The sequence below is a fragment of the Dehalobacter sp. DCM genome, from assembly GCF_024972775.1.
Lineage (GTDB): Bacteria > Bacillota > Desulfitobacteriia > Desulfitobacteriales > Syntrophobotulaceae > Dehalobacter.
On record NZ_CP092282.1, the window covers coordinates 537,501 to 595,171 of the forward strand.

General features: G+C 41.5%; 52 protein-coding genes, 7 tRNA genes, 2 rRNA genes and 1 other annotated feature (2 of these 62 cut by a window edge). Of the genes, 49 read left to right on the plus strand and 12 right to left on the minus strand.

Features of this window, described 5'->3' with window-relative positions; genetic code table 11:
• Together LPY66_RS02695 and rrf are read left to right on the plus strand one after the other, a co-directional pair.
• Window positions 1–1,721, plus strand: a 23S ribosomal RNA gene (locus tag LPY66_RS02695); it begins 1,194 nt to the left of the window's first position.
• Between the two features lie 172 nt (window positions 1,722–1,893).
• Window positions 1,894–1,998, plus strand: a 5S ribosomal RNA gene (gene rrf / locus LPY66_RS02700).
• A 412-nt stretch (window positions 1,999–2,410) separates the two neighbouring features.
• On the opposite strand, the gene LPY66_RS02705 is transcribed toward rrf, so the two are convergent.
• Window positions 2,411–2,743, minus strand: coding sequence for a L,D-transpeptidase (locus LPY66_RS02705; RefSeq protein WP_337986588.1), 333 nt, complete (start codon window positions 2,741–2,743; stop codon window positions 2,411–2,413).
• A 140-nt stretch (window positions 2,744–2,883) separates the two neighbouring features.
• Here LPY66_RS02705 and LPY66_RS02710 point away from each other — a divergent pair, with 140 nt between their 5' ends.
• From LPY66_RS02710 to LPY66_RS02775, 14 genes are all read left to right on the plus strand, one after another.
• Entirely contained in the window at window positions 2,884–3,075 is a 192-nt protein-coding gene (locus tag LPY66_RS02710; protein ID WP_337986589.1) for a hypothetical protein, read from the plus strand.
• Window positions 3,076–3,644: 569 nt separating this feature from the next.
• Window positions 3,645–4,727 (plus strand): 3-phosphoserine/phosphohydroxythreonine transaminase, encoded by a 1,083-nt coding sequence (gene serC, locus LPY66_RS02715; RefSeq protein WP_337986590.1) that lies wholly within the window; start codon window positions 3,645–3,647, stop codon window positions 4,725–4,727.
• 19 nt (window positions 4,728–4,746) lie between these two features.
• Window positions 4,747–5,910, plus strand: a complete 1,164-nt coding sequence (locus LPY66_RS02720) for a phosphoglycerate dehydrogenase (protein WP_337986591.1) — start codon at window positions 4,747–4,749, stop codon at window positions 5,908–5,910.
• A gap of 31 nt (window positions 5,911–5,941) precedes the next feature.
• On the plus strand, window positions 5,942–7,180 hold the full coding sequence (locus tag LPY66_RS02725; RefSeq protein ID WP_337986592.1) for a DUF1015 domain-containing protein: 1,239 nt from the start codon (window positions 5,942–5,944) through the stop codon (window positions 7,178–7,180).
• A gap of 17 nt (window positions 7,181–7,197) precedes the next feature.
• Window positions 7,198–8,304: a M20/M25/M40 family metallo-hydrolase gene (locus tag LPY66_RS02730; RefSeq protein ID WP_337986593.1), complete on the plus strand. Its 1,107-nt coding sequence runs from the start codon at window positions 7,198–7,200 to the stop codon at window positions 8,302–8,304.
• A gap of 81 nt (window positions 8,305–8,385) precedes the next feature.
• Window positions 8,386–8,706, plus strand: a complete 321-nt coding sequence (locus tag LPY66_RS02735; protein WP_337986594.1) for a hypothetical protein — start codon at window positions 8,386–8,388, stop codon at window positions 8,704–8,706.
• Between the two features lie 196 nt (window positions 8,707–8,902).
• Complete coding sequence (locus LPY66_RS02740) at window positions 8,903–10,177, plus strand: glycosyltransferase family 2 protein (RefSeq protein WP_337986595.1); 1,275 nt, start codon at window positions 8,903–8,905, stop codon at window positions 10,175–10,177.
• Between the two features lie 200 nt (window positions 10,178–10,377).
• Window positions 10,378–10,453 (plus strand) — tRNA-Val (locus LPY66_RS02745).
• Window positions 10,454–10,559: 106 nt separating this feature from the next.
• Window positions 10,560–10,635: transfer RNA gene (locus tag LPY66_RS02750), tRNA-Asp, on the plus strand.
• Window positions 10,636–10,649: 14 nt separating this feature from the next.
• Window positions 10,650–10,725: transfer RNA gene (locus LPY66_RS02755), tRNA-Phe, on the plus strand.
• 7 nt (window positions 10,726–10,732) lie between these two features.
• Window positions 10,733–10,807: transfer RNA gene (locus tag LPY66_RS02760), tRNA-Gly, on the plus strand.
• Window positions 10,808–10,820: 13 nt separating this feature from the next.
• A tRNA-Cys gene (locus LPY66_RS02765) sits at window positions 10,821–10,895 on the plus strand.
• 3 nt (window positions 10,896–10,898) lie between these two features.
• A tRNA-Leu gene (locus tag LPY66_RS02770) sits at window positions 10,899–10,987 on the plus strand.
• 5 nt (window positions 10,988–10,992) lie between these two features.
• Window positions 10,993–11,069: transfer RNA gene (locus tag LPY66_RS02775), tRNA-Val, on the plus strand.
• Window positions 11,070–11,176: 107 nt separating this feature from the next.
• On the opposite strand, the gene LPY66_RS02780 is transcribed toward LPY66_RS02775, so the two are convergent.
• Window positions 11,177–12,826 carry an IS1182 family transposase gene (locus LPY66_RS02780; protein WP_337986596.1) on the minus strand — a complete coding sequence of 550 codons (1,650 nt, stop codon included), beginning with the start codon at window positions 12,824–12,826 and terminating at the stop codon, window positions 11,177–11,179.
• 611 nt (window positions 12,827–13,437) lie between these two features.
• On the opposite strand from LPY66_RS02780, the gene LPY66_RS02785 reads away from it, so the two are divergent.
• The 4 genes from LPY66_RS02785 to LPY66_RS02795 all read left to right on the plus strand — a co-directional run bounded on the left by LPY66_RS02785 (window position 13,438) and on the right by LPY66_RS02795 (window position 15,547).
• Window positions 13,438–13,632: a hypothetical protein gene (locus tag LPY66_RS02785; RefSeq protein ID WP_337986597.1), complete on the plus strand. Its 195-nt coding sequence runs from the start codon at window positions 13,438–13,440 to the stop codon at window positions 13,630–13,632.
• A complete protein-coding gene (locus tag LPY66_RS02790) occupies window positions 13,629–14,198 on the plus strand; it encodes an ABC-three component system protein (RefSeq protein ID WP_337986598.1) in 570 nt (189 codons plus the stop codon). The genes LPY66_RS02785 and LPY66_RS02790 overlap by 4 nt, the downstream gene beginning before the upstream one ends.
• 126 nt (window positions 14,199–14,324) lie before the next feature.
• Window positions 14,325–14,420 (plus strand): ABC-three component system middle component 6, encoded by a 96-nt coding sequence (locus tag LPY66_RS20950; RefSeq protein WP_443112470.1) that lies wholly within the window; start codon window positions 14,325–14,327, stop codon window positions 14,418–14,420.
• Window positions 14,411–15,547, plus strand: a complete 1,137-nt coding sequence (locus LPY66_RS02795; RefSeq protein ID WP_337986599.1) for a hypothetical protein — start codon at window positions 14,411–14,413, stop codon at window positions 15,545–15,547. The genes LPY66_RS20950 and LPY66_RS02795 overlap by 10 nt, the downstream gene beginning before the upstream one ends.
• 189 nt (window positions 15,548–15,736) lie before the next feature.
• On the opposite strand, the gene istB is transcribed toward LPY66_RS02795, so the two are convergent.
• On the minus strand, window positions 15,737–16,489 hold the full coding sequence (gene istB, locus LPY66_RS02800; protein WP_337985132.1) for an IS21-like element helper ATPase IstB: 753 nt from the start codon (window positions 16,487–16,489) through the stop codon (window positions 15,737–15,739).
• Complete coding sequence (istA, locus tag LPY66_RS02805) at window positions 16,482–18,002, minus strand: IS21 family transposase (RefSeq protein ID WP_337985133.1); 1,521 nt, start codon at window positions 18,000–18,002, stop codon at window positions 16,482–16,484. Before istA ends, istB begins: the two co-directional genes overlap by 8 nt.
• A 127-nt stretch (window positions 18,003–18,129) precedes the next feature.
• On the opposite strand from istA, the gene LPY66_RS02810 reads away from it, so the two are divergent.
• The 8 genes from LPY66_RS02810 (at window position 18,130) to LPY66_RS02845 (ending at window position 24,727) form a co-directional block, all read left to right on the plus strand.
• Entirely contained in the window at window positions 18,130–18,879 is a 750-nt protein-coding gene (locus tag LPY66_RS02810) for a DUF2326 domain-containing protein (RefSeq protein ID WP_337986600.1), read from the plus strand.
• A 209-nt stretch (window positions 18,880–19,088) separates the two neighbouring features.
• Window positions 19,089–19,655, plus strand: coding sequence for a recombinase family protein (locus tag LPY66_RS02815; RefSeq protein WP_337986601.1), 567 nt, complete (start codon window positions 19,089–19,091; stop codon window positions 19,653–19,655).
• A gap of 230 nt (window positions 19,656–19,885) precedes the next feature.
• Window positions 19,886–20,449, plus strand: a complete 564-nt coding sequence (locus LPY66_RS02820; RefSeq protein WP_337986602.1) for a hypothetical protein — start codon at window positions 19,886–19,888, stop codon at window positions 20,447–20,449.
• 30 nt (window positions 20,450–20,479) lie between these two features.
• Window positions 20,480–21,115: a hypothetical protein gene (locus tag LPY66_RS02825; protein ID WP_337986603.1), complete on the plus strand. Its 636-nt coding sequence runs from the start codon at window positions 20,480–20,482 to the stop codon at window positions 21,113–21,115.
• Between the two features lie 712 nt (window positions 21,116–21,827).
• Entirely contained in the window at window positions 21,828–22,475 is a 648-nt protein-coding gene (locus LPY66_RS02830) for a hypothetical protein (RefSeq protein WP_337986604.1), read from the plus strand.
• A 17-nt stretch (window positions 22,476–22,492) separates the two neighbouring features.
• A complete protein-coding gene (locus tag LPY66_RS02835; RefSeq protein ID WP_337986605.1) occupies window positions 22,493–23,305 on the plus strand; it encodes a hypothetical protein in 813 nt (270 codons plus the stop codon).
• Between the two features lie 101 nt (window positions 23,306–23,406).
• Window positions 23,407–23,682, plus strand: coding sequence for a helix-turn-helix domain-containing protein (locus tag LPY66_RS02840; RefSeq protein WP_337986606.1), 276 nt, complete (start codon window positions 23,407–23,409; stop codon window positions 23,680–23,682).
• Window positions 23,672–24,727 carry a tyrosine-type recombinase/integrase gene (locus tag LPY66_RS02845; protein WP_337986607.1) on the plus strand — a complete coding sequence of 352 codons (1,056 nt, stop codon included), beginning with the start codon at window positions 23,672–23,674 and terminating at the stop codon, window positions 24,725–24,727. Before LPY66_RS02840 ends, LPY66_RS02845 begins: the two co-directional genes overlap by 11 nt.
• A gap of 193 nt (window positions 24,728–24,920) precedes the next feature.
• Here LPY66_RS02845 and LPY66_RS02850 read toward each other — a convergent pair whose 3' ends face one another.
• Window positions 24,921–26,570, minus strand: a complete 1,650-nt coding sequence (locus LPY66_RS02850; protein ID WP_337986596.1) for an IS1182 family transposase — start codon at window positions 26,568–26,570, stop codon at window positions 24,921–24,923.
• A gap of 330 nt (window positions 26,571–26,900) precedes the next feature.
• Here LPY66_RS02850 and LPY66_RS02855 point away from each other — a divergent pair, with 330 nt between their 5' ends.
• On the plus strand, window positions 26,901–28,517 hold the full coding sequence (locus tag LPY66_RS02855) for an IS1634 family transposase (RefSeq protein WP_337986608.1): 1,617 nt from the start codon (window positions 26,901–26,903) through the stop codon (window positions 28,515–28,517).
• A gap of 400 nt (window positions 28,518–28,917) precedes the next feature.
• Window positions 28,918–29,073, plus strand: a complete 156-nt coding sequence (locus tag LPY66_RS20955) for a hypothetical protein (protein WP_443112455.1) — start codon at window positions 28,918–28,920, stop codon at window positions 29,071–29,073.
• A 68-nt stretch (window positions 29,074–29,141) separates the two neighbouring features.
• Here LPY66_RS20955 and LPY66_RS02860 read toward each other — a convergent pair whose 3' ends face one another.
• Window positions 29,142–30,074 carry a carotenoid biosynthesis protein gene (locus LPY66_RS02860; protein ID WP_337986609.1) on the minus strand — a complete coding sequence of 311 codons (933 nt, stop codon included), beginning with the start codon at window positions 30,072–30,074 and terminating at the stop codon, window positions 29,142–29,144.
• A gap of 152 nt (window positions 30,075–30,226) precedes the next feature.
• Between LPY66_RS02860 and LPY66_RS02865 the strand changes: the two genes are divergently transcribed.
• From LPY66_RS02865 to LPY66_RS02895, 7 genes are all read left to right on the plus strand, one after another.
• On the plus strand, window positions 30,227–30,826 hold the full coding sequence (locus LPY66_RS02865; RefSeq protein ID WP_337986610.1) for a TetR/AcrR family transcriptional regulator: 600 nt from the start codon (window positions 30,227–30,229) through the stop codon (window positions 30,824–30,826).
• A 102-nt stretch (window positions 30,827–30,928) separates the two neighbouring features.
• Window positions 30,929–31,282 carry an ArsR/SmtB family transcription factor gene (locus LPY66_RS02870; RefSeq protein WP_337986611.1) on the plus strand — a complete coding sequence of 118 codons (354 nt, stop codon included), beginning with the start codon at window positions 30,929–30,931 and terminating at the stop codon, window positions 31,280–31,282.
• A gap of 65 nt (window positions 31,283–31,347) precedes the next feature.
• On the plus strand, window positions 31,348–32,484 hold the full coding sequence (locus LPY66_RS02875; protein ID WP_337986612.1) for an FAD-dependent oxidoreductase: 1,137 nt from the start codon (window positions 31,348–31,350) through the stop codon (window positions 32,482–32,484).
• A 53-nt stretch (window positions 32,485–32,537) separates the two neighbouring features.
• On the plus strand, window positions 32,538–33,260 hold the full coding sequence (locus LPY66_RS02880) for a hypothetical protein (protein WP_337986613.1): 723 nt from the start codon (window positions 32,538–32,540) through the stop codon (window positions 33,258–33,260).
• 267 nt (window positions 33,261–33,527) lie between these two features.
• Window positions 33,528–34,466 carry an indolepyruvate ferredoxin oxidoreductase subunit alpha gene (locus LPY66_RS02885; RefSeq protein ID WP_337986614.1) on the plus strand — a complete coding sequence of 313 codons (939 nt, stop codon included), beginning with the start codon at window positions 33,528–33,530 and terminating at the stop codon, window positions 34,464–34,466.
• A 31-nt stretch (window positions 34,467–34,497) separates the two neighbouring features.
• Window positions 34,498–34,848, plus strand: a complete 351-nt coding sequence (locus LPY66_RS02890) for a hydrogenase maturation nickel metallochaperone HypA (RefSeq protein WP_337986615.1) — start codon at window positions 34,498–34,500, stop codon at window positions 34,846–34,848.
• A 489-nt stretch (window positions 34,849–35,337) separates the two neighbouring features.
• The gene (locus LPY66_RS02895) at window positions 35,338–35,568 is read left to right on the plus strand and encodes an HTH domain-containing protein (protein WP_337986616.1); all 231 of its coding nucleotides are present in this window, start codon (window positions 35,338–35,340) and stop codon (window positions 35,566–35,568) included.
• Between the two features lie 522 nt (window positions 35,569–36,090).
• Here the strand turns inward: LPY66_RS02895 and LPY66_RS02900 are convergent.
• Both LPY66_RS02900 and LPY66_RS02905 read right to left on the minus strand, forming a co-directional pair.
• Window positions 36,091–38,142 (minus strand): oxidoreductase, encoded by a 2,052-nt coding sequence (locus LPY66_RS02900; RefSeq protein WP_337986617.1) that lies wholly within the window; start codon window positions 38,140–38,142, stop codon window positions 36,091–36,093.
• A gap of 228 nt (window positions 38,143–38,370) precedes the next feature.
• Window positions 38,371–39,942, minus strand: a complete 1,572-nt coding sequence (locus LPY66_RS02905; protein ID WP_337986618.1) for a PucR family transcriptional regulator — start codon at window positions 39,940–39,942, stop codon at window positions 38,371–38,373.
• A gap of 258 nt (window positions 39,943–40,200) precedes the next feature.
• On the opposite strand from LPY66_RS02905, the gene LPY66_RS02910 reads away from it, so the two are divergent.
• From LPY66_RS02910 to LPY66_RS02920, 3 genes are all read left to right on the plus strand, one after another.
• A complete protein-coding gene (locus LPY66_RS02910) occupies window positions 40,201–42,432 on the plus strand; it encodes a molybdopterin-containing oxidoreductase family protein (protein WP_337986619.1) in 2,232 nt (743 codons plus the stop codon).
• Between the two features lie 280 nt (window positions 42,433–42,712).
• On the plus strand, window positions 42,713–43,855 hold the full coding sequence (locus LPY66_RS02915) for an AAA family ATPase (protein WP_337986620.1): 1,143 nt from the start codon (window positions 42,713–42,715) through the stop codon (window positions 43,853–43,855).
• A 50-nt stretch (window positions 43,856–43,905) separates the two neighbouring features.
• Window positions 43,906–44,745, plus strand: a complete 840-nt coding sequence (locus LPY66_RS02920) for a hypothetical protein (protein WP_337986621.1) — start codon at window positions 43,906–43,908, stop codon at window positions 44,743–44,745.
• Between the two features lie 144 nt (window positions 44,746–44,889).
• Here LPY66_RS02920 and LPY66_RS02925 read toward each other — a convergent pair whose 3' ends face one another.
• On the minus strand, window positions 44,890–45,549 hold the full coding sequence (locus tag LPY66_RS02925; protein WP_337986622.1) for an HAD family hydrolase: 660 nt from the start codon (window positions 45,547–45,549) through the stop codon (window positions 44,890–44,892).
• Window positions 45,550–45,718: 169 nt separating this feature from the next.
• Here LPY66_RS02925 and LPY66_RS02930 point away from each other — a divergent pair, with 169 nt between their 5' ends.
• Complete coding sequence (locus LPY66_RS02930) at window positions 45,719–47,170, plus strand: aminotransferase class I/II-fold pyridoxal phosphate-dependent enzyme (RefSeq protein WP_337986623.1); 1,452 nt, start codon at window positions 45,719–45,721, stop codon at window positions 47,168–47,170.
• A gap of 3 nt (window positions 47,171–47,173) precedes the next feature.
• Window positions 47,174–48,025 carry a polyamine aminopropyltransferase gene (speE, locus tag LPY66_RS02935; protein WP_337986624.1) on the plus strand — a complete coding sequence of 284 codons (852 nt, stop codon included), beginning with the start codon at window positions 47,174–47,176 and terminating at the stop codon, window positions 48,023–48,025.
• A gap of 115 nt (window positions 48,026–48,140) precedes the next feature.
• Here speE and LPY66_RS02940 read toward each other — a convergent pair whose 3' ends face one another.
• Complete coding sequence (locus tag LPY66_RS02940; RefSeq protein ID WP_337986625.1) at window positions 48,141–48,641, minus strand: demethoxyubiquinone hydroxylase family protein; 501 nt, start codon at window positions 48,639–48,641, stop codon at window positions 48,141–48,143.
• A 139-nt stretch (window positions 48,642–48,780) separates the two neighbouring features.
• Here LPY66_RS02940 and LPY66_RS02945 point away from each other — a divergent pair, with 139 nt between their 5' ends.
• The gene (locus tag LPY66_RS02945) at window positions 48,781–49,470 is read left to right on the plus strand and encodes a cyclase family protein (RefSeq protein ID WP_337986626.1); all 690 of its coding nucleotides are present in this window, start codon (window positions 48,781–48,783) and stop codon (window positions 49,468–49,470) included.
• On the opposite strand, the gene LPY66_RS02950 is transcribed toward LPY66_RS02945, so the two are convergent.
• Together LPY66_RS02950 and LPY66_RS02955 are read right to left on the minus strand one after the other, a co-directional pair.
• Window positions 49,428–49,757: an ArsR/SmtB family transcription factor gene (locus tag LPY66_RS02950; protein WP_337986627.1), complete on the minus strand. Its 330-nt coding sequence runs from the start codon at window positions 49,755–49,757 to the stop codon at window positions 49,428–49,430. The genes LPY66_RS02945 and LPY66_RS02950 overlap by 43 nt on opposite strands.
• Before the next feature lie 105 nt (window positions 49,758–49,862).
• A complete protein-coding gene (locus LPY66_RS02955; protein WP_337986628.1) occupies window positions 49,863–50,945 on the minus strand; it encodes a YkvI family membrane protein in 1,083 nt (360 codons plus the stop codon).
• A gap of 264 nt (window positions 50,946–51,209) precedes the next feature.
• Between LPY66_RS02955 and LPY66_RS02960 the strand changes: the two genes are divergently transcribed.
• The 6 genes from LPY66_RS02960 to infC form a co-directional block, all read left to right on the plus strand.
• A complete protein-coding gene (locus LPY66_RS02960; protein WP_337986629.1) occupies window positions 51,210–51,854 on the plus strand; it encodes a hypothetical protein in 645 nt (214 codons plus the stop codon).
• 178 nt (window positions 51,855–52,032) lie between these two features.
• Window positions 52,033–52,875, plus strand: a complete 843-nt coding sequence (gene ytxC / locus LPY66_RS02965) for a putative sporulation protein YtxC (RefSeq protein ID WP_337986630.1) — start codon at window positions 52,033–52,035, stop codon at window positions 52,873–52,875.
• A gap of 21 nt (window positions 52,876–52,896) precedes the next feature.
• Window positions 52,897–53,136 (plus strand) — a binding site (T-box leader).
• A gap of 101 nt (window positions 53,137–53,237) precedes the next feature.
• Window positions 53,238–55,163, plus strand: coding sequence for a threonine--tRNA ligase (gene thrS / locus LPY66_RS02970; protein ID WP_337986631.1), 1,926 nt, complete (start codon window positions 53,238–53,240; stop codon window positions 55,161–55,163).
• 135 nt (window positions 55,164–55,298) lie between these two features.
• Window positions 55,299–56,237: a 3'-5' exoribonuclease YhaM family protein gene (locus LPY66_RS02975; RefSeq protein WP_337988008.1), complete on the plus strand. Its 939-nt coding sequence runs from the start codon at window positions 55,299–55,301 to the stop codon at window positions 56,235–56,237.
• 2 nt (window positions 56,238–56,239) lie between these two features.
• On the plus strand, window positions 56,240–57,289 hold the full coding sequence (locus LPY66_RS02980; protein ID WP_337986632.1) for a BMP family lipoprotein: 1,050 nt from the start codon (window positions 56,240–56,242) through the stop codon (window positions 57,287–57,289).
• 216 nt (window positions 57,290–57,505) lie between these two features.
• Window positions 57,506–57,671, plus strand: the beginning of a protein-coding gene (gene infC / locus LPY66_RS02985; RefSeq protein WP_443112471.1) for a translation initiation factor IF-3. It continues 356 nt past the right edge of the window; 166 of the gene's 522 nt are visible here — the first part of the coding sequence; the start codon lies at window positions 57,506–57,508; the stop codon falls past the right edge of the window.

Below are 57,671 nucleotides of genomic sequence, written 5' to 3' on the forward strand. Positions count from 1 at the left end.
CATGGCATGGATCGAAAGATCCTTGGGTAGGGGAGCATTGTCACAGCGTAGAAGGATAGCTGTAAGGCTTACTGGAGTGGTGACAAGAGAGAATGCCGGTATGAGTATGCGAAAAGGAAGGTGAGAATCCTTCCCGCCGAAAATCTAAGGTTTCCTGGGGAAGGCTCGTCCGCCCAGGGTAAGTCGGGACCTAAGCTGAGGCCGAAAGGCGTAGGCGATGGACAATTGGTTGAGATTCCAATACCACCATAAATCGTTTGAGCAATGGGGTGACACAGGAGGAAGACCCGAGCGTACTGTTGGTTAAGTACGTCCAAGCATTAAGTGGGTGCTGTAGGCAAATCCGCAGCGCGTAACCGTGAGATGTGATGGGGAGCGAAAATAAGTAGCGAAGCGGGAAATTTCATACTGTCAAGAAAAGCCTCTAGTTAGAAATGTGGTGCCCGTACCGCAAACCGACACAGGTAGATGAGGAGAGAATCCTAAGGCGCGCGAGAAAACCCTCGTTAAGGAACTCGGCAAAATGACCCCGTAACTTCGGGAGAAGGGGTGCTCTAGGTAACTAGAGCCGCAGAGAAATAGTCCAGGCGACTGTTTAACAAAAACACAGGTCCCTGCAAATCCGTAAGGAGAAGTATAGGGGCTGACGCCTGCCCGGTGCTGGAAGGTTAAGAGGAGATGTTAGGGTTAAACCGAAGCATTGAATTGAAGCCCCAGTAAACGGCGGCCGTAACTATAACGGTCCTAAGGTAGCGAAATTCCTTGTCGGGTAAGTTCCGACCCGCACGAAAGGCGTAACGATCTGGACACTGTCTCAACGAGGGACTCGGCGAAATTGTAATACCCGTGAAGATGCGGGTTACCTGCGACAGGACAGAAAGACCCCATGGAGCTTTACTGCAGCTTGACATTGGATTTTGGTATAAAATGTACAGGATAGGTGGGAGGCTTAGAAGCCAGTACGCCAGTATTGGTGGAGCCGCCGGTGGGATACCACTCTTTTTGTACTGAAGTTCTAACCTAGGCCCCTGAATCGGGGTTGGGGACAGTGTCAGGTGGGCGGTTTGACTGGGGCGGTCGCCTCCTAAAGAGTAACGGAGGCGCCCAAAGGTTCCCTCAGCGCGGATGGAAATCGCGCGAAGAGTGTAAAGGCAAAAGGGAGCTTAACAGAGAGACAAACAAGTCGACCTGGTACGAAAGTAGGGCTTAGTGATCCGGTGGTTCCGAGTGGAAGGGCCATCGCTCAACGGATAAAAGCTACCCTGGGGATAACAGGCTTATCTCCCCCAAGAGTTCACATCGACGGGGAGGTTTGGCACCTCGATGTCGGCTCATCGCATCCTGGGGCTGTAGTAGGTCCCAAGGGTTGGGCTGTTCGCCCATTAAAGCGGTACGTGAGCTGGGTTCAGAACGTCGTGAGACAGTTCGGTCCCTATCCGTCGCAGGCGCAGGAAATTTGAGAGGATCTGTCCCTAGTACGAGAGGACCGGGATGGACGGATCACTGGTGTACCAGTTGTCTCGCCAGAGGCATCGCTGGGTAGCTATATCCGGAACGGATAAGCGCTGAAAGCATCTAAGTGCGAAACCAGCCTCAAGATGAGATTTCCCACAGAGTTAATCTGGTAAGACCCCTGAAAGATGATCAGGTTGATAGGCCGGAAGTGGAAGCATGGTGACATGTGGAGCGGACCGGTACTAATAGGTCGAGGTCTTGACCTTGGATTTGACGGCCATGGATGGCCTAATGCTGCGGGTGCCAGGACGGCACTGAGCAGCAGACCGCTGAAATGGCCAGAGATACTCACTTTATTGATGAGTTGAATGCATGAAGCTTATGATTGTTGTGCAGTTTTGAGAGAACGAGTGAAAACTTGCTAACTCAAACTACATATCTGGTGACTATACCGGAGGGGTACCACCCGTTCCCATCCCGAACACGGAAGTTAAGACCTCCTGGGGCGACGATACTGCAAGGGAAAATAGCACGTTGCCAGGTAACCAAAGAGACTACATTGTAAGATGTAGTCTCTTTATGTTTATATACTGCGTGTTAAAGTAGGAAGTTTGAGGAACCTCCAGGGCTGAAAATACTGAAAGGGAAGATAGGTCGTTGCCAGGTAATTAGAGACTACATCGTAATGATGTAGTCTCTTTATGTTTATATACTGCGTGTTAAAGTAGGAAGTTTGAGTTACCTCCAGGGCTGAAAATACTGAAAGGGAAGATAGGTCGTTGCCAGGTAACAAAGAGACTACATCTTATCGATGTAGTCTCTTCACTTTTACTGAGTTCAGGTGTTCCTGTAGAAAGTTTGAGGAACCTCCAGGGGCGACGATACTGCAAGGGAAAATAGCACGTTGCCAGGTAAGAAGGAGACAAAAGTCTACGTCCCTCAATCCCCTTCTAAATTACTTTCGAATCGTAACAGAAGTGCCGATAGGAATCATCCTAGCCAAATCTAAAACATCTTTATTATGCATGCGGATACAGCCCTTGGAGACCTGTTTACCAATAGATTGTGGATTATTTGTACCGTGAATTCCATATTTCGGAATGCTCAGTCCAAGCCACATCACACCAAATACACCACCGGGATTCGGCACTTTATCAATGATTCTGTAAGATCCGATAGGGGTAGGTGTAGCATCTTTGCCAATGCCAACCGGATATGTCCTGATCATTTGATTGTCCCCAAATACATAAAGCTGCCGTTTATCTAAGGAAAGAATAATCGAATACATTAATATCACCTCGATATATTCTATTATCTATTTATTTTATTGTTCAAAGGAGAATAGGACGAATTTCAAATAATTATAAATGGAATATAATGTAAAAAAAGTTGAAAAACTTGGTAATCTTACTAAAGGAGGTCATTGAAATGCATATTTTCAAGAAATGCATTAATCCGTATCAATATGAATGTTGTTATCCTGTAATTTGCGTACCTGTAGTTCCTTATCGCAATATGTCTTATCAACAAGAAACAGTGCGGTATCAGCCACAAGTGAGACAACAGCAGCTATATGCGGAGCAATATCAAACAAGCCGGTTTACCGGAGGAAAAGGCTAATAAGAATTAAAAACAGAGCAGCAGTGCTCTGTTTTTTTATGACTCAAGAAGCTATAGTGTATGAGGTTCTAGTTGACAAATCATCCTGCATACATTATTATTAACTAATAATCATATGCTTTTACATGATGATAGGAAAGTCTAATTTTGATGTTGATCAGAGAACTGACGGTTGGTGCAAGTCAGTCAACAAAAAATGAGATTCCATCCTGGAGTGGCCAATGATGAATTGTGACGGGTTCCGCCCGATAACGCGGACAAAAGTTGGCCGGAAGGCAACATGGGTGGCAACGCGGGAATACCTCTCGTCCCTTGATTTGGGATGAGGGGTTTTATTTATCTGCAGCAGGTTTTTGTCATCTGCTATGAAATACATAGGCAGAACAATCGAAGCAATTGTCTATTCATGGTGAATAATCGGCAGGAACTTGGGTGGCACCGCGGAAAATCCGCCCCAATGCTGGGGGTGGATTTTGTTTTTTTTGATGGTCTAATGCCGCGGGGATAGTATATTTCATAAGGCAATTCAAAATTGACATAATATAATATGAAGATATGGAGGAATGAAAATGTCACGCGTATTTAATTTTTCTGCAGGACCGGCAGTATTACCCGAGGACGTATTGAAAGAAGCTGCAGGGGAGATGCTGGATTATGATGGCACAGGGATGTCTGTAATGGAAATGAGCCATCGTTCAAAAGCCTTTGAAACAATTATCGGTGAAGCAGAACAAGATTTGCGGGATCTGGTCAATATCCCGGATAATTACAAAGTCCTGTTTCTTCAAGGCGGTGCGTCACAGCAATTCGCGATGATTCCCATGAACCTGATGAAAAATCGGGTAGCAGACCATTTAAAGACCGGCCAGTGGGCCAGTAAGGCGATCTCTGAGGGCAAAATTTGTGGCAAAATCAATGTGATCGCTTCGTCCGAAGACAAAACGTACACCTATATTCCGGATCTCAAAGACCTGAAAATGTCCGACGATGCAGATTATGTGTATATCTGCCATAATAATACGATTTACGGGACAAAGTTCAATGAGCTCCCCAATACATTCGGTAAACCCCTGGTTGCGGACATGTCATCTGACTTCTTGTCTGAACCCATCGATGTGACCCAATATGGCTTGATCTTTGCGGGCGCTCAGAAGAATATCGGTCCAGCCGGTGTCGTTGTTGTCATTATTCGTGAAGATTTGATTACCGACGATGTCTTGCCAGGCACACCGACTATGCTGCAGTATAAGATCCATGCTGACAACAAATCACTGTATAATACACCACCGGCTTATGGCATTTATATATGCGGCAAAGTGTTTAAATGGCTCAAAAAACTGGGCGGCTTAGAGGCCATGAAAAGAATCAATGAAGAAAAAGCGGCTATCCTCTATGATTATCTCGATTCCAGCAAGATGTTCAAAGGAACCGTAGTTAAAAAAGATCGTTCGCTCATGAATGTTCCGTTTGTGACCGGATCGGAAGAATTGGATAAGAAGTTTACAAAGGCAGCCAAAGAAGCCGGTTTCATCAATCTGGAAGGGCATCGTTCGGTTGGCGGGATGCGGGCAAGTATCTACAATGCCATGCCTATCGATGGGGTTAAAAAACTTGTGGCGTTTATGCAAAAATTTGAAGCAGAAAATATATAATTAAAAGGGGTAATGTGTGATGTTCAAGATAAACTGCCTTAATCCAATTGCTCAGGTTGGCTTGGATAATTTTACGGAAGAATACGCTTTAACAGATAATTTTAACGAAGCGGATGGCGTGTTGGTCAGAAGTGCCAGCGTTCATGATAGAGAATTGCCTTCATCCCTGAAAGCTATTGCCCGGGCAGGCGCTGGAGTTAACAACATACCGCTGGATAAGTGTGCTGAAAAAGGTATCGTCGTTTTTAACACTCCTGGAGCAAACGCAAACGGTGTTAAAGAAATTGTACTGGCGGGATTACTCCTGGCCTCCCGTGATATTATCGGCGGCGTTAACTGGGTCAATAGCGTTAAAAACGATCCGGACGTGGCCAATTTGGTAGAAAAACATAAATCCAAATTTGGCGGTATCGAAATCAGCGGCAAAAAGTTGGGTGTCATCGGTCTGGGAGCGATTGGGGTTCTTGTCGCGAATGCCGCAATCAAACTCGGTATGGAAGTCTACGGCTACGATCCGTATATTTCTGTACGCTCAGCTTGGAGCTTATCTAAATATATCAAGCCGAGCAAGTCACTTACGGAAATATTTAAGGAATGTGATTTTATCAGTATCCACGTTCCAGCCATGGATGCAACCAAAGGGATGCTGAATGAGGAAGCTTTCAAGGTGATGAAGCACGGTGTTCGTATTCTTAATTTCTCCAGAGATGCGCTTATCAATGAGGATGATATGATTGCTGCGTTGAATTCTGGCAAGGTGTATAAGTATGTTACGGACTTTCCAACGCCAAAAATGGCTTCTTTGGAGGGAGTCATCGCTATTCCTCACCTCGGTGCTTCAACTGCTGAATCTGAAGATAATTGCGCGATCATGGCCGTTAATCAGCTAATTGATTATCTGGAGAACGGTACGATTCACAATTCAGTTAACTTCCCTGATTGTGACAACGGATACCCTGATAATGCAGGCCGTATTGCGATCCATCACCGTAATATTCCCAATATGATCAGTCAATTCACCTCGGCAGTGGCAAAAGAGAATATCAATATTACTGACATGATCAATAAAAGCAAAGGTCAGTATGCCTATACCTTGATCGATATGGAAACATCTGCAACGCAGGAAACCGTAAAGAAGATCGAAGAAATTGACGGGGTTTTAAGAGTCAGGATCATTAAGTAAAGTAAGAAGCTGTTGTGGGGGGGATATCAATTTGGCTACAATAAGACCTTTTAAAGCGATTCGGCCAAGGGAAGACCTAGCAGCCAACGTGGCTGCGCTTCCCTATGATGTATATAACCGGGAGGAAGCACTGGCAGAAGTTCAAAAAGAACCATTATCTTTTTTGAAAATAGATCGTGCTGAGACGCAGTTTTCGTCCGATGTCAGCCCCTATGAGACTCAAGTATATGCTAAGGCGAGAGACTGTCTTCAGGATATGGTCCTTCAAGGTGTGTTGCTAAAAGACGACAGCCCGGCGTTTTTCGTGTATGAGCTAGTCATGGATGGCCGTTCTCAGACCGGGGTCGTGGGCTGTGCCGCTATTGACGACTATCTGAATAATGTCATTAAAAAACATGAGAAGACACGTGAGGAAAAGGAAATCGACCGAATCAATCATGTCGATATGTGTAATGCTCAAACCGGACCGATTTTTCTTGCTTATCGATCGCATCATGCGATTAATATGGCAGTAGCAAAAATCAAAAAGGATAGCCCATTATATGACTTTACTGCCCCGGACGGTATCCGACATACAGTCTGGAAAGCGGGCAGCCCGGCAGACATAAATACGATATACCAAGGATTTCAGGATACACAGGATATTTATATTGCCGATGGGCATCACCGCGCGGCGTCTGCGGTTAAAGTAGGTTTAAAACGACGCGAAGCCAATCCTGGTTTTACCGGGGAAGAAGAATTTAATTTCTTTCTTTCTGTTCTATTTCCACATGATCAATTACTGATTATGGATTACAATCGGGTTGTGCAGGATTTAAATGGCCTTGATACTGAGCGTTTTCTCCAAAAGGTGGCTGCGAGTTTTCATATCGATAAAAAAGGCGAAGAACCTTATAAGCCATTAAAAAAAGCTGAGATCGGCATGTATTTACATGGAGACTGGTATCGCTTAAAGGCTCACGATGAGATTGTCTCTGAAGACCCTGTTGAAGGGTTAGATGTTTCGCTTTTACAAAACTATCTTTTAACTCCCATTCTTGGCATAACGGACCCCAGAACTGACAAACGAATCGATTTTGTCGGCGGGATCCGGGGCTTAAAAGAACTGGAGAAAAGAGCGAACAGCGATATGGTTCTTGCTTTCGCGATGTATCCGACATCGATTGAAGAGTTGTTCGCTGTTTCGGATGCAGGCCAGCTTATGCCGCCAAAATCAACATGGTTTGAGCCAAAGCTTCGGAGCGGGCTATTGATACATGAATTAAGTTAGAGCCGAAGGAGGTTACTATGAGCGTTGATGTTCAAGAAGAATTCTTGAAGCTTGTTGCCTTTAATAGCCCGTCTAAGCAAGAGGGAAAGTTGGCGGAGTATCTTAAAAGGCGGCTGCAGGATTTAGGAGCCCAAGTCCATGAAGACGACTCCGCTGCGAAGACAGGAAGCGATACCGGGAACCTCATCGCTGTAATTCCTGGTAATCAGCAGGATGTGCCAGTAATTCTTCTCTCTGCACATATGGATACTGTCGCTTCGACCGAAGGGATGATCCCTGAAATCAGAAACGGCATTATCTACAGTGATGGACAAACGATATTAGGCGCCGACGATAAAGCGGGCATCGCTGTCATCCTGGCAGTATTGAGTAAGATTCAGGAAAATAAGAGCTATCGTCATGGTCCTATTGAAGTATTGCTCACCGTTCAGGAAGAAATTGGACTTTATGGGGTAAAGAATCTTAACTACGCTTTACAAGCAGCATATGGCTATATTCTGGATGGAGACGGACCGGCGGGGACTATTGTCAATGCTGCGCCATCACATTATACTCTCGATCTCGTCATTGAAGGTAAGGCCGCTCATGCCGGCCTTGAACCGGAGGCTGGGATCAATGCCATTGTGGTGGCAGCAAAGGCAATAGCCGAGTTGAAATCAGGCCGAATTGATGAAGAAACCACCAGTAATTTTGGGATTATTTCCGGCGGGACAGCACGTAATGTTGTCGCGGAGAGAGTAAAAATTACGGCCGAAGCACGCAGTCGCAATCCGGTTAAGCTTGAAACAGAAGTGAGAAAAATTTTAGATCAATTTAAAATAATTGCTGAAAATTGTGAAGCACATTTTTCCTATGAAAAAGAATTGGCATATGAAGGATTTACCGTCGATCCTGAGCATCCTTCGATCACAAAATTGATAGAAGCTGGCAAGCGGATTGGTATTCACACCGAATTAAAGCCGACAGGCGGGGGATTGGATGCCAATATTTTGAATTCACGGGGTATACCTTGTCTAGCCTTGGGTTTAGGCAATGATAAGCCGCATACCCATGAGGAGTTTGTTGATATCAGGCAGATGGAGAAATCAGTTGAGTGGCTTTTAGCTGCATTATGTTATCAATAATTAATCTGAATTTCTATTAATTTTGTGATTGATATTCTTTGCCACTGAGTAATTTCATAAGATATACTGAGGTGGCACGTGATGTGGGAACGTATTCGACGTGAGCTTTTGGTGGAATACTATTGGTGGCGAAGGCAAAACATCAAAAAAAAGCGGCTGGATAGTCCTGCCGGCATCATGGGAATACTCTTAATAGGAGCAGGGATTTTTCTGATGATCCTATTCGCGCAGGGAATAGCCGCTTTGCTCCGGAGCATTATTCCAGTGGTTAACGGGACGCAGATTGCAGGAGCATACTGGTCATCTGTCTTTTTAGCCATTAAGATAAGTTTGGGATTAATCATCCTTCTTGTTGGCGTTGTTTTTTATATAATCTTCAAGGTATTTGGCAGAAGATTATAAGGTAGACAAAAACGTTTATTTTCGTAAATGAAGGCAATTTAACACATTCTAGAGCAAAAGTGACTATTATTTTGCTTTTGTGTCTTACTTTCGGTGCAAAAAGCAAAAACAGATATATTTTGAGATATTGTCCAAGTCTTATTGCAGGTCGATGTAATATCTGTTAAAATAGGTAAATTGAGAGGGGGTAAGATGTTTGGGTACTTATGCCGATATACTTCAAGTGTTGTTCAATATCGTTTTACTGGCAATACAAGTCATAATCATACTTGTGACTTTATATTATGTTGTCCTGTCGATCATGGGGATGCGCCGTAAGTCTGAAACAGATGTTTACGACCCGGTGAATCGATTTGCGGTGGTTGTTGCTGCGCACAATGAGGAACGCGTGATAGCTCCGCTAATTGAAAACCTTAGAAATATGAACTATCCGAGAGAGTTATTTGATATTTTTGTTGTCGCCGACAATTGTACAGATAATACCGCTTTTCTAGCAAAAAATGCGGGAGCCAACGTCTTTAAACGTTTTGATGAAGCAAAACGGGGTAAGGGATATGCGCTGGAGTTTTTATTCGCCAAGATATTCGAATTGGATCAAAAATATGATGCATTTGTCTTATTCGATGCCGATAATCTGGTTAAGGATAACTTCCTGAGTGAAATGAACAAGAAGCTTTGTCAAGGGAACAAAATTATTCAGGGTTATGTGGATTCGAAGAACCCCTTTGATACCTGGGTTACAACTTCCTTTTCTATTGCATTCTGGATGATGAACAGGCTGGTTCAGCTCGGACGTTTTAATCTCGGTGTCTCCAATACCTTAGCTGGGACGGGTATGTGCATATCCTATGATGTTCTTAAACAATTCGGCTGGGGAGCACATTCATTAGTCGAGGATCTTGAGTTTACGATGAAAGCAGTTGCGCATGGCGTTAAGACAAGCTGGGCGCATGATGCCATTGTCTACGACGAAAAGCCACTTGGTTTCATTCAGTCATGTCATCAAAGAAAACGGTGGGCTCAGGGGCAGGTGGATGTTGCCTTGCGTTATTTGCCTCTTCTTGTTGTCAAAGGATTTCGGGAGAAAAAATTAATGTATTTTGATGCTGCTATGCATCTTTTCCAGCCGTTTTTCTTGATTATGTCCTTTGCGTTTATTATTCTGCAGATATTTACTTTTCTGCAGCCATATTATATTAATCTGTTTATCGATTACATTCCTGCCGGCGTTTGGCAGATCATATCAGGCAGTGTTATCATATTTGCTATATTGTCGCTTTATCTTGACAAGAAACCAAGTAAGGCTTATATCGGCTTGATTCTCTATCCTATCTTTATGTATAGTTGGATACCGATTATTATTGCCGGATTTGTTCACCATAACCGCAGAGAATGGTCCCACACTCTGCATACACGGTCCATCAGCTATGAGGAGATCGTTGGCTCAGAGGAAAAAATATCCGCGAGCTAGAAGTGCTAATAAACCTGCAATCCGAACATCAATAGAACAATTCATAGGAGCTCGGTGTCTACCGAGTTCCCATTAGTGAATTAGATATATGAAGAACTCAACCAAAAAACAATCCCCATTAATTGTCTTAAGTTTACAGAAAAAACCCTTTGACACACCATCGATATTTGTGTATACTATAATTCGTCACCGTAAGACCCGGGCGATTAGCTCAGCTGGGAGAGCGCCTGCCTTACAAGCAGGATGTCGGCAGTTCGATCCTGTCATCGCCCACCAAACTCGTAGTGCGAGGCACGAAGCTCGAAGTTCGAAACAGAGGGAATCGCTGAAGCGATTCCGACTAAGATCGAACATCGAACATCGAATCACGTACATCGAACACGGCCCCGTGGTGTAGTGGTTAACATGCCTGCCTGTCACGCAGGAGATCGTCGGTTCAAGTCCGATCGGGGTCGCCATATCGCATTATCCTGCCTCGGTAGCTCAGTCGGTAGAGCAGAGGACTGAAAATCCTCGTGTCGGCGGTTCGATTCCGTCCTGAGGCACCATGATCATGCGGGTGTAACTCAGTGGTAGAGTGTCACCTTGCCAAGGTGAAAGTCGCGAGTTCGAATCTCGTCACCCGCTCCATTTAAATCGTTTTGGCGGCATAGCCAAGTGGTAAGGCAGAGGTCTGCAAAACCTTTATCCCCCAGTTCAAATCTGGGTGCCGCCTCCAAAAGCCGAAGTGGCGGAACTGGCAGACGCACGGGACTTAAAATCCCGCGGGGCTTACCCCCCGTACCGGTTCGATTCCGGTCTTCGGCACCATTTATGGGTTTGTAGCTCAGCTGGTTAGAGTACTGCGTTGACATCGCAGGGGTCGGAGGTTCGAGTCCTCTCAAACCCACCATAATTCGTCTGAAAACCCGCTAACCATGCGGGTTTGCGGTTTTTTAAAACAGGAAATTCCTGTTTTTTTGTTTATCTGGGGAACAAAAATAACAAAAAAAGAGGGGATCACCCCCTCAACGCCGCCACTAACCGTTTGGTTCCTACCATATTGATGGCTCGTCGTAAATTGTAGGCAAGGAAACTAAGCCCCAGCTCGCCTGTGGTTTTTTCTATGCCCTTACATAACAGGTAATGTGCTCCATGGTACCACTTGACCGTACCAAAAGGATGCTCCGACAGACATAACCGTAATTTTTGCATTGGAATGTCATCGCGAATATGTAGAATCACTTTCTTTTTCGTATTGCGTTTGAGAAGCTTGAACGCATTGTAAGGGGTCTCCGACACCGGATACACCTGTAAAGGATGATGGGATGAGCCGTACATCAGAACAGGAATATATTTCGAATCCGGTCCAAATTGAACCACCTTGTAATTCTTTCCCGAGGTGCAGCGGTTGGTGCAAACCCGGCAAGCATGGCGGTTCTGGTAACGGGCATTGCCGCCTCTGTGAGTTCGTACCCGAGTTAAAACACAGCCCATAGGGCAGGTCACCGTATCGTTTTCATGGCGGATAAAACAACTGAGCTGGTCTTGTTCTTGGACTTCAATCTCCATGATGGTGTTTTCGTAACATTGAGGCAGAACGCCGGCTTTAAGACAGCGCTGAATGTCTTCGGGTTTGGTCGAATTTCGATCGTCTTCAGAGATGGTGGCTTCTTCATGCTCCAAAACCAACAGACGCTCATCCTTATCGGTTTTAAGCCCGACATGGGGAATAATCCCGTTCATCACGCATTGCCTGATCTCCTCTTTGTCGTCATACCCTTTATCTGCGGCGGCATGAATGGTTTCTACACCAAAGGTCTCCTTGGTATTCTGGGCAACTTTCGTCAGGTAGTTGTAATCGTTGCAGGAATTAGTCACTTCATATTCGGCGATCAGATGACTGGTTTGATCGACCGCCGTTTGCACGTTGTAGCAACAGGCATAACCGTCTTTGGTCCGCATCATTCGGGCTTCGGGATCCGTGGTTAAGAGCTGCGTTTCTTCGGATTCCTTTAATTCCTGTAAATAGGTTTCATACAGTTCCTGACGCTTTTTTAGTTCGGCCAATTTTTCTTTAATTTCGCCGGAAGCGTATTTTGCGGTTCCCGGATCATCCTGATCAGCTTGATCCAGAGCGTTAAGATAGTTGGTGATGTTTTCTTCGATACGCAAGAGTTTTTTCTTTAAAATTTCTTCATTATACATTTTCTTGCGACCGTTGACGGCTCTGAATTTGGAGCCGTCGATGGCAATAAGTTCCCGTTCATAGAGTTTAAGATCCAAGCATATTTTAACAAACGCTTTAAAGACGTGTTTGAGCGCTTTAGCATTGTCTTTGCGAAAGTCGGCGATGGTACGGAAATCGGGTGTGAGGCGGTTTAGAAGATAGAAGAGTTCGATATTGCGTCCGCATTCGGTCATCAGTTTCCGGCTGGAGCGGATACGGTTAAAGTAACCGTAGACGTAGAGTTTAAGGAGGGCTTTGGGATCATAGGGAGGCCTGCCGGTGGCAGCCGGGTGGGCATGGGTAATTCCGAGTTCAGAGAGGTTGAGGTGGTCGATAAAGGCATCAATAACACGCACCGGGTTATTTTCATCGATTAGTTCCTCCAGGGTTGAGGGGAAGAGATGTTGCTGGCTTCGATCTTCGCCGGAGATGTATCCCATAGTGACCTCCAATAAACGGAAATAAGGTGTTTATAGGAGTATTATAGCATAAAATGGAAAATAATGGAATACATCTAAGGGGTTTTCGGACAGTCTGACCATAAATCAAAAACAAGAAAACCTTGTAGTCCTTGATATTAGCGGATTTACAAGGTTTTTTTCTATTATTATGGGGGTTGGACAACCTATCAAAAACCTAGTAAATATTTGTAAAAATCTACTAGTATTCCTAAGTAGATTGACAAAATGACAGACAAAAAATTGTCCCTAAAGAGTATAAACTGTTGGGAATAAAGAATATCGTTTTATTGTTATAAAAGGCTCTTAGAAGTGATTATAGAGCTTTTGAGAGCAAACTAATAATAATACACATCAAGAGATCCTTACTTGTTATCGAGTGCGAACATAATTCTAATATATCAGTATATATATGGCTTAAAATCTAGCAAAAAGGGTGTTTAACGATATAGTTACGATTACTTTTAATTTTTGGATATTATCTTTATACAGAGACATTATGACAGAAGAATAAGGAATCAAATTATTTAGTCGTTGCTAAATTATGTAAGTATGTTATTATAAGAACAAATAACTTTATATGGAGAAAAATGATGTTTTGGACTATTACAGGTTGGATCATAGCTTTATTAGCTCTCATAGTTAATTATTTGCAGTTAAAGGAAAATAAAAAACTCAGGGATAAATATGAACTAAATTCAATTAAAAATAAGGGCATTATGGAAAATTCAATACAGCAATCACATTCTGGTAAAGGTGATAATATTGTCCAAGGAAGTAGAAAATGATTACTCAAAATCACGATGGAGATGGAGATAATATTTTTATTCAAGGGGATGCTATTTTTAAAACAATTCAAAAGCACCCCACTATTCTTGCTGAGATCATTAACCAATTAGGTGATAGATTATTTGATCATAGCAGTGAAATTGAAAATGATATTTCTGAATTCGATATTGATGGCAAAATTGAATATAACAATGTTGTTAGATACAAATACATAATTGATGAATATATGGTTTACCAAGGGAAATTAAATTCAATATACAAAGAACTTGATGATCAAGGCAGTAGTAAAAAGTTAATTCTTTTTAAAAATATCGAACTCTGCTATATTAAAGCAAAGAGCACTTATTTAGATAGAGATAGAGAAGCAGATGAAGAAGATATTAAAATAATTAAAAGGTTTGCAGATGAAATTCTAGCGACTGTTGAAGATGAACTGCTTCAAGTATTATTAATGAGCAGCAATAATCAACAATACTTAGAAGCTAATCGAGTAGGATTAGCAATTATATTAGTAGATGCTTTTATGCGTTGTAAAATTTTAGAGGAGCCGCCTAAAAGATGCTAGTATCACAAGATATTAATCCAACAAAAAGCTTATATTATATTGGGGCAAAACTGCTAGAAGTTATAAATAGACAAGGAAGTAATAATGATTTAATTCAGCTATTTTGAGTTTATACAAGAAAACAAAATTTCCTTTCACTTATTTGTTTTAGCTTTAGACTGGTTATTTCTTATTCAAATTATTGAGTCTGATGAAAAGGGAAATATAGTGATATGTTCATAAAACAATTATTAATTAAACATGGTAGTAAAATAATTCGCAAAATAGACTTTCATAACGGACTAAATCTCATCATAGATGAAACCGAATCAGAAAATCTGCAAGATACAGGGAACAATGTTGGTAAAACAACAGTATTAAGACTAATTGATTATTGTTTAGGTAGTGATGGTAAAAATATTTATAAAGACCCTGAATTTCCTGAGAAGTCTAATAGTCAAATAGAAGAATTTTTGACGAATAACAATGTAATTATTACCTTGGTACTGAAGGAAAAATTAGAAAACATAAAATCTAAGGAAATTATAATAGAGAGAAACTTTTTAAAATATAGAGATAAAAGACAAACAATAAATGGAATAGATTACAAAAACAAAGATTTTGAGGCTAAACTAAAGGAACTTATTTTTCTTACTAGTGTTGAAAAGCCTACATTGAGACAGATAATTTCGAAAAACATTAGAGACGAAAAAAACAAACTATTTAATACATTAAAGGTATTGCATCCAAGCACTACTATGGAACAATATGAGGCCTTATATTTCTTTTGGTTTGGAATAGAGACAAACAACGCTGATAAGAAACAAAGGCTTACCGAAGCAAAGAAATTAGAAGAAAAAATAATCTCACGTCTACGTAAAGAGAATACTGAATCAGAAATTAAGCAAGCATTAGTAGTAATAAGCCGTGATATTAATGAATTAGAAAGTGAAAAGAAGCATTTTAATCTGAAGGATAATTATGAAGATGAAATAAACAAAATACACATTATCAAAGCAAAACTAAATCAATTCACTACAGAAATTGGCAGGCTAGAAATTAGGAAAAATTTAATTAATGAAAGTAAACAGGATTTAGAGAGTGAGATTTTACATTACGATATTTCAATTCTTGAAGAATTATATAAATCTGTAAAAAAATACATTCCACAATTACACAAAACTTACGAAGAATTAGTTCAATTCCATAATGCTATGCTAAAGAACAAAATTAGTTTTATTACTAAATGCGTATTTCGGCGTATCCGGACAGGCATTCCGGAGGCATCCGGACACCGTTCCGGAATTATCCGGACAGTAAACCGGGAACATCCGGACACTTTGTCGGTTAGTTGTTCATGTAATTTGTAGTAGCCCCTAATGCCTTGAAGCATACCCCAAATTATGGATATGGTCAACAAGAACCTTCGCCGTCGTGGTTGTGTAGAGTGTGGTCAGGCTCTTTTAAGGAATACCTCATACTGCCTGTCCAAGCTTTGTGGTCAACCTGGAGCGCAGCGTAAGGTTGTCCACAAAGCGGCACTATCCATAACCGGTTTCCTAAGACGACAGATCCTTGATCATCTTTTTGGCAGTCACTTCTCTCATGGATATTTTGGAATCCAGAGGCAGGATGTACGCATTATGGATCACACGGTCCATAATGGCGTCAGCAATTGTTGGGTCCGGGAACAGATCATACCATAGCGTATGGGAAACCTGTCCGGATAGCACCATAGAACCTTTGTTGTAACGGCTTTCAGCGATTTCCAGGATGTCTCGACTTTCTTCAAGCGAGTAAGCTTTCAGACCAATGTCGTCGAGGATCAAGAGCTTGATGTTCTGAAGACTCGACATATACCGGCTATACCGGTTTTCCTGTTTTGCTTCCTGAATTTCTAAAAGTAATTCAGGCATTCGGAAATATTTAGCGGGATAACCCTGCCTACAGGCACTATTCCCTATGGCGCAGGCGATATACGATTTACCGCTTCCCGTTTTGCCTGAAATAACAACGTTGAGTTTCTGCTCAATAAAAGCGCACGTCGCCAGTGTCTGGATAGTCTTTTTGTCAATGGTTCGATCGACGGTGTAGTCAATATCTTCAATGCAGGCATCCATGCCAAGCGTTGCCTGGCGTAAAAGCCTCCCGATCCGGGCATTTTTCTTAGACAGCCACTCTCTTTCTACCATGAGTCCCAGACGATCTTCGAAGGAAAGTTCTCTCAAATGAACATTCGGATCACTGAACATTTCGGCCATGACTTTAAGCTTTAAACTTTTCAGTTTCTCTACGGTAGGATTGTTAAGCATGGATGCCACCTCCCGCATAGGAACGGCTTCCACGGACGTTAGCATGCGCAATGATCTTGCATTCTTCTGCCTTTAGAGCTTTTGCGGTTACCTGTTTCAGGATGATGTTGAAGTACTTGAAAGTGTAAGTCCTTTTAGCAAGTGCTTCTTCACTGGCTTTTTCCATAGACTCAGATGGATAGCTTTTACTCAGTCTCATGATACCCATACAAGCTCGGTAGGTTTGCACTGGATATTCCCGGCTTTCAAGGACGTGTTTAATGAGTTCCAGAGTGTTCGGACCGATTGTTTTGGCCCAGGACAGAAAACGCTCTGAACTCCAGCCCGAGACGGCTTTATGTCCCTCCGGCATATGATCCGGCAGTGTCATATAGCGTTTGTAGTGGTTGTTGTTCCTTGAGAAGACGGCGATTCGTTCGCCGCTCACATAAATCTCAATGGTTTTGGAGGTGGCCCGGATGGAGCATTTCTGCCCAACATAGGTGTAGGGGACGCTGTAGAAGAATCCCTCATAATCCACATGGTAATTAAACTGGATTTTGGTCTCTTTCCACTCGGCAAATTCATATTTTCCTGCAGGCAATGACTGCAAACAAGGTTTGTCGATCTTCTCAAAGGCACTAAGACGGTTGCCATCCATCTTTTGAAAAGGCCGCACGATGAACTTGACCAGTTCTTCTTTTATCGCCTGGTTGAGCTCATACAGACTGAAAAATTGCCTATTTCTTAAAGCCGCGATGATCTTTCTGGAGACATTGCCAACCATATTCTCATCCGCTGCTTTGTCCTTTGGCTTGGCTGCCCTGGCAGGTATGATCGTTGTTCTGTAAAACCGGGCCATTTCGTTGTAACTCTTGTTGAGCACCGGATCGAACCGGTCAGGTGTCGTGACGGCGGTCTTTGTATTATCCGGGATCGTTACTTTCGGGACCCCGCCATAGTATTCATACGCTCTGACATGGGCGTCGATCCAACTCGGCAGCTTCATGTCGCCGTAGGCATAAACAAAGGGGTAAGCACTAGCCGGGAGCACCGCTACGAAAAGGTAAACGGTCTTGATTTCCCCGGTTTCCGGATCCACATAAGCCATGGTTTGGCCGGCCCAGTCGACCTGCATTTCTTCGCCCGCTTTGTGTTCGATATGCATGGTGAGCTGATTGGCCTTCTTGAATTTCCGGTAACGGTCGCAAAACTGCGTGTACATGATGCCGTCGGGATGCTTATGTTTATATTCTTCCCAGAGAAGCATCAGGGTGACACTTCTTCGCTTCATCTCATAGAAAACGTATTCCATATCCGGTTCGGGCATTGTATGTTTACTGGTTATCGGCGGATAAAGTAGTGACAGCAATTGCTTGTCCGTAAGGGTTACGGGCCATGTGACTCCGGCATTTTCTGCTCTTTCAAGTACTTCAGATACGGTGGATTTGCCGCAATCGCAGGATTTCCCGATTTCTCTCAAGGATAGACCGACTTCATGTTTTAATCTTAAGATTTCTTTGACTTTCAGCACTTCGAGCCTCCTCATCGTGTTGCCCCTTTCTTTCTTCTAAAGAAAGGGTACCAGTTAGTTTACTAACTCGACAAGGTGTCCGGATGCTGCCGAAATACTGTCCGGATAATTCCGTTTTACTGTCCGGATGTGTCCGTTACGCTGTCCGGATACTGCCGGAATCGGTGTCCGGATGTGTCCGAAATATGCAACTAAAGAATTGCCTCAATTAGAGGATCGATTGATTTATTTACATAACCAAATAGAACAGCTTTCAAAAGAAGAAAAAGAGATCACTATAAAATTGGAAAAAATAGGATATATCGATGAGTTAGAAGAAATCATAAAAAAATTGAATGATAAATATGAACAAAAGGGAAGATATGAAGAACAGCTCGATCAATGGGAAAGGTCAATAGAGACCTTAGACAGTATTGAGTTAGAATTAAAGGATATTAATAATGGAATAGCATCACTAGATAAGTCGTTAGATAATAGAATAAAGAGTTTTAATAAATATTTTTCTAAACTTTCAGAGCGACTATATAATGAACAATTTATTCTAAGTTATGACAGGAATGAGAGAGCTTATCAACTAAAGATAAGTAGTATAAGTGGTAATTTAGGAACAGGAAAAAAGAAAGGACAGATTGCTGCATTTGACTTTGCATACATTCAATTTTGCGAAGAAAATGAAATACCATGTCTGCATTTCATTCTTCATGATCAAATAGAAAATATGCATGATAATCAGTTAATTACTTTATCTACAATAGCAAATGAAACAAATAGCCAGCTTGTGCTACCAGTATTATTGGATAAGTTACCAAATAATATTGATGTAAAAAAATATAAAGTATTATCCTTATCTCAAGAAAATAAACTATTCAAAGTTTAGAGTTAAGCCTAAGACTGATAATAAACCATAGTACTAAATAGACTATGGTTTATTTTGCTATGTTTCAATAGAGTATATCCATATGAATCATTAGAAACATATTTCAATAGAATTAAAAAATAATATATGAAATGTTTCATAAACATAATTGACCCTATTGAAACAAACTGATATAATTAGAGTATCAAATACAAAGAGGTGCTTTAATTATGAAAATTGGTTATGTAAGAGTATCGTCTATGGAACAAAACACAGCAAGACAAGAAGTATTGATGCAAGAATTAAATGTAAATGAAATATACATAGATAAGGTTAGTGGCAAAAATACTAACAGACCAGAGCTTCAAAAGATGCTAGGTTATGTTAGAAAGGGCGATACCGTAATAGTCGAAAGTATAAGTAGGTTTGCTAGAAACACAAAAGACCTTCTCGATTTAACTGAAACACTGAAACAGAAGGAAGTAGAATTTATCAGTAAAAAGGAAAATATCGATACAAGTACACCAACTGGAAAGTTTATGCTGACCGTTTTCGGAGCGGTTGCTGAGCTTGAGAGGGAATATATATTACAACGACAAGCAGAAGGAATTGCAATAGCGAAAAAGGAAGGAAGATATAAAGGTAGAAAAAAGATTGAGAGTGAAAAGTTTGAAAAGATATATAGGGAGTGGAAATCTGAGAATATTACGGCTGTAAGAGCTATGGAATTATTAGGAATGAAGAGGAACACTTTTTATAGAAGAGTGGCTGAATACAAAGCAAAGAAGGGAGAATGATCCCTTCTTTTTTATACAAATATTATATGGGGGGTAGTTTACAACAAAGTGATTTGGTTTATATTGTGTATTGAACAGAGCAGATGTGGCCACAGAAAAATGTTAAAAACAGAACCGATGAAATAAATGTTTTACTGGTAAAAATAATATTAAATATTATATAAAACAATGTTGACAGTAAAATAAATATGGAGTATTATTGAATTAGATAAGCTGAAAAGGGTGGAAGTATGGCAAACAATATAAAACAGATCTTTGATTTATTGGAATATTCTCAACTTGAGATTGCTGAAAAGCTTTCAATTAGTAAGCAAACTTTATATTACAATATCAACACAGAAAGCCCTAAAAAATATAACAAACAAATATCAGAAATACTTGGAATTAATGAATTTTACCTAACAAAAGAAAATTTAAGCTCCCTAGATTTACTTCAAATTCAGAAAGAACATTTATTAAACAAAGAAAAAAATGATAATGATGCAATTTTTAATCTTGAACAAGAAATAAAAGAGGAAAGTATTCTAGATGAAGTAAAAAAAATGATTTCAAGCAGTGAGCTTAATTTATGGTTTTTAGAAGTATTAACAAAATATCTTAAAAAACCTGATTCAATAGAATTTGCGATATTGAAAAAAACATTTGTAGCTATTGAAAGTGATAAAGATATATCAATTCTTGGCAGATATATGCCTGGTCACTTAACTAGAATGCAAAGACAAGATTATCTAAATATTATATCGGATGAGATAAAAAAATTTAATTATATCAATGAAGCTAACGCAAACGATTAATTATTTTCATATTAAGAAGGGGATATTCAGTTGATTTATAAAAATATTTATATATTTCAAAAAGATGATATTGATTGGTGTATCGATACAGAAGATTTCAATAAGGAAGGATTTGAAAATCTAGGATTAGCAACGCTTGATGAAATAAATGGGTGGCCAGATGTATTTCGAGATATTGTGATTAAATGTAAAGACGGTTTTTTTAAATGGTATGAGGGATATGATTATAATACGACTTTGAATGAGTTAGAGCATGTTTGTGAATACTTGCCAGTTAAGTGGAATGATAAATTAAATGACTTTGAAATAGTCAATAGGAGAGCTAAAGAATTAGAAGAAATTGAGAACGAAGAAAGATGTCAGCAAATAATTGAAGAAAACAAAAAAATGCTTCTTAAAGCTCTAGGCTTAAAAAGCATTAAAAAGTTTAACAAGGAAGATGAATTGTTTGAAGTATATGAGAAAATAGATAAAATGAGCGGTTGTGATGGATATTGGAATTGTGATACTCTTTTCTTCCATGGCATTGCAGAAATATTATTAAGCGAATATCGTGGAAAAGTTAATGAGATAATTAAGGAAATGGAATGTATTCATAAAGAAAATAAACAATCTGATATTGATGAAGTTTTTCTATTAGCAATAAATAGATATAAAACTATATAAGTTATTACTAAACAGAACCTTGAAAGGGGGTGGTTGATTGAAATACTAGGGTTACATAATTAGCTTAAATGGGTCTAACTATAAACCCAATAGAGCAGAAAGGAGTTTGAATAACTGAATATAGAAAAGTAATCTCTTGTAAAATACTAACAAACAAGGGGATTATTAATTATACTCAAAAAATAAAAAACCTTCCATAAATATCATATGCAAGGGTTGATACCTTATTGTCTCATTTATCGAATTGCTACTACTATCTAATCCTAAAAACAATTACTTGGTCTATTTATTATATATACCAAAAACTATGTAAGTAATAGGTTATTTGCGGTTGCTTTAAATAAGTATTAGTTTTGTTCAAAAAATATTATTCCTAAAAGCAATTATTATTAAACCACATTGAAAGGAGTATTACAAGTAAATAATGATTGATAACGTTACATTAACATTCTGCCCAAAGACAAGGGAGGACTATACACTATATAATTCGATTTTAAGTAATTATAAATATATGAGAAACTTAGTTATAGAGTCAATAGACACATATGTAAAACTGCTAATCTTCACTGAAAAAAAGTTTATTCAGATAAAGGTATTTCACATAAAAGAATTTCTAAATCTCAATGAAGTTACCAATGGGGATTACATAAGATTTGTAAGCCAATTAAATAATCACATAAAACCCTTGAACATATCTCTGGATAATTTTATTTTGACAAGAATTGACCTAAAAGTAGATTTGAAACTATCAGAAGCGGAGATGCAAGAATACTTATATATTTTTAGTAAGCTAAGACAGAAATATTATTCTCTGAAGAAAAAGGTTTACTACAATGAAGATAATTCTAATATTGAATCTGTTTATTATAAGGGTTCTAGATTTAATATCAATGTCTATGATAAGCAAAATCAATTAAAGAAGAAGGGTATCGATAATCCTACATATAAAAATGTCTTTAGACTCGAATTGCAAATTAAAAGCAAAGAATTATCAGCTTATTGTAAGAGATTCGGAACGAGCAAAGAACTAATAAATTTTTGGGATATTGCTGTAAGAGATTACTTTTTCAACAATTTACTGATTGAAAAGTTTCTATATAACGGTGACTATTATAACCAAAATAATATTAATTTTAAGCTTGAAGATATCAAACTTAGTACCCAGCAAAAGCTTTTAGAATTCTGTAGAAATATTGCTGAAACGGATATTACAGAAGCAAGTAAAAAACTTAGCAGGGGAACGGCTTCAAAATATATCAAAGAATTAACTGAAAGAGAGATTAATCCTGTCATGATAAAGAGATTTGATTATTTGGCTGGACTAAAGACTATTATAGAAGAAAAATCAAGAGCAGTGTAAAGGAGTTAATTTAATAAATGAATAAAAATATTAAAGACCTAACAGGCAATAATTACGGCAAATTAACCGTAATCGGATTTGCCTATTCAGATAAAGGTAAGACATATTGGAATTGTTACTGTGATTGTGATAAAGATGAACCACAGGAAAAGAGAAAAGTATGTGTTAAACTTGGAAAATATCTTCAAGATGGCAGTACCTCTTCATGTGGTTGTAAAAGAAGGGAACATGCAAAAGAAATTAGTCAACACTCTAACAAAAAACCTAGAACAAATAAGCCATATTATTCACAATTAAGAAACATATGGGGAACTTTAATTAATCGTTGTCACAATCCTAAATACAAAGGGTATAAGTATTATGGTGCAAAAGGTATATTTGTCTGCAATGAGTGGAGAGATAACTTCGAAGCTTTCTATGATTGGGCAATTAAACACAGTTATACTAGCGGTTTAGAAATAAATCGCTTAGATCAAAGCAGAAATTATATGCCTGATAACTGTGAATGGATGCCTAAGGGTGTTAGTAGTGCTAATACGTGTAATAACATATTAATGAAAATAGGCAATAAAGAACAATCACTAGCAGCATGGTCAAGAGATCCGGAGTGTGAGGTATGCTACTCAACAATTAGGGAAAGATATCACAAAGGTATTAAGGGAATAGCATTAATAAAAAAGAAAAAACCTTTTAAGGATTCAATATATACCTATAAAAGAAAGACTCAGACATTTAAGGAATGGAGTATGGAGCTTAATATATCAATAATAACTTTAAGAAATAGATTTAAAAGAGGATACAAAGGGAATAAGTTATTTAGTCATAATTAGCTTTTATATATCTAAAAAAATATGTCTATTGGTGATAATCTGACTAATAAGTCTGGTTATCACCATATGAAAAAATTATTAATTCTATTGGAGGAAAATGATTGCAATTGAATAGTATAGTTTTACATAAAGAGTATAACGAGTTTGAATGTTTTAGCGTTTCTGATGTCGCAAAGTTATTGAAGGTTAATAAGTCTTTTGTTTACGAGCTTGTTTATTCTCAAAAGTTAAAATCGATTAGATTTTCAGAAAGACGAATAAGGATTTCTAAGACAGCATTAGAAGAATTTCTTGAGCAGGAATTACATAAAGCAATAGTGTATAATAATGATGTCCAACCCCCTAAAAGGGGGCGTAAACCTAAAAATGTCAGTTAAACAAAGAGCGGAAAATTCTTGGACTATAGCAATATATTTAGGAAGGGATGAGCAAGGAAAAAAGAAATATTATTATGAAACGTTTTATGCTAAAAGCAAAAAAGATGCCGAAAAGCAAGAAAAACAATTAAAATACGAGCTAAATGAAAAAATTGGTTCATCAAAAGCATTAGCATTAAACGTTGGTCAGTTAATTGACAAGTGGCTAAATTGTGTAAAAAAAGAGGTAGATATTTCAACGTATGATACGTATTCAAGACAAATAAAAAGGGTTAGACCTTATGTTGAAGATTTACAGCTTTATACCTTAACAACATCGCTCATAGAAGATAGGCTAGGTCAAATGGATTTTAATGACTTAAAACCTAGAACAATAAAAAACTATTACGCAATTCTGAGAAGAGTTCTTAACTGGGGAGCATCAAGAGATTTAGTTAAGCCCAACCTTATGAGAGAAATTAAGTCTCCAAAAGTTCAAAGAACAAAAAGGAAAGTCTTAAACCAAACTCAATTATTTTTATTCTTAAGAACAGCAAGCACATTGAAACATTATGTTCCGTTGAGAATATTAGCTTTAAGTGGACTTAGGGTTGGAGAAGTTTTAGGACTAAGATGGAACAATATTAACCTTGATGAAGGCTATTTAAAAGTTGTTGAAGCAATAAATTCTAGGACAAGAAATCAGAAAGAAACTAAAACGATAAATAGCGAGAGAACTATTAAGCTTGATCTTGAAACCATTAACTTATTATTTCAGCATAAAAGCAAGGTTAATCCCAATGAATACGACTTAGTATTTCAGAGTGATGATGGCGAACCACTGAGACATCAAGTAATATTTAAAGCCAAAGAAAGAGTTTTAAAAAAAGCAAATTTACAGCATATTCGTATTCATGACTTAAGACATGGAGCAGGATCAATTTTGCTCGACAAAGGAAATCCCTTAATTTACGTTGCTGGATTCCTTGGTCAAAATCCTGCTACAACAGCAGGAATTTATGGTCATGCGTTAAGAATCGGTGACACTTCGAAACTACTAGATTGACAGATTGACAGACAAATTAAATAATGTTGGTTAATATCAGGGCTTTATGGTGGGGAGAGTTGCTTCGAGTCCTCTCAAACCCACCATAATTCGTCTGAAAACCCGCTAACCATGCGGGTTTGCGGTTTTTTAAAACAGGAAATTCCTGTTTTTTTGTTTATCTGGGGAACAAAAATAACAAAAAAAGAGGGGATCACCCCCTCAACGCCGCCACTAACCGTTTGGTTCCTACCATATTGATGGCTCGTCGTAAATTGTAGGCAAGGAAACTAAGCCCCAGCTCGCCTGTGGTTTTTTCTATGCCCTTACATAACAGGTAATGTGCTCCATGGTACCACTTGACCGTACCAAAAGGATGCTCCGACAGACATAACCGTAATTTTTGCATTGGAATGTCATCGCGAATATGTAGAATCACTTTCTTTTTCGTATTGCGTTTGAGAAGCTTGAACGCATTGTAAGGGGTCTCCGACACCGGATACACCTGTAAAGGATGATGGGATGAGCCGTACATCAGAACAGGAATATATTTCGAATCCGGTCCAAATTGAACCACCTTGTAATTCTTTCCCGAGGTGCAGCGGTTGGTGCAAACCCGGCAAGCATGGCGGTTCTGGTAACGGGCATTGCCGCCTCTGTGAGTTCGTACCCGAGTTAAAACACAGCCCATAGGGCAGGTCACCGTATCGTTTTCATGGCGGATAAAACAACTGAGCTGGTCTTGTTCTTGGACTTCAATCTCCATGATGGTGTTTTCGTAACATTGAGGCAGAACGCCGGCTTTAAGACAGCGCTGAATGTCTTCGGGTTTGGTCGAATTTCGATCGTCTTCAGAGATGGTGGCTTCTTCATGCTCCAAAACCAACAGACGCTCATCCTTATCGGTTTTAAGCCCGACATGGGGAATAATCCCGTTCATCACGCATTGCCTGATCTCCTCTTTGTCGTCATACCCTTTATCTGCGGCGGCATGAATGGTTTCTACACCAAAGGTCTCCTTGGTATTCTGGGCAACTTTCGTCAGGTAGTTGTAATCGTTGCAGGAATTAGTCACTTCATATTCGGCGATCAGATGACTGGTTTGATCGACCGCCGTTTGCACGTTGTAGCAACAGGCATAACCGTCTTTGGTCCGCATCATTCGGGCTTCGGGATCCGTGGTTAAGAGCTGCGTTTCTTCGGATTCCTTTAATTCCTGTAAATAGGTTTCATACAGTTCCTGACGCTTTTTTAGTTCGGCCAATTTTTCTTTAATTTCGCCGGAAGCGTATTTTGCGGTTCCCGGATCATCCTGATCAGCTTGATCCAGAGCGTTAAGATAGTTGGTGATGTTTTCTTCGATACGCAAGAGTTTTTTCTTTAAAATTTCTTCATTATACATTTTCTTGCGACCGTTGACGGCTCTGAATTTGGAGCCGTCGATGGCAATAAGTTCCCGTTCATAGAGTTTAAGATCCAAGCATATTTTAACAAACGCTTTAAAGACGTGTTTGAGCGCTTTAGCATTGTCTTTGCGAAAGTCGGCGATGGTACGGAAATCGGGTGTGAGGCGGTTTAGAAGATAGAAGAGTTCGATATTGCGTCCGCATTCGGTCATCAGTTTCCGGCTGGAGCGGATACGGTTAAAGTAACCGTAGACGTAGAGTTTAAGGAGGGCTTTGGGATCATAGGGAGGCCTGCCGGTGGCAGCCGGGTGGGCATGGGTAATTCCGAGTTCAGAGAGGTTGAGGTGGTCGATAAAGGCATCAATAACACGCACCGGGTTATTTTCATCGATTAGTTCCTCCAGGGTTGAGGGGAAGAGATGTTGCTGGCTTCGATCTTCGCCGGAGATGTATCCCATAGTGACCTCCAATAAACGGAAATAAGGTGTTTATAGGAGTATTATAGCATAAAATGGAAAATAATGGAATACATCTAAGGGGTTTTCGGACAGTCTGACCATAATTCGTCTGAAAACCCGCTAACCATGCGGGTTTGCGGTTTTTCAAAACAGGAAATTCCTGTTTTTTTGTTTATCTGGGGAACAAAAATAACAAAAAACCTAAACTCCCGCGAATTTTATAACATACATCTCAAAAAGAAAAAAAATGCGGAATTAGCGGAAAATAGTGGTTGCTTTTCCCGCCTCTGTATATTATAATTATAATATACAGAGGCGGGGTGACTGACTATGGCTTTAAACCCAAACAACAAAGTGCCTTTACCTGAGCGCGGGATTATTAAGTGCAAGAATAAAGGAACGACATACATATACCACATCACCCGTAATTACAGAAACGTTAAGGGTCAGCCGACTAACGATAGAATATCCATTGGTAAACTTGATGAAGAAAGCGGTATGCTCCTCCCCAATAGAAACTATTTTGAGATTTATGCTCCAATGGACGCACAAACAACACCTTCTGAAATCGAATCCATCAAAAGTTGTGGCGTCACATTTGTTGTGGATGGGTTGTTGAAGGAACTTGGGCTGATTGACGTCATGCAAAAAAAGTTTCCAAGGCACGCCCATCAGATCATAGCCCTGGCGGAGTACATGCTCTGCGAGGGTAATGTTATGTCCTATTATGAAGATTGGTGCGATGAAGTCTATCCGCACGGGGGCGTTAAGCTTAGCTCTGCGGACATTAGCTGCGTCTTTCAGGCCATAGACTACAAAAGCCGGATGGAATTTTTCAGGATCTGGATTTATGCGAAGAGTCCCGGCGAATATATCAGCTATGATGTGACGTCTGTATCTTCTTACGCGAAGGGTATAGAAGCTCTGGAATGGGGATATAATCGGGATAAAGAAAGCCTGCCGCAGTTAAATTTGGCGATGTATTATGGTCAAGAGAGCATGTTGCCGCTCTATTATTGCGTATATCCCGGGAGCGTGCCGGATAAGACCCATTTGGAATACATGCTTCGGGACAATACCCTGATCGGGTGCCGCAAAGGGATAAAATATGTCCTGGACAGAGGCTTTTTCACATCGGACAATCTGCAACTCATGAACAAAGCGGGCGCTCGTTTCATTATCAGCGTGCCAAATTCAAGCCTCTTTGCCAAGGATCTGATTGATAAATACCAAAACCAGATTGTCAACAATTCCGAATGTAAACTTGGCAAAGACCTTCCTTACGCCAAGGCGGTCATACGGGAAGACTTTGGGATGCGCGTTAAAGCACATCTCTACTACAACCCGGCTAAAGCGGCCGCGGAAGAGGCGTTATTGTTTGGCGAAATCGAGCGGCGTGAACGCGCTTTGAGCGAAATGCCGGAACCGCCGGCGAGACATCTTCATTATGACCGGTATTTCAAAATCAACCGATCAAAGGATGGGGGCGTTGGTTTCATACGTGATACTGAAAAAATCAATACCATCATATCACGGCTTGGTTTCTTTATCCTCGTCGAAACTGATTTCAAAATGTCGTCACTCGAAGTTCTTACGACCTATCGGCAAAGAGATGTTGTCGAGAAATCTTTTGACGATTTAAAGAATGAACTCGACATGAAGCGTCTTCATTGCCATAGTGACGAAACTGCCGAGGGGAAGATGTTCGTAGCTTTCTTTGCGCTGATACTAAGATCCTGCTTACAAAACAAACTTCGGGATTATATGTCCGAAACTAATTTGACTTTATCGTCGGTTATGAAGGAGCTTCGAAAAATGAAGTATGTTCATACACTTGAGGGGAAAAGGCTACTTTCGCCGATAACGAAAAAACAAAGGGATATCCTGACAGCCTGTGGTTTGTCCTCACCCGATGTTCATGCTTGGCTTTCTACTGTTTTGATATAGAACCAATCTGTATATTATAATTTTACGGGAGTTTAAGTTTTATTGAAAAACATCATTTTGCGCATGAAATGAAAACACCAAAATCAGCGCTCAAGGCTGTTTTTGCAATTATTTGAGGTTTGGTGTGCCGCTTTACTTGACTTATGTGCCATTATCGGACCCACAGGATTCACCCTAGCGATATAATTTTGCTAGCTTTTTACTAACTTTATTAAGAATTGTTTTGTCTTGTAACAGACCAATTTTAAGACGTTCATATACTATAAATGATGTATTTGCTACAAAGTGTCCCATCTGTGGATCAAAACTAAAATACGAGAATAATAAGAACTATGGTTTAGGACTATATATGTGTACCAATGATCCTGAGATCTGCGACTTTATAAGCAATAATAAAAACATGCTTGCTGATATATATAAATGCCCTGAATGCTCTGACGGATATATGATCGTTAAGCCGGGTAAAGAAAGTGGAACGTATTTCTATGGCTGCACAAACTTCAGAAAATCCCCTTCATGCCGAGCGGTTGCCCAAATTGACCTTCATAAAACTTAGTTGAACCTTGTTGCATAGATATTCTAGATGGCATAAGTACTAAAACTTCTAAAGGTTAGTTAATTATTTTACATACTTCCGGAATGTTTCCCGAATTTGTGTCCGGATGAATCCGAAATACTCATTTTAGCATTTAGGCTATTTTGTACATATACCTTTAGGATAACAACAAATCCAACAAAAAGCATTGTACAGAGGCCAGCAAGTCCTGCCGTTTGACTGATATCTTTTACATTCCAAAGCTGTCCATTAAAAGCGGTAATAGTTTCTGCTGGAATACAGAGGCCTTTGATCAAGAAGCTTAGCGGCCATGTCAAATATAGGCAGACGAATTGTGCCCAATACCCTTTTTGGAAAACAAACCCCGGGGTGGTAACTGTTGACTTTTTCGAAATATATAAAGCAAAGATAAGATACATAGTAAAAACACAGAGAAACCAGCCAAGATAATTGGATAAGGGAACACCAAAATAAGCGCCGCCTTCGAGCCACTCCCAGTGATGCGACATGGTAGACATGTAGGGGTCGATGACCAGATCCCACATAACCATAAGAAACATAGCCGTCAAAGGTTGTAAGAGAATATATATTCCCGATACGCGATTTTTGAAGTAATCGATCACTACGCCGGATAAGGTCCAGCAAATATAGATCATCTGAAAATAAGCAATATTGATGATTAACGGAGTATACAGAAATTTCGGTCCTAAAGAGTCGGTATAATGATAATTGCCGAAGGGAAAACCGGTACAAATACTTGTATTTTCGTAGATATTACCGATGATAAAGACCATAACGAGAAATACGGAAAAATCCCGGAGGCCATAACGCTTGTAAGCGTGATAAAAAGTAAACAAAATACTGACGATAACAAGCATTGCCGGACCGTTTAAATTGAAAAACTCGCTGAAACTTAATCCTTGAACAATAGCCACCCCTGCTGCAAGAGCAACCAATAACCATAATAACCAGTAGCCCTTAATTTTGTCGTTCGAAACCATTTCACACTCTCCTTTCATTGATGTAACAAATGTAACGTATGCAACATGTGGTTTATATGTTACATTTGATACATCAACAGTATAGAATTTGAGAAAACCTGAGTCAATCAAAAAGTTAAGTTATCATTGCAAAAGTGACAGAAAGGGTGATTGTGTTGCAAGATAAGGTCACGGTTAATAGACAGGTGGCGAGAACGAGGGAATGGATATTCTCGGCTTTGATTCAATTATTAAATAAACAGGCGTATGATGAGATCAGTATCTCCCAGATCACAGACAAGGCTGGAGTTGCGCGCCAAACTTTCTACCGAAATTATCAGAATAAAGACGACATTATCATTAAATATATCGATACAATTTTCGATGAATTTGTTACTGAAATAAAAATAATGCAAAATGCCGAGGATGTATCGGCTGTCTATACGTTGTTTTTTCAAGTGCTCCTGCGTCATAAATCAGAGTTAATGGCTATTAAAGAAGCCTCTTTGGATCATTTATTATTTAATGTATTTTGGAGCTACCACCGAGTTTTTTTGCAGTTTTTTTATGTTGATAATCAAGAAACAAACCAAACCTTTAATGAGTACTTTATAAAATACCAGCTTGGGGGCATTATTTCTATCATTCTGGAATGGTTACAAAACAGTATGCAATCAGAACCGGAAGAGCTCGGAATGATTATTGATAAAATAACGCAGCCGTTTAAACATCAGGTATCTTATCTTCCGATGCTGCTTCACAATATTAAGTAATTCCGGCAATATATATTTTGTTATTTTTTTCAAAAGAGTATTGACAAAACCTAGTCTTAACATTTACTTTATAATTATAAGGTTAAGTGAGGAGATGTGAACTTGGCAAAAGGTTTGGTAGAAAAAGTATATTTGTATAACCGCGCATTGTCTGAACCCCAAAGAATTAAAATAATGAAGATTATTTGCTCTGCAGAAGAAAACACCGTCTGTGTTACGGATATAGCACGACTTCTTGGCATATCCCAGCCTGCAGTCACCAAACATCTGAAGATCCTAAATGATGTTAGTTTGATTAAAAGAAAAAGGATTGGCTCCAATGTATTTTATACGGCGAATATTGAGTCGATCAAAGATTATAAGGAAGTGTTGGAGTATTCATTTATCCAGGGATTTAAGCCCTGTCGCTTTGGCTACGATTGTGATAATTGTCCGCATAAGGAAACGTGTGCGTAACGGCATTTTTTTACCTTAACGAATAACCATATGGTTATAAAGTTTAATGGCGAAAGGCGGTCACTATGAAAAGAAAAACGATTATTGTCGGCGGAGGGATGGCAGCAATGTCCTGTGCATTGCGCTTAATGGAAAGGGGGGAGGATTTTCTTCTTGTTACGGAGGTATTGGGAGGAAGAGTCATGTATTCATCCCATGAGGATGTGAATTATGGCGCTTATTTCGTCATGTCCAATTACCGGCATGCTAAAAATATTGTTGAAAAAAACGGTCGCATCAACCCTTTAGATGCTTGCTTTCACAATAATGAAAGAGAACGCTTTTCGACTTTGAGCTGGCATACACTGGCGAGTCTTCCGCAATTCCTAAAATTTCTATCGGCATTACTGGAATTTCGAAAACATTACGAAGCATACAAGCAACGGTGCCTGGAGAATCCTCAAAAGGAAGCACTTGCTGATGATCCTTATTTAAAAAGACTCTTTCATTTACCTGCAGGTGATTTTATTAAAGAGAAGAAATTTGAGAAAGTTACAGCGGATTATGTATCGAAATTCGCCTATGCCTGTACCGGTGCTGACATAAATACAATTACTACTATGGATTTTTTAAATGTAAGTTTAGGTTTGGTATTGCCGATTCATCAAATAAAGTTTGACTCAGAAGCAATGGCTGCCAAACTGGGCGATCATCTCGTTTTTGATACAATCACGGATATCGTCAAAGGTACCGATGGCTATACTCTCACAGGAAGTACAGGAACAACTTTTGAAGCGAAGAATATTGTCGTCGCGACTCCTGCGGCAGTGACCCAAAAACTGCTCAATCTATCGGAGATTAGGGAAGCTTGCAGGATTTATGTCTATCATGTAGCGGCAACGCTAAAACCGGAGTTTCGGAAGCGGGGTTTAAATCTGTTTCCCGCTACCTCAGAGTTTATTTTGATTGCGAAACAAAAAGATGGGACATATTTAATATACTCCCGTGAAAACGATGTGAATTTATCAAAATTATGTCTAAAATGTGAAATGATTGGCTACAAAGATTGGGACAAAGCAATGTATGTCTATGGAAGAGCCTATATGGAACAGGAGTTAGAGAAAGGACTTTATATTGCCGGCGACCATAACGGTCTAGGACTTGAACCAACATCTATATCCGGGATTTATGCTGCGAATAAAATTATTCAGAGTAACTGTTAAACAGAATAAAACGCAATTAAAATAAGCGCTTATTATGAGAGGTAGTTGGAGATATGACGTTCTTAGAATTATTTTGGCATTCTCACCCTGTATTATTTATTATTATTGGTATTATTCTGCTTGGAATAATTGTTCTATGCGGCTTGCTTTATTTTGGTCTGAGCAAACCGCCTACGGCAGAGGAAAAGAAAAAGTGGTATCCCGGAGATGATCTTTTGGGTAAAGAGCCCCATCATATGCGCGGCGGGCTCGCTGTAACGGTAGATGCACCAAAAGAAAAAATTTGGCCATATCTTGCACAGCTGGGACAGCGCAGGGCGGGGTTCTACAGTTTTGGTTGGCTGGAACGCCTCTTTGGCTTTCATATCTATAATGATTATCGGATTGTTGAGGAATGGCAGCATATGGCACCAGGCCAATTTGTTTTCTACCATCAGAATGGCATTGGCTCCGAAGTGATTAAGGTTAAGGAAGGAAGCTATTTTACCAGCCTTTCCGATTCCCGCAGGCCGTCAAAATATCAGTTTGCCATTGCGTTTGTGCCGCCATTTAAGCTTAAGTTTTTTGCTTGGAGCTGGAATTTTATCTTGGAGGATATCGGTAACGGGCAAACCCGTTTTCACACACGCTGTGATGCGGCATTTGCTCCGTATACCAAATTACGCTGGCTTCTAGTCGCGTTTTTTATGGGAATTCCATCTTTTGTTATGTGCAAAGGAATGCTATTGACCATTAAGAAAATTGCCGAAGGTAAAATAAAAAAGAAATTTGCGTGAATAAAAAGCAACGTCTTCAATAGGCAGCATCATCATGCTGTCTATTGAAAAAAGGCGGTTTAATGAATGAAAAAAGCTTTTAGCGATGTTGAACAAAGCGTGCACAGTGTCCCTACCAAGAAACTTGCGCTGAGGAATAAATTTTCTTTAATATAACAATATGGTTATATTCTTAAAAGATTAAGACCTACATCGGCAAGGTAAATTTATATGGAAGTACTTTACGATAATAAACACATAGAACAAACATTTTAGAGGAGGGTATTTATGAAATCATCCAATGATAAAAAAATCCCCGCTTATAAAACCAATCTGTACGTGCCCCATAAAAATGGACTTGGAATCAAGAATTGGATTATTGATCACACGAGTGCCCACGCCTATAGCTGGAAGTTTTACCTGGGTGTATTTAAGTTGATTCTTAAAGGAAGCAAACTCATGAAGTATCCTGTCTTGGGGAAAATATACAAGACCCTGATGATGCTTGGTGATGAAAACAAGCACACCTCGGCAACTATATATAATCTAAATGTTGATGTTTCCAAGGAAGGGGAATCCGTTGTTGTCCCAGCCGATTTAGTGAAGGATGCGATTAAGCAGGCAAGTTATATTGCCTCCATGAAAACATGTCTATGCCGTGATTCTCAAAGTTGTAAGGATTATCCGCTGGAAGTATGCTGTTTATTCTTAAGCAAAGGGGGCAAAAGGGTCATTGACCATGGCATCGCCTATGAGATCTCCAAAGAAGACGCATTAAAGAGAGTAGACGAGGCTGCCAAGCTCGGTCTTATCTGCCAGTCGCTGTGGGTTGAGGTAGAACAATTCATCTGGGGGTTTTCTAATGAAGAAATGGGAAGCTTTGTAGAAGTATGTTTTTGCTGTCCGTGCTGTTGTGTTGGGTTTAACCTTTCCCGCAATGCAACAAGAGAAATTAAAGAACGTTTTCGTCCAACCGGGTGGACAGCTGTTGTTGACGCGGATAGGTGTATCGGCTGTGGTGACTGCTGTCCAACTGGGATTTGTCCGCAGGAATGTATTTCAGTTGTTGACGGAAAGGCACAGATTATTCAGGATTACTGTGTCGGCTGTGGGATGTGCAAAGTAAGATGTCAGTACGATGCTATCAAAATCTTAAATACTCAGCCGATGCTTGGGAGTATGAAGGAATACTTTTGTAAAGAAGGCGGTTTGGACTTAAAGTTTTAGAGGCTATCTCTCTTACATGGGAGGAATTACGATGCATGAATTGGCAGTGACTAAAAGTATTTTAAAACTGGTGCTCAATGCTGCCCGTGAAATTAAGGCGAAAAAAGTGCAGGCCATCTATCTGACCGTCGGAGAAATGCGCAATCTGGAGCAGGATTGGATCCAAAGATATTTTGACTATATCAGCGCAAACACGCTTGCAGAAGGAGCCCGCATTGAGGTAAAAAAAGTTCCGGTAGTATTTCACTGCAAACAATGCGGGCAGGAATTTTCAGCCGATATTCATCAAGAGGCAATGATTCATTGTTCTCATTGCAGCAGCCTGGACTACTCTCTTCTAACCGGGCTGGAACTTGTTGTCGAAAATATGGAGGTAATCTGAGAAATATGGTGGTGCAAGAAAATGTCAGTAAAGTACAGAATGATCTTATATTTTGTTGTAATGCAAATAATTATAAGCTAATGGAGTAAAGTAAAAGCTTTTCTCAGAGAAGTCGTCAATAATAACTTTATATTATTTGTGTGCACCTTTTAGCGCTATATGATACAGTTTAGCGTAAATCGAATAGCGCCAAATTGTATCAAAATCTTAGTCTATAGACATAATTCGTCTAAAAACCCGCTATTCATGTGGGTTTGCGGTTTTTTAAAACAGGAAATTCCTGTTTTCTTGTTTATCTGGTAAAATGTACCCAATAAAATGGACAGCTAGAGTTTTCAAAACCCTTTATTTTAAACAGGCCGAGTTTTGAAAAACCCTTCATTTTGGACAGATGGATTTTTAAAACCCTTAGCCTTGGACAAATAACGGTTTTGATTCCAATTCAGACAGGTATTACAATAAAACTGAACTGAATTGGAGGAACACTGGATGGCTAACAAGAAATTTACTGAAGAAGAAATGAATCATCTCCGAGCAAGTCCTTATGTTTTAGATGTAAGTCCCAGCATTGTGCATTTTTCAGTTAAATTCAAAGAATTGTTTTGGAATTCAATACAAGAAAGGAAAGAGCCACGAGATATTGTAATTGAACTCGGCATTGATCCAGATATTCTTGGCGAATATCGTGTAAATGGATTGAAGAGCAGCCCTTCCCACTAAAAAAATGGTACTATGGCTTCTGCTGACATCTCGCAATTCGTTGTTACTACGCGCCCTTTCGAATAGGTCTACTTGTCCGCGTTTGCGAGATATCCCCGGGTACTCACACATTCTTTCTCCTCATCTACCTGCCTCATTTACTGCAAATGATTCCGTGTAGTTTTTGGGGTTTGACTTGATCTGGAGCCTTGCCCTCATTTGCAGCCTGATGAGATTTCTGTTCGTCAGGCCGAAGATTTGCTTTCACCTTTCTCCAGATTCCACCTCACGATGGACACCCTTGGTGTTCAGCTATACTCTTCCCGCTACCGAGTGGGTTCGGGACTTTCACCCTTTAGAACGTGCGCTCACCGGGCGCAAAGAAGGATAAAACATGTAGCGTGGCCGCTTTATGTTTTATCAATAATTACGTATTGATGAGTTTATCAAAAATGAGAATGACAAGATTTACTTTACACTGTCCTGCAAGATTATATGAAAATGAAAAAGAGTTGTTTCATGAACGATCTTTTGAACTATTTTTTAATATCTTCCGATGTCTCTGGCAATTGTATAGGCCGTTGCGTTTGCTGCATTCACATTCATAGGCTCTACACAGTCTCCAATTTGGAAGTACAGCGGGGCACAGTTTCTCAGCGCATTGGCTTCATCCCGTAACGGGATCATTCCCAATGCATAGAGTACGGTATCGGCTTCGTACAACTTCTGGCTGCCGACTTCAAGACTCTCATCCATTTTTCCTGCCGTAATGACGGACTGTAAGATACCTCGTTTAATGGTTTCGGATAGGGGAGCGATAGAGAAATTATCCCCGACAAACTCGCCGATAACCCCTCGCTCATTGATTTCTGCCGCCTTGGTGGAGGTGATGATTTCAATGCCATATCGTTTTATTTCATTTTGAATGGCCATGGAATGAATGACATTTCCGGAAAAGTTTAAGCTGTTGGCCATTTCCATAATGGATACTTTTTTGCCCAGACCCGAGAGGTAGATGGCCAGTTCGATACCGGAAAGTCCGCCGCCGAGAACCATGACTTTATCGCCGACTTCTTCCGCATGCATATAAGCATATTCCGCATCCAAAACGTTTTTTCCGTCAATCCCAGGAATCTTCGGTACGATTGGGCGAGCCCCAAATGCTGCAATAATGACATCCGGCTTGGTCTCTTCTGCCAGAGCAGGCGTAACGACTGTATTCATGCGCAGATCGATATTCTCCGCTGCTTTAATCAATTCTGCTTGCTGATCGAGGTATTTCTGTAAATTCTGTTTAAACGGAACTTTTAGTTCACAGCGTAACGCGCCGCCAAGCAGATCGGTTTTTTCACAGAGAACGACTTCATGTCCGCGTTCGGCAGCTGTGAGTGCTGCCTGCATGCCTGCTACTCCGCCGCCTGCAATCAGAATTTTCTTTTTATGTTTCACAACCGGATCCGCATAGCGACTTTCTCTCTCAAACCAGATTTCCGGATTGATCGCACAATAGGTGGAAAGTTTCATAAACTGACCGGAGAAACATTCGAAGCAGCGGATACATTTGCGGATTTCTTTCTCACGTCCAGTTTGGGCCTTGAACGGTGTATCCGGATCAGCGATAAGCTGACGGCAGAGCATTACAACATCGGCTTTGCCCGAAGCAATAATCTCTTCCATCAATGCCGGTTCGGCGATTGCACCAACAGTCGCAATTTTTGAATACTTGACAGCCTTTTTAATCTCGGCCGCATACTTGACATTCACGCCGTCTTCAAGAAACATACTTGGATGCGTGGTCGTAAATACTGTGGGGGCTTCATGGGCACCAACAGAGACATTAATCAGATCGTAATGACCATCGAGCTGTTTGGCAATTTCAGCACCGTATTCGATGTCATAGCCGCCTTCAAAGACTTCTGTACCGCTGACCCGTACGCAGATCGGGAATCCCTTACCACATTTTTTCTTGATGTTAGCTGCTATCGCATTAACAAAGCGCGCCCGGTTTTCCATAGAGCCGCCCCATTGGTCTTTTCGGTTGTTTTCAGGTCCGAGGAACTGGTTAAATAACCATCCGTGACCAGCATGGAGGGTCACCATACCGTAGCCGCAGTGTTTGGCCATCTGGGCTGCATCGCCAAATTTTTCAATCGTATCAAGAATGACTTTTTCAGGCATTTCAGGGATGTCCATGCCCAGTCCGTTTGTCATCGCAAAAGCGCCATAGATATCATTGCCCAGACCCAGCTTGCTGAAATACGCATTGGCACCGGCGTGCTGAAGTTCAATATCAGCAACCGCGCCGTGCCGGCTGATAAGCTGAGCAAGACGAAAATGCGGTGCAATGGCATGCGGATCATCCAATCTGATGGTCGGACCTACTGCACCTCTGGCATTATCCGCCATGGCAGAACCGATACAGACCGTTGCCACGCCACCTTGTGCTTTTCTTTCAAAAAACGCAAAAAAATCATCACCCGGATGCATGTTTTCGGACGGATAATATTCCAATCCGATTGGGGCAGAAAAAATTCTGTTTCGAAACTGCGTATTACCTAAGACAATAGGTGTGAAAAGATTCTCATATTTTTTCATGTTTCCCTATGCGAAGACGATTACTTCGCGCCTCCTTATTTTTTTTTGTTGTAAGGCAACTGAATTTATGTCGAGTCTTTGCTTCATAATAATTATAGCCATAAAATAAATGTCGTAATAACACAAATAAACGATACCCTTATAAGTATAACTTCTAAGATGTCTTTCATACGCATTGACAGCTAAGGTTCTTGTCAACAAAAAATCCAGACAATCAATTCGCGACCGTTATGGTGTTCTTTTCTCCGGCCGGCTGTTCATCAGCTTTTCATAATCCATAAATTTAAAGGTCAGCTGAAGATGAAATAGTGTATCGGGATCATTTAAATTGATGTTTGTCAGATTTTCAATTTTATTGAGCCTGTAAAGAAGGGTATTTCTGCTGATATACATTTGTTTCACTGTGGCCATTTGATTGTTTTGATGATTGATAAAGGTCCGGAGGGTTCGGAGAAGCGCACTTTGATGTTTGGCATCATACTCTTTCAGGATGGCGACAGATGGATGGTGATAGGACTGTATATTTTCATTTTGCTGACAGTAGTCCAGAAAATCATAGAGGGCGTAATGAGAATACGGGTAAATACAACATCCGGGTGCGACTAAGGAACCGAGTTTAATGGCCTGAAGGCTTTGCTGATAGAGTTTGGCAGTATCCAAGATATTGTGGGTGCTGTCGCTCAAGCCGCAGCACATATTCCATTCTCGGAGCAGAGCGATCAGCTGGGTCTCTTTTTCGCTGTCATACGGAAAATCGGTATACTTGCTGATTAAGGAAACGATACCTTTGTCATAAAGCAAACTGTTGCTAAATGGTAAAATCACGTTCAGTTGATCGCGGATTTTGGAAAGTTGTTCATCCACGAGAAAGCGGGATTCGATTGGCTTGAGCGTTAAGACAAACAGAAACTTGTCAAATAAGCCCAGACTGAGGTTTCTGTTCTTCAACATTTGAAGGTTATCAATTTTGTTTTCCAACAAGTCGACAATGAGTTGAACATCCATCGTCCCGTTGTTGAAATTCACATAGCCATTTTTGCTCATCTCGATGGCAAGATAAGGACATATTGCCTCGATTAGATCCAGCGTACCTTGGGTGATCGTATGGTCGTACTCATAAACCTGAATGATCCCAATCTCTTGATTGCCTTTAATAATCACATTTGAAGCGACACGGTATTGCATCCCTTCCATATAAAATATGAAAGGGGTTTTATTGATGGCGCTGAGCTTCGCTTGTTCCTTAAGATAGTAGGAGGTATTGCCCTCCATTTCCAAATAGCCTTTGATCTCAGTATCAAGCCAATATTGTTCGTTGATGGCATGATTTTGGGAATGAGATAAAAGTTTAAGTCCTCTGGCAAAAACAGCAACAGGATTCATCAGGCAGGCTGCAATCGCATCGGTGAGACTTTGTAATCCGGCGTCATCCCTGATTAGAGTCAGCAGATGCTCAAATACAACACGATAATTTAAGATAATGGTTTGGATTTCTGCTGACAACGTTTTTGGATCCCAGGGACTTTCAAGGACTTGTACAGACTGGTTGTTTAACATGCGACCGGTGTAATACCAAACGTTATTCTGGAAAAATAAAAGACTTGCCGGCATCATATCGGCTAAAGCAGTTAAAAGATCAGGTCGTAGCAGGATGTATAATAGTTTATCATTATAAGCCCGAAGAGGTGCATCGAGTAAAACAACGCCTTGGATATCACATAGATCTGCAGGAAACAAGGCGTTGTTACCCATCGTATGATGGTCGAGTTTATCCAAGATCATTGGAAATGTAATTTTCATTATATCACCTGACCGTCTATTTATTGTTTCTGGGACATAGTATGTATCGTTATTATACACCCGTCTGTGCACGTTGGTTTCATAACCTGAAAAGCCTATTATATCTACATTTTAGTACAAAATGTTCAAATTATCAATGCGAATTTTAGGCGAAGTGTGAATCGTCTTTATCCCTTTATTCCATTAAAATATAATTTACAAAAATCTATATTACTCTGTAATTTCTTATTTTTTCAAATCAAATTAGGAGGGGAAAAAATGTCTGAAGAGAGAGCGATTTCGTGTCGATGTCATCTCTGTGGTTCAAGCCATTGCGGCGTCAGCGTTTATGAGAAGGACGGACAAATCACCAAGGTCTTGCCGGATCCTTTGTGGCCCGGTTCTGCAGCATACTGCGCCAGGTTGAACAACCAAGGCAAAGCGGCTATCGAGTACCATTACCATCCGGATCGTCTGAACTTTCCGATGAAAAGGATCGGTGAAAGAGGAGAGGGTAAGTGGGAGATTATCTCCTGGGATCAAGCCTTGGATGAGGTCGCAGCGAAGCTTCTGGAAATCAGAGATAAATACGGTGCGGAAGCAGTCGGCGGTATTACCGGCACAGCCCACTATCCGGACTATACTTGGCCGAAGACCCGATTCCTTAATCTGTTTGGCAGCCCTAACAATTTAGGGAACGAACAGATTTGTCACGGACCCCAGACGAAAGCGTATGAAACCACACTGGGATGGGCCGGTCAGCTCTATATGGTTCCGGGTCTCACCAAATGTATCGTCCTTAACTCTAACCAGAGAGAATCAGCCCCACCCACATTTGCAGGGGTTGAGGCCATCAAGGCCGGCGGAGCGAAAGTCATCTCCATTAACCCCCGCTTCAGTGATGTATCACGGCTGTCTGACGAGTATCTCATGCTCAGACCGGGCACCGACGGTGCACTCTATTTAGCCTGGTTAAATGTTATTATCAATGAAGAACTCTATGACAAGGAATTTGTGGAGAAATGGGTCGTCGGATTCGAAGAACTGAAAGAATTCGTTCAAGCCTGGACACCTGAGAAAGCGGCTGAAATCACCTGGCTGACGGCGGATAAGATCAGAGAAAGCGCCAGGATTTATGCGACGAATAAACCGGCGCGCATTATTGCGATGCAATCGTATGACGGCCAGGCACCCAACGGCTTCAGAACATTAAGAGCCGTAGCTATGCTGGAAGCCATCACCGGCAATGTGGATGAGTCCTGTTTCATCCTGGGGCCATACTCCAATGATAAATTGGTTGATGATTACGAGATGGAACTCAATGAACTTTTGCCCGAGTCTCAGAAGAAGAAACAGGTCGGGGGGGATCGTTTCAAGGTTCTGGGATATGTCGGCTGGGATATGCTTGGCGAATACCAGAAGAAACGGTTTAACACCAAAATGTACGCCTACTGGTCAAATCAGGGTCATGCGCCGATGGTTTGGCGTCAGATCCTGACGGAAAAGCCTTATCCGATCAAAGCCCTTACCTTGACCGGATGCGGTGCTCTGACTAAATTTTCAAACCCTAAGTTAATTTACGAAGCCTTTAAGAAACTGGATCTTCTTGTTGTTGCCGACTTCTTCCCCAATGCGAATACCTCATTGGCCGACTACGTCTTCCCTATGTCAGACTGGATGGAGAGAATGTGTCTGGAAACCTCCATTGCCCATCTGATGGGACTTCTTTCCGGCGGTTTGAACGCGGTGGAACCGATGTATGAACGCCGCAGTGACTATGATTTCTGGCGTGGTCTGGCCGTTCGGTGCGGACAGGAAGAACACTGGCCGCAGAAGACACTGGAAGAGGTTTATGACTACCGGTTATCGCGCCAGGGAATGACCTTCAGACAGTTTGTGGATGAAAAACTGATGGACAGCGGTGAGTTGGAGTTCCATAAATATGAGCAAATCAATCCAAAGACAGGCGAACAATTTGGCTTCGCCACACCATCCGGCAAAGTGGAATTCAAATCAAGCCTGCTGGAGAAAATGGGATACGATTCGTTAACACACTATGAAGAGCCAAACTTCAGCCCTATCAGCACACCGGACTACGCTAAGAAATATCCGTATATCCTGATTACAGGCGCCAGAGTTCAACCCTTCTACCATTCTGAGCACCGTCAGATTCCATCCCTGCGTAAAATGCGTCCCGATCCGATCGTCGAAATGAATCCGATCCTGGCTCAGAGCTTAGAACCGCCCATTGCCGACGGCGACTGGGCCTATATCGAAACACATCTGGGACGGATTAAAATGAAAGCCAAACTGACCACGGCACTTAACCCGAATGTAGTTTCCGCCGATCATAACTGGTGGTTCCCGGAAAAAGATGCTAATGAGCCATCCTTGTACGGCGTATGGGAATCCAATATCAACGTCTGTCTCGATGATGATCCCGATATCTGCGGACCGGAACTGGGACAATATACGAATAAAAACGCCATGTGCAACATCTATAAAGCATAAGACAGAGCACTTCCGACCATAATGACGGGGAAGGCTGTATTAACCTCAGCCTTCCCTATTAATATCATCTTTGGTATCATCTATATATACTTTAATAATTTAAGAACGGTATGTTACAAACAAACATGGGTTTATCTGCATTGCGTTGTGGTTTTGTTATGAAAAATATCCAAGGAAAATAGTTATAAGTGCAGGACTATCTCGACGATTAACCTCTAATCGAACTGCGGCAAAGTCGGATCCGATTTGGCGTGCACTTATTGCTGGAAAAGAGGCAGATATGTTAAAAGGAATACAATTGGAAAACTTCAAAGCTCATAAGAATACCCGTCTGGAATTTTCCAAATTCAATGTACTTACGGGTTATAATTCAGCCGGTAAGACGTCGGTGCTTCAGTCTCTTGTTTTTCTGAAACAGAGTTTGAGTCGGAAAGAAATTGTTTATAATGATTATCTTTTAAAGTTAGGCGATTTCCGAGAAATCGTTCAAACTCATGACACCAGCCTTCCTGTTGGGATCAACGTGATCCTGCAGGAGGAAACCGATATGCTGGGTTACAATGTTAAATTGACCGAGGATGGGACCGCAGAAGACTTCTTTGTCAACGGGGACAGAGCATGGTGGTGGGACAGCAAGGCACCGCATGTGATGGAGCCTTCCGGACGCCTGTTCCTGCAGCAAGCCGCCAGCGGTTTTGGGGGCGGTGAGTATTCGAATTTTGAGCCTGCATATCGGCAAACGGTCGGTGCTTATCAGAAAAAGGTTGCCGAATGGTTCGAGAATATGCTTTATCTGTCGTCCAACAGGGGCTTTACGAAGTACAGCTATCCGCTGCTTGCCGGATCGCCCTCCCCGGATGAAGTGGCCAAAAGGGCCGGCGACCCGTCGCTCTTGGAAGAGTGGCTCTCAAACCTTATCTTATATCGGATCAACGAAGCAAAGCGGTATCCGGCGATGAGAAAACAACTCGACCTTATGACAGAAAGGCTGTCCAGGCTTGGTGTCAATATTAATCCATACGTCATGGGGGGGCCCAGTGTGGTTATTGATCTGACGGAGAATGATATGTGGATCAGTGCGGTCAACTCCGGCTATGGCATCAATCAGTTAGTCTCTTCCATTACACTGGGCACGCTCTTGCCTGCAGGAACTTTGGTCATGATCGAAGAACCTGAAATCCATTTGCATCCGGCCATGCAGCGGATCGTCTGCGAAATATTTGCCGACATCGCTAACGAAGGCAAACAGGTCATGATCACGTCGCACTCCGATCATTTTCTGCAGACGCTGAGAAAGCTGGTACTCAAAGGCAGTCTGGCGGAAGACGACGTTAAAGTCTATCATTTCGCTAAAGACGGCAGGGAAACGAAACCTAGAGAAATAGGAATAACCCAAGAGGATGCTTTAAGAGAGATATTTTAATCGGATTAGTCTAAACGATATATTACTAAACGCGGGCATGAGGTGATAATATGTCCCCTAGTTTTGATGATGCCTTTTCGGCATTGAAAAAGGCCCAGGGAGAATTTGAGCAAGCACGCCTGGCGGCAACGCCTGAGCTTAGAGATCCGCACATGCGGATCGCCTTTTCTGATATTTATGAAGCGACACGCATAGCCAATATGCTGTACTTTAATGTCAGGAGAAAGGGGATCACCGAAGGCGGTCTGCTCACGTGGGCAAAAACAGAATTCGAAGACTTTACAAGCACGTTATATATGCAGTATTTTAACCGCGGAGCCTATTCGAAGGCAGATTTCGAGCTGGAATATACCCGCTGGTCTGGCAGGGCGAGAGATTATATTAACAAGCTTGCCAGCGAGGTTAAGCTGGAGCAGATCATTACGCCCGTCCATGCTGTTACAGATGGGAATCTTAATCGTCCTGTAATGAACACAAACTCCTTAAATGAAGGACTGCAGGACAAAGACAAATACGAGACTAGCGGTACGGTCTACATTGTCCCGACGATGACAGGCAACAGGGGCCTTATCGGAATGAAATTTCATGATTATCAAAAACTGCTTGCCCTTGATATTAAAGACGAAGAAGTCACGCTGGGGATCCGAAAAGCGAAATACGGAAATGAATACAGCCAGCAGATACCTGAGTATAAGACTCAAGTAGGCTTGTACACGATTACCGTGGATGGGATGCCCAAACCCCAGCTTGAATTGAGTATCAGGGATGTGGAAGAATTAAAAAAGCGTGGTTTTAACGATATGGAGGAGGTTTCAATATCTATCGGGAAACTGCCGTATAGGGTGCCCAAGCAGCCTACTGCCAGCAGCGAGTTTAAACTTGATCTCTAAATATAGAAATAAATCAATAGAATAATACAATAGAAATAATAGCATAGAAAAAGAACGCAAACATCTTTGAGTGAAAGCCAAGGAAATTTATTATGAAATTGACAGCGATTGATGGATGTTTGCACCTTAACGATAGGGTGAAGACTAAAGGAGCAGCGCCCTAAGTTCTTGGACATCCCGTGCGATCAGCGTTGGCTGCTCCTGTTCCAGCTCATCTTGGGAACCGTATCCATACAGGACACCAATAGAATCGATCCCTATCTCCCGGGCTCCAATCATATCGTGTTTTCTATCTCCAACCATCACGATATCCGGACGGTTTGTTAATTGACACTGACTTAAGGCGAAGGCAATGACTTCGCCTTTTTTTGTACGACTGCCGTCCATATTACTGCCTGCAGTATAATGGATGTATTGGGCCAATTTAAAGTGATCCAGGATTTGAACGGCAAATTCCGTTGGCTTCGAAGTGGCAAGAATCAGTTTTTTCCCGCTCACACAAAGATCCGCCAGCAGTTCAGGGATTAAAGGATATACGACGTTTTCGTAGATCCCTTTAACCCGAAAATATTCACGATATTTTTCTACCGCGGCTACTGCGGCATCATGGTCAAAGTTAAAATAAACCATAAAGGATTCTCTTAGCGGAGGGCCAATAAACTTTTTCAGGCTCTCTCTGTCATCTTCAGTGATACCAAAGTGGTTGAGTGCGTATTGAATGGAATTAATGATACCGTTCCCGGGGTCGGTCAACGTTCCATCCAAATCAAACAAAATCACATTGTAATTATTTACCTCTTTCATACGATCTCCTTTTATATACCGTAGATAATTGGTAATAAGAATTATAGTATACTGCACATATATTTTTTAGTAAAACGTGGCTTGTGCCAATAAACATTATTTATTGACATACCCGACATAGTTTACTATAGTAACGTTGGTACTTTATTTCTGAGGATGGCGATGCAAGATGAACCTAGATTGGCAGAGAAAAGCTCCTATATATGAAGCACTTTTAAAATATAAGGCGATGCGCATCGTTCCTTTTGATGTGCCAGGACATAAGCAGGGAAGGGGTAATCCGGAGCTGCGGGAGTTTCTGGGGGACAAGTGTCTATCGGTCGATGTCAATTCTATGAAGCCGTTGGATAATCTCGGACATCCTGTTTCGGTCATCAAAGAGGCGGAAACCATTGCCGCCGATGCTTTTGGCGCCTACCATGCCTTTCTCATGGTCAATGGAACAACTTCGGCAGTCCAGGCGATGATCATGAGTGTCTGCAAACAGGGAGACAAGGTCATCATGCCTCGTAACGTCCATAAGAGCGCCATTAATGCCTTGATCATAAGCGGAGCGATACCGGTCTATGTTAATCCCGGTGTCAATAAACAATTGGGTATTCCTTTGGGTATGTCAGCTTCAGATGTTGAAAAGGCAATGAAACAGCATCCGGATGCTAAGGCGATATTTGTTAATAACCCAACCTACTACGGTATTTGTTCCGATTTAAAAGCCATTACAGAACTTGCTCATCGTTACGGCATGTATACTTTAGTCGATGAGGCTCATGGAACGCACTTTTATTTTGGAGAAAATATGCCGCTGAATGCGATGGCCGCCGGTGCGGATATAGCTGCTGTCAGCATGCATAAAACGGGCGGCAGTTTGAGTCAAAGCTCATTCTTGCTTATTAATAAGAGCATGAGTATCGGCCATGTTCGCCAGATCATTAATCTCACTCAGACGACGAGTGCTTCGTATCTGCTTCTGTCTTCTTTGGATATATCCAGGCGTAATTTAGCTCTGGACGGGAAAAATATCTTTACAAATGTGACTGCTCTCGCAGAATACGGGCGTGCTGAAATTAACAAAATTGAAGGTTATTATGCCTTTGCCAAGGAACTGATCAACGGGGACTCCGTTTTTGACTTTGACCCGACGAAGCTGTCGGTACATACTCGCGACATCGGGTTGGCCGGCGTCGAGGTTTATGATATATTACGTGATCACTATGACATTCAAATCGAATTCGGAGATATCGGCAATATTCTTGCCATTATTTCCGTGGGGGACAGGGCCTTAGCTCTGGAACGTCTCGTGTCGTCGCTATCGGAGATTAAACGGCTTCACATGAAAGATAAGACAGGGATGTTTGATCATGAGTATATCAATCCGGTAGTTGTCATGGCACCACAGCGCGCATTTTACTCCAATCAGCATTCACTTCCCATTGCGGAGAGTGCAGGGCAAATCAGCGGAGAATTTGTCATGGCCTATCCGCCGGGGATACCCATACTGGCACCGGGGGAGAGAATCACCGGTGAAATCATCGACTACATTATTTATGCTAAACAAAAAGGTAGTTTTCTTACAGGAACGGAAGATATGTCCATCGAAAATATCCGAGTTGTGGAGGAATGAACTATGGAATTATGGTATACGGAGCAGCATACGGAGAATGTCCGCTTTTCTATTCGGGTTGATGAACAGCTTTATACCGGTCAGAGCGAATTCCAGAAGATTGATGTCTTCAGGTCCAAAGAGTTCGGAAACTTTCTTACACTGGATGGACTGATGATGCTTACAGAGAAAGATGAATTTATTTACCATGATATGATGGTTCATGTGCCTATGGCTACCAACTTGGGAGTAAAAAATGTCCTGGTTATTGGAGCCGGAGACGGCGGAAGTGTCAGAGAGTTAACGCGATATACGACGATTGAAAATATTGACATGGTTGAAATCGATAAACTGGTCGTCGATGTGTGTCGTCAGTATTTGCCCACAACTGCCGGCAAACTGGATGACCCCAGGGTCCACCTTTATTTTGAAGATGGCCTGCGTTTTGTCCGTTCCAAAGAGAATCTGTACGATTTGATCATCGTCGATTCGACAGATCCGTTCGGGCCGGGTGAAGGACTCTTTACGAAGGAATTTTACGGGAACTGCTTTAAAGCTTTAAAGCATGACGGAATTCTTGTCAATCAGCACGAAAATCCGTATTATGATACCTATGCCCAAGCGATGCAAAGAGCACATCTGCGTATCCGGGAGTCTTTCCCGATCTGCCGGGTCTATCAGGCACATATTCCCACATACCCCTCCGGACACTGGCTATTTGGTTTTGCATCAAAGAAATACGACCCGGTTGCCGATATCCACGAAGCCGGATGGAATAGCCTCGGACTAAAGACTAAGTACTACAACACACAAATCCATAAAGGGAGCTTTGCGCTGCCGAGTTATGTTTTAGAGTTATTGAACGAGAACATCTGATGATTAACACGGATATGTGCAGATAATCCACCCGTGACACCTAAAAAGGGGCGTACCGAATTTTAGTTTTGGTACGCCCTGTCACTTTATAAGGTTGACAACGCTAATTAATAGGTTATGTATTTAATAAGCCCTGAAGCGTCTCGATATGATGGTATTCGTCCTGAAGATTATGGGTAATGACAGCGAGTGTATCCGAATCCCATGAAGCTGACTGAATAATCTTTTGGTAGTCAGTTACTGCTTTTTGTTCTGTCCAAATTCCAGCCTTAATCATCGCGTTTTTACCCAGTAAACGGCTGGTAAGACCAATAATCATACCGGCGAGCCAGAATGTCCAGCGAAAGGTGCCAGGCCGTGCGCCATATTCATAGAGCTTTATTTGAAAGTCCTGTACATGCGTCATTTCGTTACCCATTGCTTGTATGATGATTTGGTTGAGAGCATTTTTCTGTTTTGTAATCTGAAATTTATAGATATTGACTGCCATAATTTCAAACGTATGCAATTTTTTCAGACCCGACCGGATGTTTGCTAACTGCAAAGGATCAACAGAATCGCACCGAAAGCGTATATCCTGGGGTTCAACGGGTCCTCGAATATGATATGTTTCCATTATGTTCTCCTCCCCTCGAAAAATCTCCTGACACTATTATAGCGATGTATTCGACACGGGACAATATAGCCTATGCCCATTCCCGTCATGTATAATAGGCAATAGGGCGAAAAATACATGAAAATTTTGAAAATAACCGATGATTGGTGGAGTGAAGACGATGATCATTTATGATATTACAAAGATGCTTTTTCCCGGTATGGCTGTATATCCCAATGATCCGGTGTTTCGTATGCGCCAAGTATATTCGATTGAGCAAGACGGTTATACTCTCTCGGAAATTACTCTTGGTTCACATACGGGTACGCATCTGGATGCGCCTTGCCATTGCTTGCCGGGGAAGGAAGGGGTTGATCAAATCCCGTTAGAATATCTTATAGGCCCCGCCAAAGTGATTCAAATCCAAACTGAAGTGATACACGAGGAAGATATTATTGATAAAGGGATTAATCGCGGTGACAGGATTCTATTTAAAACGCAGAATTCACTTCTTAATGATCACGAAAAATTTCAAGAAAAGTATGTCTATCTTTCTGAGGATGCCGCCCGATATCTTGCCGAAAAAAAGATAAAATTAATAGGCACAGATTACTATTCCATCGATGCCTACACCTGTCATGATTATACCTGTCATAAAATACTTTTGGAAGCGCAGATACCAATTTTAGAAGGACTCAATCTTACGGATGTACCCGAAGGAATATATTATCTTGCGGCATTACCACTTAAGATTCTGGGATGTGACGGCAGTCCTGTCCGTGCAGTGCTGCTCCAAGACGAACCCCATTACTCAGAAAGGTGTTCAAGCCCTTGCGTCAGTATACGGTAAACATGATCATCGTTCAAGGAATACACACTGGTTTTCCCTTTGCGATTAATACTGACCAGCTTATTCTGACGAAGGATTCGTAGTTGATGCGAGACTGCGGATTGACTCATTCCCAAAGTGTCGGCTATTTCATTGACATAAAGCTCGTTGTCAAGTAAAGCAAAGAGGATCCGGATACGGGAGACATCGCCAAAAACTTTATAAAAGTCTGCTAATTCCAGAGACAATGCAGTGCCTGGAAGGTTATGCCTGGCTTTTTCCGAGCCGGGGGCTTGAAATAGTGACATAGACACACCTCCTCTTGAGCAGAGAATATTTATTGTATGAGCATATGTACATATGTAATTTTATCATGTGCATTGTCTATGTCAATCGGTAAAGGTCACAGGGTATTATTTTTTTTGGATGTGAAACACACCGGACAGGTGATCCTTAAGATGAGTCCATAGTAAGCCTCCCAGAAAGACAAACCCAAAGAAGCCCATTAATGGATATACTGTCGATATAATCTTAGAAAATCCATATTGAGCAGCTATTACTGCAGCCAATGAAGCGAGACCTGCCCATAGGATCCGCTGTCTATTTCCATAAGCCATCCTTGCAGCAAAACCGTAAAGGATGCTCACCGCGGTTGTATAGATCTCTAAGATGAGAATCAGGCCGAATACTAATGCGAATAGCGGGCTGAACTTTGATGCCAAATATACCATTGGGACCTGAAACGGCAGGATCTCCGGCACGCCGCTGATGACAGCAAGATCGATGGCCAGTATCCCTATACCAAGCCCAAGCCCTCCAAGGATACCTCCCAGAAGGAGGTTTTTTCGGCTATTTGCTTCTACGCCTAATGGGGAAAGAATAGCTACTGCTAGAATAATGTTATACGATACATAGAGGATAGCAGAAAATGGCCAGCTGGTCTGTGATGGGGCTTCAATTGACTCAAGCAAAGCAATTTTCGAGGCGGTTAGAGGATCTGTCATCAAGGAAAATAACGCAACGCCGATAACGGCACAAAGTAGAAATGGCACAACTAACCCGATCACACGAATCACATTTTTAACACCGGTACTGACAGTTAGAAAGGACAGAAGGATTACTGCGATGCTGCCGATAAACGGTGGCAGGCCTAACTGCTCTTCCGCCACTGCGCCGGAACCTGCCGCCATGACCACAAGTACTCCCAGGAAACTGATCGTGATGAACCAATCCATCACAACCCCCAGTCTTTTACCAAAAGTAAAACGGACGAGTTCCAAGTGAGAATCAGCATGTCGTTCTTTCGAAATGAACATGATGAGTATTCCAAAATAGCTAAACAGGATAGCGGAGACAACGATACCAATAAATCCTTTCATTCCATAAAAGGAAAAAAACTGCAGAACTTCCTGTCCGGTTGCAAATCCTGCTCCTACAATTGTACCGATAAAGGCTGCCGCAATCGATAGTGTGGAAAATTGTTTTGTTTTCTTCATTTTTACACCCGCTTTCCTCCGACCATCCGGATCATGGTTCTTGAAGGTTCAGTGATTAACAGACTCCTACAGATATTTATGATATAATTGGCTGGAAATGAACTGAACCGTATGCAGAATAAGTAAATATGGTGTAAAATATTGACTGGATGTCACTTGGCACCGGAACTTGTGGCACCCAGACTGATTTGGGGTATAAAAAATGTACAGGAAAGTGTACAAAGATTTAGAGAACGTTGTACTGGCAGCTATGGAGGTATAAAAATGTCACCTGAAAAAAGTAAAAAATATGCGATTATGATCATTGCAGTATTCTGTCTCATCATTGTGACTGGTATCGGCAATTTTCGGGCACAACAGCTTGCCGTTAATTTAACTGGAGACAGGGTCACCCATGCCATTGATCTAGCGGCGGCCGAGCTCAATCTGGAGAAACTTCAGGAGCTGATCCAATCGCATGATGAAAAAGGTATGTATTATGAAGAATTACGGTCAGATCTTATAAGAATAAAGACTGATCATGAGCTTGAGAATATTTACATACTATACAAAGACGAGTCAAGCAAAGAAAAGTTCTATATCGCTGATGCGAGGCAAGACGATGATCCGATGCATATTATGCCGGGACAGCTTTTAGAAAGGTCATCCTCTGCTATAGAGAATACGTTGAAGGGCAAAGTGGTCCATGATGTGTACTATACAACATCCTTGGGTGAAATGGTCTCCAGTTATCAGGGAATAAAAGATAGCAATGGCAAAACGATTGCTGTAATAGCGGGAGACGTTCAGGCAGGAAGCTTTACTCAATTTCTTTTTCTGACTCGGTATGTACAGATGGGAATTATTGCTGTAAGTTTGATTCTAATCGGGTGTGTATCCCTCATCGGGAAAAAGCGGCTTAAAAATTAATGATAGAACTCTCATAAAATTAAGATCAAGCAACATTGAAATTGAATGAAATGAATAATGAAGAATAAGCAGACCCCCTACCGGAAATATTAGAAAGGTAATGGCATATATATCCGGGGGGGGATTTTCTTTGCGTGGGTATTGTTTGGAAATAGGTTCAAAAAAATATCACCAAGAAATGTCGCAAAAAATTAATGATTTACGTAATAATGATCGGTTGCCGATCGCTATACAAGAAATTAGCGGTGATAGGTATTTATGCCTGCTCTGTACCTATAACAATTTAAATGAAAAACAGAGCAAGACATTGACGATTCGAATTTACAATTATTACTTGGCTAGGGCTTTAGCAGAAACTGTTTTGCAGGATTGGGAAGTCGTGTTTACCAAAAAGGCATTGAAAAGAGACTTTAATATGTCTGACGATGAGATTTCAAGAATCTATCCTCGTATTCAACACTATTTGAACAATGCTGAACACGTATATCTTCCTGAATTAAGAAAACGGCTCTTAATAAAATCACTGCTTGAATTTTTCGATTCGCATAGAAAAATCGATCTGGACGGTTTTATGGACTTTCGTGCTGAAAAGTATAAGCGCGAGCTCAAGAAACAAATTGCACGTGGGGTGAACGCCTGCACCCTTGAACAGGAACATGATGGTTTTATACAGCTGCTTAAGCGCTTTTACCAAGCAAAACCCATGGATAACCGTATACTGCATATGGTCATGAATCAGTTGGAAGGTGTTCATTTCTATGACGCGGCTATGAAAAATATTGATAAAGAGTATACTTGTCTTTCGGAAAATATCATCAGGAACTACGAGTCCTATGAGGATTTACTGATCGGAATTTTGGTGAAATATGCCCCTGGGAAATTAATCATCCATACAGATACCCAGCGGCCGAAGGAAATGCTCATGATCCTCGGTGACGTGTTTGGTGAGCGTTTGACGTATTGTCCTGGATGCTCTCTATGTAAGGAAGAATTGATTGACAATAAACCAAAACAGGTATAATCTATATATTAGTAATTTTATATCCAAACGATGAAGGGGACAGTATCCCGAATGGACTGCAGTACAGAGAGAAATGTCTTGGGCTGGAAGCATTTCTGCAGAGTTGGGGAGAAGACCGCCCTGGAGTGCCGAGCCGAAAGCGATGAATAGGCCGGACGTTGATCTGCGTTAAGGATCCCAAGGAAAATGGCAGAATTGCTTCGCGATTACTGTTTTTGAATTTGGGTGGAACCACGGGTTTTTATAGCTTTCGTCCCATAGATGGGCGGGAGCTTTTTATTTTAGGCATATAAAACAGTGAATTAGATCAAATAATATCAGCGTTATCACGATGACGCAAATAATTAAGGAGTGAAATCAGCATGGTGAATGTAACATTAAAAGATGGTTCTGTCCGCCAAGTAGAACAGGGATCGACGGTTTTGGATCTTGCGGCAGCAATTTCTCAAGGACTCGCCAAAGCTGCCGTCGCTGGCAAAGTAAATGGGGAAGTTAAAGATCTTGTTTTCCCTCTGGAAAAAGATTCACAGGTGGAAATTTTAACATTGGACAGCGAAGAAGGTCTGGAAGTCATGCGGCACTCTGCTTCTCACCTCCTGGCTCAGGCGGTGAAGCATTTGTTTCCAGGAACGGTCTTAGGAATCGGGCCGGCTATCGCTAATGGTTTCTACTATGATTTTGATTCTTCGCATACGTTTACGCCGGAGGATCTGGTTCGGATTGAAGAAGAAATGAAGAGACTAGCTAAAGAAGACTTTAAGTACGAACGCCGGGAAGTAAGCCGTAAGGAAGCACTGGATTACTTTGCAGAAATAGGCGAAAAATTCAAGATTGAGCTTATCAACGATCTGCCGGAAGATGTTAAGATATCGCTATATACGCAGGGAGACTTCACTGATCTCTGTGCTGGCCCGCATGTCCCGGGAACGAAAGTGCTTAAAGCGTTTAAACTGCAAAATTTAGCCGGGGCTTACTGGCGCGGCAGCGAGAAGAACAAAATGCTGCAGCGAATCTATGGATTGGCCTTTGCCAAAAATTCCGATTTAGAAAACTATCTGTTCAAGTTGGAAGAGGCCAAACGGCGCGATCACCGCAAGCTTGGCATGGAACTTGATCTTTTTAGCCTGCATGATGAAGGTCCTGGGTTCCCATTCTTCCATCCCAAGGGTATGGTACTGAGAAACGCGCTGGAGGATTTCTGGCGTAAGGAACATCAGAAACGGGGTTATGTCGAGATTCGGACACCGATTATTCTTAATGTTGGCCTTTGGCAGCAGTCGGGGCATTGGGACCATTATAAAGACAACATGTATTTTACCAAGATCGATGAAGATGATTATGCGGTTAAGCCGATGAATTGCCCAGGTGGTATGATCATGTACAAGACGAAACTGCACAGCTACCGGGATCTTCCGATCCGTTGCGGCGAGCTTGGTTTAGTACACCGTCATGAACTATCGGGGGCTCTGCATGGTCTACTCCGGGTACGGAATTTTACCCAGGATGATGCCCATATTTTTATGCTGCCATCACAGATCAAACAAGAAATCATTGGTGTTATTGACTTAGTAGACTATTTCTATAAAATATTCGGTTTTGAATATCACGTTGAATTGTCGACGCGGCCGGAAGATTCTATGGGATCCGATGAGGACTGGGAAATTGCTACCAACGCTTTAAAAGAAGCATTAGAAGCGAAAGGTATGGCTTACAAGATCAATCCGGGAGATGGCGCATTCTACGGTCCAAAGATAGACTTCCATCTTAAAGACTGTTTAGACAGGACTTGGCAATGCGGCACAATCCAATTGGATTTCCAAATGCCCGAGCGGTTTGATCTGACCTATATCGGCGAAGATGGAGATAAACATCGCCCGGTTATGATTCATCGTGTGGTTTACGGAAGTATTGAACGTTTTATTGCGCTGTTAACTGAACAGTATGCCGGCGCTTTTCCGGTTTGGCTATCACCAGAGCAGGTACGTATTCTGCCCATCAGTGACAAGCACAGCGACTATGCCAGAAAAGTGAAGGATATTATCAGTGGGCAGGAAATAAGAGCTGAACTTGATGAACGGCGAGAAAAGATTAATTATAAAATCAGAGAGGCCCAGACAGAGAAAGTGCCGTTTGCCCTTGTTGTAGGAGATAAGGAAGCCGAAGAAGGGACTGTCTCGGTGCGTCGTTATGGTGAGCAAAAGACCAGCGTGATGAAACTGGAGGACTTTATTACGTTGATCCAGGAAGAAATTAAATCAAAAAAATTACCTTCCTTTAATCAGAACTAACATGAAGACAATGAGATGGATCAAGAATCAGGATCGGGATCAATGCCGCGATGCGATGACGGAAGCGAAACGGCGTTAAACTAACAACGATACAGCCGTACACCTTCAGGAAGTGGAGGGTTCTATTTGATTGAAATGAAGCACTGGAATACATTAAAACCAGGTGAATCTTTTGTGGCTTTCTTTCTTATTCGACGTGTTGAAAGTAAAACGACAAGTGGGGGAAAGAGCTATCTGGATATTGTCATGGGTGATGCGGTTGGAGAAATTACGGCAAGACTGTGGGACAGCAAACAGGAAGACGCACTGCGATTTACCAATAATATACTGGTTAAAGTCAAGGGGAGTATCGTGGAATGGCAAGGAAAGAAACAGGTCAAAATCGATAAGATACGTGAAGCTGCCGACACTGACGGAGTCTCTATTCAGGACTTTGTACCGACTGCACCCCATTCCCCTCAGGATATGTACGCCGAACTTTTAGCGTATATGTCCCGGATCGAAAATGATAAACTCAGAGAAACAGTGGCGCTGCTGATAGAGGAAGCCGGGGAAAGTTTATTGATCCATCCTGCAGCGCTGCAAAACCACCATGCCCTACGTTCAGGGCTCTTGTATCATACGGTGACGATGCTCAAAGCGGGAGAAAAGTTAGCCCAAGTATATTCATTTCTGGATACGGACCTGCTCTTTGCCGGTACGATTTTGCATGACCTTGCAAAATTGGATGAAATCAAAGCCAATGAGATAGGAATTGCCACGGAGTATTCGTGTCAAGGGCAGCTTCTCGGCCACTTGGTACAAGGTATCCTGAAAATTGAAAAGGCGGCTCGCACGGTTGGACTGGATGAAGAAACCACTCTCTTACTTGAACATATGCTCTTGTCTCATCATTATGAACCTGAGTTTGGCAGTCCGAAACGGCCTATGTTCCCTGAAGCCGAGATCCTGCATTATTTAGACATCATGGATGCCCGGATGTTCGATATGCAAAAAGCATTAAGTGAGACCGAAAAAGGGTGTTTCACAGATAAACTTTGGACGTTGGATAACAGAAGGTTATACAAGAGGTGAATATGATGTTCCCGACAAAAGTCAACAAACCGTTTTGGACAGCGATTTGTCTAATTATAATAGGGGTGATGCTTTTTTCCGGATGCAGTATCGGCGAAAAAAAATTACCTTCAGACGAGGCGAATTATTCGATCCGGGTAGGGCTGATTACCAGTCAGGAAGGTGTCGATGATCCCGCTTATCAAATGGCCTGGGAAGGGCTGCAAAAAGCTGAACAGGAGCTAAATGCCGGTATTCAATTTGTAGCGGCTCAAAATGAAAAGGATTATCCCAAGCAGCTTGCGGACTTGAAATCTAAGGGTTGCCAAGTCATATTCACGATTGGAAATTCAGCAACAGCAGCTGTCCTCGAGGCGGCAAAAAGCAATCCCAAAATCAAATATATTTGTTTAGACAGCAGTATCGACGGTCAACTTCCTGAAAATGTACTTGCTGTTACTTACCGGACCGAGGAAGCCGCCTTCCTCGCAGGTTATATAGCCGCAAAAACAACAACATCCCACGTCGTAGGTTATATTGCCGGTGATAATCAATTGACATCAAAACCATTATATTATGGTTTCAGGGCCGGGGTGCGATTTGTCCATCCAAATTGCGAGATACTCAAAGGAGTTGCAGCGACCTATACAAACAAAAACCGTGTGGAGGAGATGACAGGAGCGATGTTGGAGTCTCAGGCGGATGTTGTTTTTCATACCGCAGGTATGGCGGGTAAAGGGATGATTGAGGCGATGAAGGATGCTGGAAAGTACGCGATTGGATCTGACGTTGATCAGAACGACGTAGCTCCTGAAACCGTTCTTACTTCCGTTATTAAAGAAAATGGACAGGTAGCGTACGACATCATCAAACAAATTGAAGATAATACACTTGTTTTTGGAAAAAGCGTTTCATACGGACTGGCAGAAAACGGTGTTAGTCTTGCTGAAAAGACTAACACAATGCTGCCGGAGGATACGTACAATCAACTGATGGCATACCAGCAAAAAATTATTGACGGAAAAATAACCGTTCCATCCAATGAAAATGGAAAGCTTGTCGTCACGAATTAAGCACGTTGTACCTGTTGACATCCAACAAGCAAATCGGTATAATATTTAATGCAAAGTAGAAGCCATCCGCTTCTCACCTCATGACCAAAGTTGATGAGGTACCTGGTGAGTTTTCCTGTACGGAGCATACTCATTTTGTGTAAATAGGAGACGGGTGGAGTACTCGTCTTTTTTATATTCAATAGGCCGTCGGCCAATTTTTGGAGGTGATTCATTATCAAACAAGAATTACGGATTAATGAAGAAATCCGGGCTCGGGAAGTTCGTTTAGTTGGTGAAGAAGGAGAACAACTCGGGATTTTTCCTCTCAAAGAAGCGTTAAACGTCGCCGCAGAAAAAGCTCTTGATTTAGTTGAGATTGCTCCTGCTGCCAAACCGCCGG

Excerpts from the sequence above, each read along its gene's own strand:
- LPY66_RS02960 (WP_337986629.1), top strand. The coding sequence starts at position 51,210 with ATGTCACCTGAAAAAAGTAAAAAATATGCGATTATGATCATTGCAGTA.
- LPY66_RS02905 (WP_337986618.1), bottom strand. The coding sequence starts at position 39,942 with ATGAAAATTACATTTCCAATGATCTTGGATAAACTCGACCATCATACG.
- LPY66_RS02910 (WP_337986619.1), top strand. The coding sequence starts at position 40,201 with ATGTCTGAAGAGAGAGCGATTTCGTGTCGATGTCATCTCTGTGGTTCA.
- LPY66_RS02850 (WP_337986596.1), bottom strand. The coding sequence starts at position 26,570 with ATGGGATACATCTCCGGCGAAGATCGAAGCCAGCAACATCTCTTCCCC.
- LPY66_RS02885 (WP_337986614.1), top strand. The coding sequence starts at position 33,528 with ATGAAATCATCCAATGATAAAAAAATCCCCGCTTATAAAACCAATCTG.
- LPY66_RS20955 (WP_443112455.1), top strand. The coding sequence starts at position 28,918 with ATGCTTGCTGATATATATAAATGCCCTGAATGCTCTGACGGATATATG.
- LPY66_RS02930 (WP_337986623.1), top strand. The coding sequence starts at position 45,719 with ATGAACCTAGATTGGCAGAGAAAAGCTCCTATATATGAAGCACTTTTA.
- LPY66_RS02940 (WP_337986625.1), bottom strand. The coding sequence starts at position 48,641 with ATGGAAACATATCATATTCGAGGACCCGTTGAACCCCAGGATATACGC.
- LPY66_RS02845 (WP_337986607.1), top strand. The coding sequence starts at position 23,672 with ATGTCAGTTAAACAAAGAGCGGAAAATTCTTGGACTATAGCAATATAT.
- LPY66_RS02980 (WP_337986632.1), top strand. The coding sequence starts at position 56,240 with ATGATGTTCCCGACAAAAGTCAACAAACCGTTTTGGACAGCGATTTGT.
- LPY66_RS02815 (WP_337986601.1), top strand. The coding sequence starts at position 19,089 with ATGAAAATTGGTTATGTAAGAGTATCGTCTATGGAACAAAACACAGCA.
- LPY66_RS02955 (WP_337986628.1), bottom strand. The coding sequence starts at position 50,945 with ATGAAGAAAACAAAACAATTTTCCACACTATCGATTGCGGCAGCCTTT.
- LPY66_RS02975 (WP_337988008.1), top strand. The coding sequence starts at position 55,299 with ATGAAGCACTGGAATACATTAAAACCAGGTGAATCTTTTGTGGCTTTC.
- LPY66_RS02785 (WP_337986597.1), top strand. The coding sequence starts at position 13,438 with ATGTTTTGGACTATTACAGGTTGGATCATAGCTTTATTAGCTCTCATA.
- LPY66_RS02705 (WP_337986588.1), bottom strand. The coding sequence starts at position 2,743 with ATGTATTCGATTATTCTTTCCTTAGATAAACGGCAGCTTTATGTATTT.
- LPY66_RS02820 (WP_337986602.1), top strand. The coding sequence starts at position 19,886 with ATGGCAAACAATATAAAACAGATCTTTGATTTATTGGAATATTCTCAA.
- LPY66_RS02810 (WP_337986600.1), top strand. The coding sequence starts at position 18,130 with ATGTGTCCGTTACGCTGTCCGGATACTGCCGGAATCGGTGTCCGGATG.
- LPY66_RS02855 (WP_337986608.1), top strand. The coding sequence starts at position 26,901 with ATGGCTTTAAACCCAAACAACAAAGTGCCTTTACCTGAGCGCGGGATT.
- LPY66_RS02875 (WP_337986612.1), top strand. The coding sequence starts at position 31,348 with ATGAAAAGAAAAACGATTATTGTCGGCGGAGGGATGGCAGCAATGTCC.
- LPY66_RS02780 (WP_337986596.1), bottom strand. The coding sequence starts at position 12,826 with ATGGGATACATCTCCGGCGAAGATCGAAGCCAGCAACATCTCTTCCCC.
- ytxC (WP_337986630.1), top strand. The coding sequence starts at position 52,033 with ATGTCGCAAAAAATTAATGATTTACGTAATAATGATCGGTTGCCGATC.
- LPY66_RS02880 (WP_337986613.1), top strand. The coding sequence starts at position 32,538 with ATGACGTTCTTAGAATTATTTTGGCATTCTCACCCTGTATTATTTATT.
- serC (WP_337986590.1), top strand. The coding sequence starts at position 3,645 with ATGTCACGCGTATTTAATTTTTCTGCAGGACCGGCAGTATTACCCGAG.
- LPY66_RS02790 (WP_337986598.1), top strand. The coding sequence starts at position 13,629 with ATGATTACTCAAAATCACGATGGAGATGGAGATAATATTTTTATTCAA.
- LPY66_RS02900 (WP_337986617.1), bottom strand. The coding sequence starts at position 38,142 with ATGAAAAAATATGAGAATCTTTTCACACCTATTGTCTTAGGTAATACG.
- LPY66_RS02890 (WP_337986615.1), top strand. The coding sequence starts at position 34,498 with ATGCATGAATTGGCAGTGACTAAAAGTATTTTAAAACTGGTGCTCAAT.
- speE (WP_337986624.1), top strand. The coding sequence starts at position 47,174 with ATGGAATTATGGTATACGGAGCAGCATACGGAGAATGTCCGCTTTTCT.
- thrS (WP_337986631.1), top strand. The coding sequence starts at position 53,238 with ATGGTGAATGTAACATTAAAAGATGGTTCTGTCCGCCAAGTAGAACAG.
- LPY66_RS02710 (WP_337986589.1), top strand. The coding sequence starts at position 2,884 with ATGCATATTTTCAAGAAATGCATTAATCCGTATCAATATGAATGTTGT.
- LPY66_RS02895 (WP_337986616.1), top strand. The coding sequence starts at position 35,338 with ATGGCTAACAAGAAATTTACTGAAGAAGAAATGAATCATCTCCGAGCA.
- LPY66_RS02720 (WP_337986591.1), top strand. The coding sequence starts at position 4,747 with ATGTTCAAGATAAACTGCCTTAATCCAATTGCTCAGGTTGGCTTGGAT.
- LPY66_RS02950 (WP_337986627.1), bottom strand. The coding sequence starts at position 49,757 with ATGTCACTATTTCAAGCCCCCGGCTCGGAAAAAGCCAGGCATAACCTT.
- LPY66_RS02835 (WP_337986605.1), top strand. The coding sequence starts at position 22,493 with ATGAATAAAAATATTAAAGACCTAACAGGCAATAATTACGGCAAATTA.
- LPY66_RS02920 (WP_337986621.1), top strand. The coding sequence starts at position 43,906 with ATGTCCCCTAGTTTTGATGATGCCTTTTCGGCATTGAAAAAGGCCCAG.
- LPY66_RS02945 (WP_337986626.1), top strand. The coding sequence starts at position 48,781 with ATGATTGGTGGAGTGAAGACGATGATCATTTATGATATTACAAAGATG.
- LPY66_RS02730 (WP_337986593.1), top strand. The coding sequence starts at position 7,198 with ATGAGCGTTGATGTTCAAGAAGAATTCTTGAAGCTTGTTGCCTTTAAT.
- LPY66_RS02735 (WP_337986594.1), top strand. The coding sequence starts at position 8,386 with ATGTGGGAACGTATTCGACGTGAGCTTTTGGTGGAATACTATTGGTGG.
- LPY66_RS02795 (WP_337986599.1), top strand. The coding sequence starts at position 14,411 with ATGTTCATAAAACAATTATTAATTAAACATGGTAGTAAAATAATTCGC.
- istB (WP_337985132.1), bottom strand. The coding sequence starts at position 16,489 with ATGCTTAACAATCCTACCGTAGAGAAACTGAAAAGTTTAAAGCTTAAA.
- LPY66_RS02860 (WP_337986609.1), bottom strand. The coding sequence starts at position 30,074 with ATGGTTTCGAACGACAAAATTAAGGGCTACTGGTTATTATGGTTATTG.
- LPY66_RS02915 (WP_337986620.1), top strand. The coding sequence starts at position 42,713 with ATGTTAAAAGGAATACAATTGGAAAACTTCAAAGCTCATAAGAATACC.
- LPY66_RS02925 (WP_337986622.1), bottom strand. The coding sequence starts at position 45,549 with ATGAAAGAGGTAAATAATTACAATGTGATTTTGTTTGATTTGGATGGA.